This is a genomic window from Pseudomonas sp. TE3911, assembly GCF_054062775.1.
Window position 1 is genome coordinate 5549873 of sequence record NZ_JBSSFP010000001.1, and the last position, 57188, is coordinate 5607060.

The window sequence follows — 57188 nt, forward strand, 5'->3', positions numbered from 1 at the left end:
GGGTTTACGCTGGTCGTCCACGGCCACCATGGTGAAGAAGCAGCTGTTGGTATGACGCACCGAGCGCTCGCGGATGTTCTCGGTCACCACCTTGATGCCCACTTCCATCGACGTATTGCCGGTGTAGTTGACCGATGCAAGGAACGTCACCAATTCGCCGACATGGATCGGTTCGCGAAAAATCACCTGATCCACCGACAACGTCACCACATAGCGACCGGCATAACGGCTCGCACAGGCGTAGGCCACTTCGTCGAGGTACTTGAGCAGGGTGCCGCCGTGGACATTGCCTGAGAAGTTGGCCATGTCAGGGGTCATCAATACCGTCATCGACAGCTGGGCGTTTCCGGGTTCCATAACACACTCACGGGTTGTAGGCATTGGTTGGGGTGCACCTCTGCGGGTGCTGGAATCTTTGCAGCGCCATCCCTTACGGGACGCCGGTGGGCGGCTTGCCGTCACGCCTGCACCGATCTGTTTCCATATATTGCACCGGCTTTCTGCTGGAAGTCGCGGTGTTAACCTTCAAAAGCCCATGTCAGGGCATTTCTTACGATCAAGGCAGACTTTTCCTTCCGCACTTTGCGCATTTTCATGTGCGTGGGCGGAAGTGGGAAAAGCGCCAGTACCCTCAAGGAGCCCCTCGCCATGCACGCCATCAGCTTTATCCAGGACTTGGCCGTGATCATGCTGGTGGCAGGGGTGGTCACCATCCTGTTTCACCGCCTCAAGCAGCCGGTGGTGCTGGGTTACATCGTCGCCGGCTTCATCATCGGCCCCCACACGCCGCCGTTCGGTCTGATCCACGACGAAGACACCATCAAGACCCTCGCCGAGCTAGGGGTGATCTTCCTGATGTTCTGCCTGGGCCTGGAGTTCAGCCTGCGCAAGTTGTTCAAGGTGGGCGCGACGGCGTTTATCGCAGCCTTCCTGGAAATCATCCTGATGATCTGGATCGGCTACGAAATCGGCCGCTGGTTCGACTGGAACACCATGGACTCACTCTTCCTCGGCGCGATCCTGGCGATTTCCTCGACCACCATCATCGTCAAGGCCCTCAATGACCTGAAAATGAAGAACCAGCGTTTTGCCCAGCTGATTTTCGGCGTGTTGATCGTTGAAGACATCCTTGGCATCGGCATCATCGCCTTGCTGTCGAGCATCGCCGTCAGCGGCACCGTGAGCTCCGGCGAGGTGTTCTCCACCGTCGGCAAGCTCTCGCTGTTCATGATCGTCGCCTTGGTGATTGGCATCTTGCTGGTGCCGCGTCTGCTGGCTTACGTAGCTAAGTTCGAAAGCAATGAGATGCTGCTGATCACCGTATTGGGCCTGTGCTTCGGCTTTTGCCTGCTGGTGGTCAAGCTGGAATACAGCATGGTGCTGGGGGCTTTCCTGATCGGCGCGATCATGGCCGAGTCCAAGCAGTTGATTAAGATAGAACGCCTGATCGAGCCGGTTCGCGACATGTTCAGCGCCATCTTTTTTGTGGCGATTGGCTTGATGATTGACCCGCAGATCCTGCTGCAATATGCCTGGCCAATCGCGGTAATCACCGTGGCCGTGGTGCTGGGCAAGATGCTGTCCTGCGGCCTTGGCGCATTTATCGCCGGTAATGACGGCCGCACCTCACTGCGCGTGGGCATGGGGCTGTCACAGATTGGCGAGTTCTCCTTCATTATCGCCGCGCTGGGCATGACCTTGCAGGTAACCAGCGACTTCCTGTATCCGGTGGCGGTGGCGGTTTCGGCGATCACTACACTGCTCACGCCCTACCTGATTCGCGGTGCTGATCCCCTGTCGCTGAAGATTGCGGCAGTGATGCCCAAGCGCATGAGTCGGGTCTTCGGGATGTACGGCGAGTGGTTGCGCAGCATTCAGCCTCAGGGCGAGGGCGCGATGCTAGCGTCGATGATCCGCAAGATCATCCTGCAAGTAGGGGTGAACCTCGCGCTGGTGATCGCGATCTTCTTCGCTGGCAGCTTTTTTGCGGTGCGCATTGGCGGGTATCTGGAGGGTTGGATCAGTGATCCGAGCTGGCAGAAGGCGTTGATCTGGGGAGGGGCGTTGTTGTTGTCGCTGCCGTTCTTGATAGCGGCTTACCGCAAGCTCAAGGCGCTGTCGATGCTGCTGGCAGAAATGAGCGTGAAGCCGGAAATGGCCGGGCGACATACCCAGCGTGTGCGAAGGGTAATCTCGGAGCTGATCCCGATTCTGTCGCTTCTGGTGATCTTTCTGCTATTGGCAGCCTTGTCGGCCAGCATTTTGCCGACCAACAAGTTGCTGGTGCTGATTGCAGTAGTCGCGGCGGCGGTAGCGGCCGTTCTGTGGCGCTGGTTCATTCGCGTGCATACGCGGATGCAGGTGGCCTTGCTGGAGACTCTGGATAATCACAAGGACACGTCGGAGCACTAAGGTGCTGCGGTGCATTCGCTTGTGGCGAGCGAGCTTGCTCGCCACAAAAACCGGTCCGCCACGGGTCACAGGACTCAGCTTTCCAGCCAAACATCCCGCGCCCAGTGCCACACCGATTCCCACGTCTCTTCAGTGACGAGTTCTTCTTCGCCGGACCACAGCACCACGGTGCCGTCTTCTTCAACGCAGTAGTAGTCGTCGCCGTCCTGGCAGATCGGGATCATGCTGCGGTCAACGCCGGCATCCCAGGCGTTGGCTGCCACATCCGGCAGGTACGTGTGGGATTGCGGGTCGGTGACGGTCACCGGTTCCAGGCTGCCGTACACCACATCGCTGACGGTCAGCAGGAATTCACGGAAGACAAACGGGATGTCGATGAACAGTTGTTCTTCGATTTCCACCAGTTGATCTTCGTCAGGCAGTTCCAGAGGAACCGGGACCGGTTCGTTGGCTTCACGCAATTGTTCGATGATTTCTTCCACGGCCGGGATCCTCTTGCTAGATGGCGCGGTTTATAGGGGCGTTTTATACAGTAGCTCGCTATAAGTGCAACCGTGAAATAGAAAACCCCGGACATGAGACATGTCCGGGGTTTTTCGTTACGGCGTGCTCAAGCGCGTGGGTATCAGCCGTTTTGGCGAATACCGGCGACCAGCCATGGCTGGTTCTCGCCTTGAGGGCGTTCCATGTTCCAGCTTTCGCTGAACACTTCGCCCTGGTCGAAACGCGAGGTCTTCGACACACCGCTGAAGGTCAGGGTAGCGATGGTCTTGTCGGCGCGATCATCCACACCGTCCAACTGAACGCGCAGGTCGTCAATGTAGGTCGACTGGAACGCGTCGCCGATCTCGGCACGTTCGCGTTTGAGGAACTCCAGCAGTTGCGGGGTCACGAACTCGGCGATCTTGTCCATTTCGTTGGCGTCCCAGTGTTGCTGCAGGGACTGGAAGTGGCTGCGGGCCGCTTCGACGAAGCGCTCTTCATTGAACCAGGCCGGTGCGTTGATCACCGGACGGGCCGCAGCAGGCGCTGCCGAACCACCAAAGATCGAGCCCATGGCTGGTTTCTGCTCGAACACTTCACGCTGCATTGGCGCGCCGGCTGGAGCCAGGTGCTCCTGCTGCTTGCGGCGACGGGCGGCGATAAAGCGGAAGACCAGGAAGGCGATGACGGCCATGATCAGGATGTCGAAGATCTGCATGCCCTCGAAGCCGCCGCCCATGAACATGGAGGCGAGCAGGCCACCGGCCGCTATACCGGCCAGAGGGCCAAGCCAGCGTGAAGCACCGCCAGCCTTGGCTGCGGCGCCAGCAGCACCGGCTGCGCCTGCGGAAGCGGCAGCACCGCCTGCACCGGCGGATGGAGCCATTTGGCTGGTCTGGTGAGTCGGTGCCGCACCCGAGCTTTTGCCGCCACCGAAGCGTTTGGCGTTGGCGTCGAGGCTCATCGTCAGGCCGATGCACAACGCCATGGCGATGCTAAGAAAACGTTTCATAAAGGGAATTCCCATTTGTGGATTGCACGCGCGCCATGTTGCACAGGTGTAGTGGCAGTGGCTAGCGGCATAATGTTTCGGGCTTTTGCGTAAGACCGATTCCGAAGGATCTGTAGGACTGATTACTGATATTGGCCCGCGCTCGTTGAATACAAGGGCGGGCCAATAAGCTTCATGTAGGCAAATGTTTCAGACCGCTTCGAGCTTCGCGTAACCCATCATCAGCCATTTGCTGCCTTCGGCGAAGTTCACCTGCACTCGTGCCTGGGCGCCAGCGCCTTCGAAATTGAGGATCACGCCCTCACCGAAGACCGCATGCCTGACCTGCTGGCCCAAGCTGAACGGAGTTTCCGGAATCTCGGAACCGGCAAACATACTGCTGGAGTTCTGTTGCTGGCCGCCGCCGAACGGGCGGCTGACGCTGTTGGAAAGGCGAACTTCCTGAATCAGGCCCTTCGGTACTTCACGTACGAAGCGCGACACCTTGTTGTAGGTCTCGCTGCCGTACAAGCGTCGGGTCTCGGCGTAGGTCATGACCAGGTTCTGCATCGCCCGAGTGATACCCACGTAGGCCAGGCGACGTTCTTCTTCAAGACGGCCGGGCTCTTCCAGGCTCATCTTGTGGGGGAACAGGCCTTCTTCCATGCCCACCAGGAACACGTACGGGAATTCCAGGCCCTTGGCGCTGTGCAAGGTCATCAGCTGGATGCTGTCTTCATGCTCATCGGCCTGGGTATCACCGGCTTCCAGCGAGGCGTGGCCGAGGAATGCGGCGAGTGGGGTCAGCTCTTCGTCTTCCTCGGTGTTTTCGAACGCGCGGGCGGCGCTGACCAGTTCCTCAAGGTTTTCTACTCGGGCCTGGCCTTTTTCGCCTTTTTCCGCTTCGTGATAGGCGATCAGTCCGGACTGCTCGATCACGGTCTGGGTCATCAAGTGCAGGGGCATTTCCAGGCACTTGGCGGCCAGATTCTCGATCAGCTCTACAAACACGCCCAGCGCACCCGCTGCCCGCCCGGTCAGGCCTTTGTTGGCGATCAGCAAGCGCATGGCTTCCCACATCGACACGTCGGCGTGGCGCGCGTGGTCGCGGATTGCTTCGACGGTTTTTTCGCCGATACCGCGGGCCGGGATATTGATCACCCGCTCCAGCGCCGCATCATTGCCGCGACCTTCCAGCAAGCGCAGGTAGGCCATGGCGTTCTTGATTTCCGCACGCTCGAAGAAGCGCTGACCGCCATAGATGCGGTACGGGATGCGTTCGCGCAGCAAGGCTTCTTCCAATACCCGCGATTGGGCGTTGGAGCGGTACAGAATCGCGATATCGCTACGTGCCAGGCCGGTTTTCAGGGCGCTTTCAATGGTTTCCACCACGTAGCGCGCTTCATCGTGCTCGTTGAAGGCTGCGTACAGATTGATCGCTTCGCCTTCGCCGCCGTCGGTCCACAGCTCTTTGCCCAGGCGTCCGGTATTGTTGGCGATCAAGGCGTTGGCGGCCTTGAGGATGCCAGCGGTAGAACGGTAGTTCTGCTCCAGACGGATAGTGACCGCGTCCGGGAAGTCTTCGGAATACTGGTAGATGTTCTCGATTTTCGCGCCACGCCAGCCGTAGATGGACTGGTCGTCGTCACCCACTACCATCAGGCTGTCGCCGCCCTTGGCCAGCAGGCGCAACCAGGCGTACTGCACGGCGTTGGTGTCCTGGAACTCATCCACCAGAATGTGGCGGAAGCGTTTCTGGTAATGGGCCAGCAAGCCGGGGTTGTCGCGCCACAGGTCGAGGGCGCGCAGCAGCAGTTCGGAGAAGTCGATCACGCCGGCACGTGCGCAAGCAGCCTCATAGGCTTCATAAATGCTGCGCATGGTGGCCAGGAAAAGATCGCCGCTGGCTTGAATATGTTGCGGGCGCAGGCCTTCGTCTTTCTGGCCGTTGATAAACCACTGCGCCTGGCGCACGGGCCAACGCTGTTCGTCGAGGCCGAGTTCGCGGATCACGCGCTTGACCAGGCGTTGCTGGTCGTCGCTGTCAAGGATCTGGAAGGTCTGGGCGAGGCCAGCTTCCTGCCAATGGGCCCGCAACAGGCGGTGCGCAAGGCCGTGGAAGGTGCCGACCCACATGCCGGCCGGGCTGATGCCCATCAACTGTTCGATGCGATGGCGCATCTCGGCAGCGGCCTTGTTGGTGAACGTCACCGACAGGATGGAGTGCGGAGACGCGTTTTCGACCTGGATCAACCAGGCGATACGGTGCACCAGCACTCGGGTTTTACCGGAGCCAGCACCGGCCAGGACCAACTGACGGCCAACGGGGGCCGCTACGGCCTGGCGTTGGGCATCGTTGAGGGAGTTCAGCAAAAGAGAGAGATCATCGCGCATCGGCGCATTCTAGGGTGCTGGGGGGAGTCGGGCAAATCCCAATGCCGGGTGGTCGATGGAAAATATTCAACGTGATCCGGGCCGGCTCAATATTCTGCTCAGGGTGATGACCGGTCGGTCAATGCCCACAGCCCGCGCCGGGTCTCGCTGAAGCCGTCTGGCACCGAGCTTTGCGGCGTGTGACCACGCAGTTTTTATGACGTGGAGCAGTTTGGCCCAAGCGTTTGCTTGTGTATGCTCCGTCCACGTTTCGGGCTCACCATTATAAGAACACTGCCTATGACCCTCAGCACCGACCTGCCTGGCCCCTCGATGGCGCCTGCGCAGGTTATCCATAAACACTACGCCACTGAGATGGCGGTCGAGCGCACTCGCCTGTTGTATCAAGGTTCGCTGCTGCCGACCCTATTAATGTTGGTGAACGGCCTGGTATGCGCCTGGCTGCTGTGGAACCCCAAACAATACCTGCTCGACAGCATCTGGCTGGTGTGGCTCCTCGCCCTGGTGGCCATGCGCGTGATCCAGGTGGCGGCGTTTGATTCGGCGATGCCCAGCCGACAGGCGCAGCCGGTGTGGCGGCGCATGTTCATGCTCGGTTCGGCGGTCAGTGGCCTGACGCTGGCCACTGCGGCCATCGCCCTGGCGCCGGTTAACAGCTTCATGCAGCAAGCCTGGGTGTTCGGCCTGATCGGCGCGGCGACATTATCGGCCAGCGTGGCCTACGCCGTGAGCCTGCCGGCGTTTCTATCCTTCGCTGTGCCGTGCCTGGTGCCGTCTATTGTCTACCTGTTATGGGATGGTAGCCCGCAGCAACAAGGTTGGGGTGTGCTCGGCCTGATCCTGCTGGTGTCGCTGAACCTGGTGGCCTGGCAGGTCAACCGCCTGATCCAGCGTGAACTCCTGCGGCGTTTCCAGAACCAGGCGCTGATCGAGCATCTCCAGCAGGCGCAGCAGCGCAGCGAACAGTTGAATCAGGATTTGGTGCGTGAAGTCGAGCAGCGCCGTCAGGTCGAACAAGAGCTGCGCGAAGCCCAGATCGGCCTGCAGGACCGTGTGGCGCAACGTAGTCAGGAGTTGGACGTCGCCAGCCTGGCCCTGAATAAAAGTGAAGCGCGTCTGGCCATGGCGTTGCAAGCCAGCGAACTGGGCTTGTGGGACTGGAACCTGCAAACCGACGAAGTCCATCACACCCAGCTCAAAGAGCTATTCGGCCTGGAGCCGGAGTACGTCACGGCCATGCTCGGCCACCTCAAACCGCGCTTGCACCCGGATGACTTACCGTTGCTCAAACGCGCGTTGGTGGAGCACCTCAAGGGGCGCACCGAGGATTACCAGGTGGAATACCGCGTGCGCCATGGCGATGGTCACTGGGTATGGATCGAAGACCGTGGCCGCGCGGTGGAGCGCGCTGCGAGCGGGCGAGTGATTCGAATGCTCGGTACGCGGCGCGACATCAGTGCCGGCAAGGCGCTCGAAGAACAACAGCGGCTGGCCTCGACGGTGTTCGAAGCCGCCAGCGAAGGCATCGTGATCCTCGACCCGGATTACGCGCTGATCGCAGTCAACCAGGCCTTCAGTCGCGTCACCGGTTTTGACATTGATGACATGCTCGGTCGCAACGTGGTGGAGCTACCCAGCAGCCGCGATGCCCGACGCCACTTCCCGGTGATCCGCCAAGCTTTGCTCAGTCACGGCACCTGGCAGGGTGAACTGGTGGAAACACGCAAGAACGGCGAGCTTTACCCGCAGTGGCTGCAATTGAATGTTGTGCGTGATGTTCGTGGAAAAGTCAGTCACATCGTGGGCTTCTTCGCTGATCTGTCGGCGCGGCGCGAGTCCGAGGAGCGCATGCGCTACCTCACTCACTACGATGAATTGACCGGACTGGCCAACCGCTCGCTGTTCCGCGAACGGCTGCGCGAAGCCCACCAGCGCGTGCGCCAGGGCGGGCGCAGTCTGGCGTTGCTGCATATCAACCTGGACCGCTTCAAGCTGCTCAATGACAGCTTGGGCCATGAGGTGGCCGATCAGTTGCTGCAAAAGATGGCCCGCCGGTTGATCAACGCCTTGCCCGAAGCCGACACCATTGCGCGCCTGTCCGGCGATGAGTTCGCTGTCTTGTTCGACGCCTACGGTAGCCTGTCGAGCCTGGCGCGGGTGGCCACGCGGCTGCTGGCCAAGCTGCGAGTGCCGGTGACGGTGGAGGGGCATGAGCTGGTGGTTAGCGCTTCGATGGGCGTGAGTTTGCTGCCGGACAATGCGCGTGAAATTTCCGAGCTGGTCAACCAATCGAATATGGCCATGCAACACGCCAAGCACCTGGGCGGCAACAACTTCCAGTTCTACACCGACAGCCTGCAAGGCAGCACCCTTGAGCGCCTGCAGTTGGAAAACCATCTGCGTAAAGCCATCGAGGAGCGCCAGCTTTCGGTGTTCTACCAGCCGAAACTGTGCCTGGCCACCGGTAGGCTCAATGCTGCTGAAGCGTTGGTGCGTTGGGAGCATCCACAATGGGGCATGGTGCCGCCCTGCGACTTTATCGGCCTGGCCGAAGAAACGGGCCTTATCGTGCCGCTGGGCGAATTCGTGTTGCGCGAGGCTTGCTGGCAAGCCTGTGAATGGCAGCGCCAGGGGTTGGCTTCGATTCGGGTGTCGGTGAATCTCTCGGTTCACCAATTGCGCCAGGGCAAGCTGGTCAGCCTGGTGCGCCAAGTATTGGAAGAAACCGGCCTGGACCCGCAATACCTGGAGCTGGAACTGACTGAGAGCCAACTGCTCGACAGCGTTGAACACATCATCGCCACTTTCCAGCAACTGCGTGACCTGGGGGTGAAGCTTGCCATCGATGACTTTGGCACGGGTTACTCGTCCCTCAGCTACCTCAAGCGCATCCCTGTGGACTACGTGAAAATCGACCAGACCTTTATCCGTGGGCTCGGACAGGGGCGCGAGGATGCGGCCATCACCCGAGCGATTATCGCCATGGCCCACGGCTTGGCGCTCAAGGTCGTGGCCGAAGGCGTGGAAGATCAGCAGCAGCTGGATTTCCTGCGGGCGGAGCGTTGCGACGAAGTGCAGGGGTATTTGATCAGCCGGCCGATGCAGGCTGACGGGTTGGCAGAATTGTTACGGAAAAATGCAGATTATCCTTAGCGACGCCAAGGGCGCCGGAGTGGCTACAAAGCTCCTAGCCTTTGAATATGAGGGTGGCAGGGCAATTAAGTGATGCGTCGGACGGGCAAAACGACAATTCTTGTAGTATAACTACAAGCTTGCTACATCCCCTGGCCCTGCCAATAACAAGAGTCCGTCCTTTGAACCTGTTGCAACATATCGCCCAGTCGCGCCACCTGTTACGCAAATCGGAACTCAAGGTTGCCGATCACGTGCTGCTTGACCCTGCGGCTGTGATGCACAGTTCCATGGCCGACTTGGCCCACAGCGTTGGCATCAGCGAGCCGACCATCGTGCGCTTCTGCCGCGCCATCGGTTGCTCCGGGTTCCAGGACCTGAAACTCAAATTGGCCCAAAGCCTGGCCGCCGGTGCCAGTTTTGGTCAGTTTGCAATCCATGAAGACGACTCCGTCGCCGATTACAGCCTCAAGATCTTTGACACCACCTTGCACACCCTCATGGAAGTGCGCGAGAAGCTCGACCCGGTGGAGCTGCAAAAAGCCGTGACTGCCATGTCCCAGGCTCAGCGTGTGGAGTTCTACGGCTTCGGTGCGTCCGGCGCGGTGGCGGCAGATGCCCAGCACAAATTCTTCCGCCTGCTGCTGACAGCAGCGGCGTACAGCGACCCGCATATGCAGGCGATGTCGGCGGTGACTTTGAAGCCGACGGATGTGGCGATCTGTATTTCCCAGTCGGGCCGCTCCAAGGACCTGCTGATCACCGCCAATCTGGTGCGTGAAAGCGGCGCGTCGTTGATTACTCTGTGCCCGAGTCAGACGCCGTTGGCCGAACTGTCCACAGTCAACCTGGCGATCGACGTGCATGAAGACACCGAGATCTACACGCCTCTGACGTCACGCATCGCCCATCTGGTGGTGATCGACGTGTTGGCGATGGGCGTGGCCATGGCGCGCGGGCCGAGCCTGGTCAACCACCTCAAGAGTGTGAAACGCAGCTTGCGTAGCCTGCGGTTGTCGCCCAAGTCCGTCAAAGCCCTCGACGACTGATCCAGGGCCATACACGCTCAAAATGTGGGGGGGCTTGCTCCCGATAGTAGTGGGTCAGTCAAAGAGAAATCGGCTGATGTACTGTAATCGGGAGCAAGCCCCCTCCCACATTTGGATTGTTTACCTATTCGGAAGATTCATCGTCCTGTAACCCCCGCGCCGTTAAACCGTCATCGCTACGATCCATCCTGTACTCCCCGTACTCGCTTTGGGAGACACCAAATGGCCCGTCCCTACGAAGACAGCAACAGCACCGTAAAGACCCGTCGTCAGCAGGAAGACCAGCGTCGCATGGCGTTCCGTCGCGCAATTGAAGACCGTTGCCAGGAGCGCCAACTGCTCCAGAGCATCAGTGACTACCCAGAACTCCACTGGCAGGCACCCGCGGCTGCCCAGCGAAGCGTTCAGCCAGCGCGCTGATTTGCACACGCTCGCTGCGAATAAAGCCCAGGAACGCATGGGCCACCGGTGACAGGCGCTTGGCCTTGGCTTGCACCAGGCACCAACTGCGGTACAGCGGCAGCTCTTCCACCGGCAGCTCCTTGAGCCCGCCGGTGGCCAGTTCCATATTCACCGCATGGCGCGTCAGCAAAGCCACGCCCAAGCCTGCGCACACGCATTCACGCTGCGCCTCGGCCGAAGCCACTTCCACCGTCTGGGTGAAGTGCACGCGCTTCTCCTTGAAATACTCCTCGCAGGCCAGTCGCGTGCCGGAGCCCGGTTCGCGCACCAATAGTGTGTAAGGCTCCAGGTCTTGCAGACGCAGTGGCCCCTGCAGACTCAATGGATGATCGGGTGGAGCGACGGCAACAATCGGATTGTTGAGAAACGGCAGGAATTCCAACCCCCTGTCTTGGGGCACCATGGACATAATCACGAGGTCGTCGCGGTTGTCGGAAAGACGCCGGATCACCTGGGCGCGGTTGACCACTGTCAGGTGCAGTTGTACTTCCGGATGCTGGCGCTTGAACGCGGCAAACAGGTGCGGCACGAAATACTTGGCACTGGATTCAATCGCGAGCTTTAGCTGACCTTGCAATGAACCTTGCATGTCCGACAGCTGCATATCGAGGTTTTCCAGGCGCCCGAAGATGTCACGACTGGCCCGTTGCAGCGCCTCGGCGGCCTCGGTCATGTAGAGTTTTTTACCCACATAATCGAACAGCGGCTGGCCGATCAGCTCCTCCAGCTGACGAATTTGCAGGCTGACGGCCGGTTGTGTCAGAGACATTTCCTCGGCTGCACGGCTGTAAGAGCGTAAATCGCACACTTCATTGAAAATCTGCAATTGACGCAATGTCATACGCATCAATGACTTACGCATAATTCAAATACCCATCCCGGCCGTAATGCGGTGACTATAAGTCTTTACTTATACACAACCCAATAATTATTGATTTTTGTTAATCCCTGCTGGGGCTTAGTGTGTGTCTCGCGACTGTCATGAAACATTTAGTCACGCGCCGACCTAGCTCCAGGGGTCGAAGAACGCAGCAATCGGCTCAAGGGAATTTCCAAGTGATAAAAAAGATCCTGATCGCCAACCGTGGTGAAATTGCCGTACGAATCGTGCGTGCTTGCGCCGAGATGGGCATTCGCTCGGTCGCGGTCTATTCCGACGCCGACCGCCACGCGTTGCACGTTAAACGTGCCGACGAAGCTCACAGCATTGGTGCCGAGCCTTTGGCCGGTTATCTAAACCCGCGCAAGCTGGTGAACCTGGCCGTGGAAACCGGTTGTGATGCGCTGCACCCTGGCTATGGCTTCCTGTCGGAAAATGCCGAGTTGGCAGACATCTGTGCTGAGCGTGGGATCAAGTTCATCGGCCCGTCCGCTGAAGTGATCCGCCGCATGGGCGACAAGACCGAAGCGCGCCGCAGCATGATCAAAGCCGGCGTGCCGGTCACGCCAGGCACCGAAGGCAACGTCGCCGACATCGCCGAAGCCCTCACCGAAGGCGACCGCATTGGTTACCCGGTGATGCTCAAGGCCACCTCGGGTGGTGGCGGTCGCGGGATTCGTCGTTGCAACAGTCGCGAAGAACTTGAACAAGCCTTCCCCCGCGTCATCTCCGAAGCCACCAAGGCCTTTGGTTCGGCGGAAGTGTTCCTGGAAAAATGCATCGTCAATCCCAAGCACATTGAGGCGCAGATCCTCGGTGACAGCTTCGGCAACGTGGTGCACCTGTTCGAGCGCGATTGCTCGATCCAGCGTCGCAACCAGAAGCTGATCGAGATCGCCCCAAGCCCACAGCTGACCCCTGAACAGCGCGCCTACATCGGCGACCTGTCGGTGCGCGCGGCCAAGGCCGTGGGCTACGAGAACGCCGGTACCGTGGAGTTCCTACTCGCCGAGGGCGAGGTGTACTTCATGGAAATGAACACCCGGGTTCAGGTGGAACACACCATCACCGAAGAAATCACCGGGATCGACATCGTTCGTGAGCAGATCCGCATCGCCTCCGGCCTGCCTCTGTCGGTGAAACAGGAAGACATCCAGCACCGTGGCTTCGCGTTGCAGTTCCGCATCAACGCCGAAGACCCGAAAAACAACTTCCTCCCGAGCTTCGGCAAGATCACCCGTTACTACGCGCCCGGCGGTCCCGGCGTGCGCACTGACACGGCTATCTATACCGGCTACACCATCCCACCGTTCTACGACTCCATGTGCCTGAAACTGGTGGTGTGGGCGTTGACCTGGGAAGAAGCCATGGACCGCGGCCTGCGTGCCCTGGACGACATGCGCCTGCAAGGCGTGAAGACCACCGCCGCCTACTACCAGGAAATCCTGCGTAACCCGGAATTCCGTAGCGGCCAGTTCAACACCAGTTTTGTGGAAAGCCACCCTGAGCTGACCAACTACTCGATCAAGCGCAAACCCGAAGAGCTGGCCCTGGCCATCGCCGCCGCCATCGCCGCCCACGCAGGCCTGTGAGGAATACAACAATGACCAAGAAAATCTTCGTAACCGACACCATCCTGCGCGACGCCCACCAATCGTTGCTGGCGACCCGCATGCGCACCGACGACATGCTGCCGATCTGCGACAAGCTCGACAAAGTCGGCTACTGGTCCCTGGAAGTCTGGGGCGGCGCGACCTTCGACGCCTGCGTACGCTTTCTGAAAGAAGACCCGTGGGAGCGCCTGCGCAAACTGCGCGCCGCGTTGCCTAACACCCGCCTGCAAATGTTGCTGCGTGGTCAGAACCTGCTGGGCTACCGCCATTACAGCGACGATGTGGTGAAAGCCTTCGTCGCCAAGGCAGCAGTGAATGGCATCGATGTGTTCCGTATCTTCGATGCGATGAACGATGTGCGTAACCTGCGCGTGGCCATCGAAGCCGTAAAAGCCGCCGGCAAACATGCTCAAGGCACCATCGCTTACACCACGAGCCCGGTGCACACCATCGACGCGTTCGTGGCGCAGGCCAAGCAACTGGAATCCATGGGTTGCGATTCGATCGCGATCAAGGACATGGCCGGCCTGCTGACCCCATACGCCACCGGCGAGCTGGTCAAGGCGCTGAAGGCCGAGCAGAACCTGCCGATCTTCATCCACTCCCATGACACCGCCGGCTTGGCCGCGATGTGCCAACTCAAGGCCATCGAAAACGGTGCCGACCATATCGACACGGCCATCTCCAGCTTCGCCTGGGGCACCAGCCACCCGGGTACCGAGTCGATGGTCGCCGCCCTTAAAGGCAGCGAATTCGATACCGGCCTCGACTTGGAACTGCTGCAAGAGATCGGTCTGTACTTCTACGCCGTGCGCAAGAAGTACCACCAGTTCGAAAGCGAATTCACCGCCGTCGACACCCGTGTGCAAGTCAACCAGGTACCGGGCGGGATGATTTCCAACCTGGCCAACCAGTTGAAAGAGCAGGGCGCCCTCAACCGCATGAGCGAAGTACTGGCCGAAATCCCGCGTGTGCGTGAAGACCTCGGCTTCCCGCCGCTGGTCACGCCAACGTCGCAGATCGTCGGCACTCAAGCGTTCTTCAACGTGCTGGCCGGTGAGCGCTACAAGACCATCACCAATGAGGTGAAGCTCTACCTGCAAGGCGGCTACGGCAAAGCGCCGGGCACTGTGAACGAGAAGTTGCGTCGCCAGGCCATCGGCAGCGAAGAAGTGATCGACGTGCGCCCAGCCGACCTGCTTAAGCCAGAGATGACCAAGCTGCGCGGAGAAATCGGCGCATTGGCCAAATCCGAAGAAGACGTGCTGACCTACGCCATGTTCCCGGACATCGGCCGCAAGTTCCTCGAAGAACGCGACGCCGGCACCTTGGCCCCGGAAGTGCTGTTACCCATCCCTGAAGCCGGCGGCGTAGCCCGTGCCGGTGGCGAAGGTGTGCCGACCGAGTTCGTCATCGACGTACATGGCGAAAGCTACCGCGTGGACATCACCGGTGTCGGCGTAAAAGCCGAAGGTAAGCGTCATTTCTACCTGTCCATCGACGGTATGCCGGAAGAAGTGGTGTTCGAGCCGCTCAACGAATTTGTCGGCGGCGGCAGCAGCAAACGCAAGCAGGCCAGCGAGCCGGGCCATGTCAGCACTGCAATGCCGGGCAATATCGTTGACGTGCTGGTCAAGGAAGGCGACGTGGTCAAGGCCGGTCAGGCGGTGTTGATTACCGAAGCCATGAAGATGGAAACCGAAGTGCAGGCACCGATTGCCGGCAAGGTGACCGCTGTCCATGTGGCCAAGGGCGACCGGGTGAACCCTGGCGAAATCTTGATTGAAGTCGAAGGCTGATACAGCCTTCGACACTAACGTTTAATCCTCGGGGGGCATGTGCCCCCTTTTTTTTCGCCTTTAAAACGCCATCGCCCACTGGCCCGTCAGACCCTGGTTGCGGCTGTTGCTGCCAAATTCCGCGGTGTAGGCCAGGCCGACGCTGTGTTCGGCCGACAGCGTCAGGTCCAGGCCGGTGCGCAGCGCGAGGCTGTTGCGGTCAAGAGACGTGCCGCCGATGGTGAACTCACTGTTGAAGTCCTCGCGTTTTTCATGGACGAAGGACTGGCGCACGCGGCTGTCGACATTGCCATACAGGTGTTTCCAACTGCTGCTCAGGTGCGGTTTGAGGATCATGCGGTTGCCCAGCGCGAAGTCTTGGGAGACTCGCACGCCGAAGGTATTGCTGAGGTTTTGCTGGGTTTGTGTGCCAACGTTCAGCGCGCCGTAGCCGCCTTTTTCCTCGAAACGATCACGCTGATAGCGCTGGAAACCGACGGCGGCATAGGGCTCGGCACGCCAGCCGGCAGCGTCCAACTGATAGCCCAACTCGGCAAAAGCGTTCTGGCTGTGGGCCTTGTATTTGCCGCTGAGCTGCTCACGATAGTCGAGCAAGCCTAGATCGACCGAGCGTTTGTTCTGCCCGCGATGGCTGCTGTAAAGCGCACCGAGGCGCATCGAGAGCGGCCCGTCCTGACGTGCGGCGTAGGTGCCGAGGTGCCAGCTGTCCACTTCACCCTTGAAACCCTTGGTGCTCAAGTCGCTGCCGGACTTGCCGCCCACCACACCGATTCGCCACGCGTGGTCGATTGACCAGTCGGCGCCGAGCAGCACGCCTTGGGTGCTTTGGCTCAAGCCGGCGCTGCCGTGTTGGGCGTCGAGCCTGCCGCCGCTGTCCAGGCCCTGCAGCCAAACTCGGCCTGTCTCGCGGGTGTCCATATCTAACTGACGTACTGCCGAGAGCAGGCTGGCGTTCAACTGCTTCAGGGCGTTTTGCGTGGCGGTGCCCAGATTGGCGTTTTGGCTGCCGGCCAGTTGCTCAAGCGCGGCCCCGACCTGGCCGGGCGCAAGGCTGGACAGGTACTGGCCGTAATCGTCCAGCTCGTCCTTGGCCTGTTCGCTGATTTCGTCCGACGCGTACAGTTCATCCACGGCAGCGTCGAGCACGCGGGCGACGTTCAGGCCGTTGCGACTCGTCGCCCGATCCGCGAAGTAGAAGTCATCTGGCCCTGGGATGGCCGGTTCGAACTGTCGGCTTTTATCGGGCATGACAATCCAATCAAGCCATTCGCTGTCCGGCTCCATATCGCCCCGTGCCTGCGCGTCTTGAGTACTCGCGACACCCAGCGACAGCATGATCGCCAGTGCGAGTTGTTTGTGTATGAACGGCATGTAGGCCCACCTCTTGATATTTGAGGCGGGGAATTTAGCGATGCTCAGGCGGGATAAATGTCAGGCGCAGTGCCGCTGGATTGCAGGAGACTTCCCAGGTCTTGTGCGATAAGGCGCGCGGTTTGCAGAGGGGGGGCGGGTGCGACGCCCGCTCTACTGACTTCACCCGCGCCGAACATAGCCCTTGCCAAAGTGACGTTCCATCCGCGCCTGGATCAATTCCAGGGCGAGGGACATCACCCAGTAGATGATCGCGGCAGTGGTGAGCATCTCGATGTAGCGATAGCTTGAGCGGCCGTAGGATTGCGCCAGGAACATCACTTCCCACACGCCCATCACCGAGATCAGGGACGAGTCCTTGAGCATCGAGATGAATTGGTTAGTCGCGGGCGGAACAATGGTGCGCATGGCTTGGGGCAGGGTGACGTGCCAGAAGATCGCGTTATCGCGCATGCCCAGCGCGAGGGCGGCTTCGCGTTGGCCGTGGGGCACGCCAAGGATGCCGGCGCGGAAGATTTCGCTCAGGTACGCGCCATAGTTCAGCGACAGAGCAATGATCCCAGCCGTGATCGCGCCGGGCACCAGGCCCAGTTGCGGCATGCCCAGATAGATCAGCAGGATCTGGATCAGCAACGGCGTGCCACGGAAGAACGAGGCGTAGAAGGTGGCGATGCCAAACGCCACCGCGCTGCTGGACAGGCGCCCCAGTGCCGTGACGAAGCCCAGCGCCGACGACACCAGAATCGAACACAGGCACAGGAACAGCGTTAACGCCGCGCCCTGCAGGAAACCATTGGGCGCCAGGTGCAGGCCGACCAGGTTGGGCAGCTTGTCGAGAATGATCGAGAACTTCAGGTCAAAGCTCAGGAAGAAGCTCGCAAACAGGGCGAACAGCGCCGCCCAGGTCAGGTAAAGCCGCGTGCGAAAACTCATCGGCTGATATCAGCGCCGATCCATTTTTGCGACAGCTTGCTCAAGGTGCCGTCCTGCTTGAGCTGGGCAAACACCTCACGCACTTTGCTGTCCCACGCGGCGTCGCCTTTTTCGATAGCTACCGAGTTGGGCTCCGAGTACAGCGGTTCGCCAGCAAGCTTGAAGCGTTTGTCCTGGGTCAGGCGAGGCTGTGCGGTCACCAGGTTGGTAAGGATCGCGTCCAGGCGCACGCCGGCGCCGAGGCCGAGGTCCTGGAAGGCGACGTTGTCAGTGTCGTACGGCGCGATCTGCACCTCTTCGAACGGGTACTGCAGTTGTGTGTCTTCAGCGCCTTCGATCACCAGGTTCTTGTTCAGGTAGCTTTCATAGCTGGAGGCACTGGTGAGGCCGACTTTCTTGCCGCTCAAATCCTTGGCGGCGTGAATGCGGTCGTCCTTGGCATTGACCACGATCACGGCCGGCGAAGCGTAGTACTCCACCGGGAAGTCGAACACTTCGGCGCGGGCTTTGCTCGGGGTCATCGAGCAGATGCAAATATCGTAGCGTCCGCTCCAGCGGCCAGCGGCGATCACGTCCCACGATGGCGTTTCCAAACGCAGCTTCACACCGCAATTTTTGCGCCACGGCCTTGGCCACATCGACGTCAAAACCATCCAACTGGTTCTGGTCATTGAGAAACGAGAACGGCGGATAGCTTTCCATCAGCACGCCCACCAGCTCTTTTTTCTGTTCGATCCGGTCCAGGGTCGTACCGCCAAACGCCTGGGTGGAGGCAGCCAGTGTCATCAGGCCCAGGGCCAGCAGGGGTTTAAGTTTCACGAAGGACACCTTTAGAAAAAAGAGTTGGTATGAAGCGAATTGAACGTATTAAATAGTTATAAGAACGACTCTCATAGTGAGTTATTTTCATAAGCTTATGAGTAAAAAGCATATGGGCGCAGAAACAGTAATTCTCGATGGCGGCATGGGCCGTGAACTGCAGCGCCGTGGCGCGCCGTTTCGCCAGCCGGAGTGGTCGGCATTGGCGCTGAGCGAAGCGCCGCAGGCGGTGGAGGCTGTGCATGCGGCCTATATCGACAGCGGTGCCAACGTGATCACCAGCAACAGCTACGCGGTGGTGCCGTTTCATATCGGTGAAGCGCGGTTTGCTGCCGAAGGCCAGGCCTTGGCGGCGTTGGCCGGCGAATTGGCGCGTCGTGCGGTAACGGCGTCGGGTAAAAACGTGCGGGTGGCCGGTTCGCTGCCGCCGCTGTTTGGCTCCTATCGTCCGGACTTGTTTGAAGCACAGCGCGTGTCTGAGTTGCTCACCCCACTGGTGCAGGGTCTCGCGCCCCACGTCGACTTGTGGCTGGCGGAAACCCAGAGTTCAATCGTCGAGGCGCGGGCGATTCATGCCGGCCTGCCTCAGGATGGCAAGCCGTTCTGGCTGTCGTTTACCTTGAAAGATGAAGACACTGACGACGTCCCGCGCCTGCGCTCCGGCGAGCCGGTGGCAGACGCGGCCGAAGTGGCGGCGCAGTTGGGTGTGCAAGTGTTGTTGTTCAATTGCAGCCAGCCGGAAGTGATTGGCGCCGCCATCGACGCGGCGCGTCAAACCTTCGAGCGTCTGGGTGTGTCGATCCAGATCGGCGCCTACGCCAATGCCTTCCCGCCGCAACCCAAGGAAGCCACGGCCAACGATGGCCTGGATCCGTTGCGCGAGGACCTCGATCCGCCGGGCTACCTGCATTGGGCCGCGGACTGGCAGAAACGCGGTGCCAGCCACCTGGGCGGTTGCTGCGGGATCGGGCCGGAGCACATTGCGGTGCTGGCCCAGAAGCTGAACTAAGGCTTAAGCCTGGCGGCACTGCGCCAGGCTTTTTACCTGACCCGAGGCGGTTTGGTTGGACTCCGACAACCACGCCTCAAACCCCGCGCCCACCGTCGGCCATTCCGAATCCAAAATCGAATACCACGCCGTATCCCGGTTCTGCCCCTTGACCACCATATGCTGGCGGAACACCCCCTCAAAACTGAACCCCAACCGCTCAGCCGCATATTTGGAGCGGGCGTTGCCGTTGTTGCACTTCCATTCCAGGCGGCGGTAGCCCTGCTCGAACGCGTATTTGGCCAAGAGGTACACCGCTTCGGTGCTTTTGGGTGAGCGCTGCATCGGCGCGCCGAAGGTGACATGCCCGATTTCTATGCGGCCTTGGGCCGGGACGATGGACATCAGGCTGAGGATGCCCTGCACCTGGCCGGTCGCGCGGTCGACGATGCTGAAGAAGTACGGGTCGGTATTGGCCGCGTGGTTGTTCAGCCACGCATCGAACGCGGCGCGCTCGGTAAACGGGCCGTACGGCAAGTAATCCCACAGCTTGGGGTCGGCGCCGGGGCCTTCGAGGGCTTGCCACAGTTGATCGGCGTGGCGCGCCGGGTCGAGTTTTTCCAGGTGGATAAAGCGCCCTTCGAGCAGTTGAGCGGTGGGCGCCGGGACGCCTTTCCAGTCGGCGAGGGAAGTAGACATGCTGCGCTCCTTAAAGACCTTTACGAAATTGAATGAAGCCAGGGCGTTCGGCGATGCGCTCGTAGAGTTGGATCGCGGTGGCGTTGGTCTCGTGGGTCAGCCAGTGCACCTTGCAGCAGCCGTCGGCCTTGGCAGTGGCGTAGACGAACTCGATCAGTTTACGGCCGACACCGGTGCCGCGTTGGGCAGGGTCCACCAGCAAATCCTGCAAATAGCAGGAGTTCTCGATGCTCCAATTAGATCGGTGATAGATGAAGTTGACCATGCCCACCGCCTTGCCGTCCTGCCAGGCCAGTGCCGAATGGGTCGGCTCGCTGGCGTCGATCAGGCGCTGCCAGGTGCTTTGGCTGACGGCGTCCGGCAGTTCGGTGTTGTAGAACGTCAAGTACGCCTGCCAAAGCGGCAACCAGGCGGCGTGGTCGGCTGCGGTGACCTGGCGGATGTCGATCTGGCTCATTCTGAAACTCCTTGGGGAATAAAACGTGCGAGGGTCTGGTCGCGCACGTCCGCGCTGGCGGCGAGGCCGTCGCGCACGCCGGCGATGTCCGCCGCGCTGCGGTTCTGGCTGAGTTTGCGTTTGCCGATCAGGCGCTCGATGGGCAATGCAAAGCCGACGATGGCCTTGAGCATGCCGTCGATGTAATCAGCGGGGGCGTCGCTGACTTTCCATGGTTGCGCACGGTTACCTTCGTGGCGGTCGGTGAGGGCGCTGACCAGCGCCAGCAGGCGCTCGGCATCGGTAAACACCTCGGCCTTGCCGTAGGCATGCACGGCGATGTAATTCCAGGTCGGCACCACTTTGCCGTGCTCGGCCTTGGCCGGGTAAAACGCTGGGCTGATATACGCGTCGGCGCCGGCAAAAATCAGCAGGGCGTCGTTGCCATTCTGTAAATCGCGCCACTGCGGATTGGCCTTGGCCAAGTGCCCGTAAAGCGTGCCGTTGGGGCCTTCATCGGGGTTGAGCAGCAGCGGCAAGTGGCTGGCTTGCAGGCCTTGCTCGCCAAAGGTCACCAGTTGCGCCAGGCGGGTGTGCTGGATCAATTGATGCAGTTCGGGTAAGTCGTCGAGGGCAAAGGCGCGAGGTGTGTACATGAATATTTTCCTTGGCGAATGCCAGCATCCTAGGCAGGCTAATGGTCCGTTGTAAGAGCCATCTACGGCCAATTTCATAGGTCCAATATGTCGCCGACTGCGCCGCCTCTGTCATTCAACCCCGCCGGTATCGAGCTGGATCGCGGCCAGGGCCTGACGCGCCAGCTCTATGAAGCCCTACGCCAGCGCGTACTCGATGGTCGCCTGATCAGCGGCACGCGACTGCCGGCCAGCCGTGACCTGGCCGCCGCGCTGTCGATTTCGCGCAACAGCGTGGTACGTGCCTACGATCAGCTGTATGCCGAGGGGTTTATCGAAGGGCGTGTCGGCGATGGCACTTACGTCGCTCAACTGCCCTCGACGGAAAAACTATCCACAAAAGTATCCACAGGGTTACACACAGGCTTATCCCCAGCCTTATCCACAAAATGGGAAAATTTGCCAGCGGATCTCGATGATGAAGTTATCCACAGACCGGCCTTGGGGCGACTGCAAAACCACTACCTGTCGCAGCCACCCGCAGGGCCGCCGAAGGCGTTTCGGGTCGGTGTGCCGGCTTTCGATCTGTTCCCGTTCGAGGTCTGGGCCAAGCTGAACGGGGCCTTCTGGCGCAAGCCGGACCTGCAACAGCTGTGCTATGGCGACCCTGCAGGCGATGGGCGTCTGCGCGGGCTGATCGCGGCATACCTGCGCAGTTCGCGGGGGATGCAATGTACGGCTGAGCAAATAGTGATCACCAGTGGTGCACAGCAGGCGATTAGCCTTTGTGCACAGTTGCTGGTGGAGCCCGGCGATGGCGTGGCCGTGGAAAACCCTGGCTATCGCGCCGCAGGCCATGCATTTGCCCTGGCCGGTGGGTGCCTGCATGGGGTGCCGGTGGACAGTGACGGCATCGACTGTCAGGCCCTTGATCAACTGGGCGACTGTCGCCTGGCGTACGTCACGCCTTCCCATCAATACCCTTTGGGCGTGGTGATGAGCCTGGCGCGGCGCTTGGAATTGCTGGCCTGGGCCGAGCGCCGAGGCGGCTGGATCGTCGAAGATGACTACGACGGCGAATACCGATACAGCGGCGCGCCCCTGTCACCGTTGGCCGCGCTGGACCGCAGTGGTCGCGTGCTCTACGTGGGCACCTTCGGCAAAGTCGCGTTTCCGGCACTGCGCCTGGGTTATCTGGTGTTGCCGCCGGGTCTGTTGGACGCCTTCTCACGGCGCCGCGCTGTCGACATGCGCCACTCGGAAGTCAGCACTCAGGCAGTGATGGCCGAGTTCATGGCGGCGGGCCATTTTCAACGGCACATCCGCCGCATGCGCCGCGCAGCATTAAGCCGGCGCAATGCCTTGCTGGCCGGTTGGCCCAGCGGTCTGCCGGGGGTTGGCGAGTTGCCGAGCGTAGCGGCGGGGCTGCACATGACGGTGCGCGTGGACAGCTTGGCCCGCGAACAGCAACTGCTGGATCAGGCGCGCTCGGCCGACGTTGAGGTCAATGGTCTGAGCAGCTACTGGCTGGCGCACTCCAACACGCCGGCGGATCAGCGCGCCGGCCTGGTATTGGGGTTTGCCGCCGTGCCTGAAGCCGCGATTACCGACGCGCTGAAGCGTCTGCGCAAGGCCTGGGGCGCCGACAAACAACACGGTCAGCTGTCAAAAAACAGCGATTTGGCGAGTTTCGACCCGATCTGACTGCGGTAAATCGCGATCTGGTCGTGGTCGTTCAAGCCGGTGCGCTGCAGGCTTCCCCCTTGCTTCTGTTGTTCACGCGTCTTGAGGTGCCCGGCGATGTATTCTTCGGCGGCCGCTTGCGCTGAGCTGTAGTGAAAGTGGGCATACCACAGCACGTTGTGGGTTTGATGGTCGCGTATTTCGTACTCGTCCAGAAAGTCTTTGCCCGGCCCCTTGAGGCGACGCCGGGTGATGACCTTGGCAATTTCCACCAAACCCCGGTCAAACAGCCACTCCACCCGTGCCGCTGTGGGCGGTTGCTGCTTGGTCATGCTGATCCGGGTCGTGGTGCCCAGCTCGTACAGGCGCTGCGCCGCGTCGTTGAGCTGCTTGTTAGTGGAGGCTGCGGAAGGGCGATCGCTTTCGGTCAGATTACGTTGGGTCAACGCTTCTTCGATGCGGCTGACGGCACGCTCCAGGCGAGCGGCGTATTGGTGGAACATCTCCTCGATTTCGACCGGAATGCGCCCGGCCTTTTTTGAGTGGCCCAGGGTCCGCAAGGTCGCGGCAGGTTCGTCCTGAAGCAACTGGTCACCCTCTTCGAGGCTCACGTTCAGGTCTATTGCCTGGGGCGGTCGCGGTCCGGAAGGGCGGCTATCGCGTTCGACCCACACCCCAGGCTCTTTCTCATGGAAGGTCGCAATGACTTTGCCCGTCAGCGGCGACTTTACATCCACCAGCCCTTCTTCGGCCGCGCGCGGTTCGCCGACCACCACGCCGTTGAAGCGTGTCTTGATGATCTTGCGCTTGGGGGGTGATGCGGTTTTCGAACTGCCGGGCTTGGGCTCCAACGCTTTGCTTTCCCTGAGCAACAGGGCCAGCTCGCGAACGACGTGCTGATTGAATTCGTTGATCTGCTTGCGCAGGGTTTCCAGGGGCTCGCGCTGTACCTGCTCGGGGTATTCGGCATGCAGGTCCAGCAGGCGCTGGTCAACGATGGAAAATTGATCGACCAGGCTGTTGAGCACGTCGATACGCTCCTCCAACGAGCGAATAGCCGTGTCGGCCAACGCCTCCGTGCAGCTCTGTATGTGAAGATCGGCGGCATCGACGATGGTGTCGAGCAGCTCGCGCGCAGTATCGAACGCTTCGCCTTCGCCCTCTTGGACGCACAGGTGACGGGCCAGGGTGACTTGAAACGCCTTCAAGTCCCGCAATTGAAGCTTGGGCAGGGCGTGTTGCGTGCTCTGAATAACCTTGTTGCCGTCGATGCCCAACGTTTCCAGTTCATGAAAACGTGTCTCTACGTACTCCATGCGTCTGATCATTTCGCCCGTCATGTCCGACATGGCCCGGGCGGTTTGTGTCTTGGTCTTGGCATCAATGCCGGTGACCGACTCAAGGCTCGGGACGGAGCTTTCCAGGGTTTCACGGAACCGCGGTAAGCGTTGGTTGATGGCGGAGCGCGTCAACAGCAGTTGTTTGTGCAAATAGTCGATCATGGAGCTCTGGTAGTTGGGCACGTTATCGATAATGCCCAGTGACCTGAGTTGGCGGATCGGCACGTCGTAATCCAGGATTCGGGCGTCGACCTTGTCGATAAAGCTCTGGCGGCGCAATTCGGTGGAGGGGCCTGCTTCGTCGCCTATCGCCGTGTGTGCGCCGGCGATTTCCGACTGCCTGCTGCGCTCATTGGCATCGAATTCGTCGAGCTGCCTGCGCAGGTCGCCGATTCGAGACGTATTGCGGGTTTGCACGGCCTTGCGCCGGTTTTTGAAGCCACCACCGCGCAGGCGCAGGCGTGTGTCCACAAACCATTGGCCCGCCTTGTTGTTGAGTAGCATGGGGCCCATTCGCGAGGGATTGCCTGGGTCGATGATGACCACGTTATCCGCTTCGTCTACGTTGACTTCGAACCAGCGCGTGCCGACCACGGCGTACCATTTCTGGGCGTTCGGGTAGAGGTGCAGATAGATACCAGGCTCTGTGACCTGAGGTTCCAGGCCCGCGGGCCTCTCGATTTTGAAGCTGTCCAGCGTGGCCTCCAGGCTTGGACGGTCGGTGGGGATGGCGCCGCGAATGTTCAGCAGGCCCTGATGCCGACTCGGCAGCTCGGTGCCCGTTACGTTGTCCAGCCGGGCCACGGAGGTTTTGCTGGGCGGCGGCTCGATTTTTTCGGCGGGTTCGACCGCTGACGATTCTGTTTTCAGCCTGGTTTCTTCGCTGGGTTTTTCGACCGGCGCGTGACGCAAGGCCCCGTGCAGCGCCAGGGCCATGCCAAGGTTGAGTAACAGGTCGACCTGGGCTATCCAGGCGCCTTCGGGGTCCGCTTCGGGGTTGTCCTGCTGGGCGATGTCCTGCAAGTCATCCATGATCTGCCAGATCCAGGCGGCGATACCGGCCGTGCGCCCCAGGAACGGCAACGTCGCATTGAAGATTTGCCAGCCTGCCTGGCGCAAGGTTGCCCAGCGTTTTTGCGCATTGGAGACTGACTGGCGGCCCGCCAGTTCGACCATGGCCTCGGCATTGGCTTTGAACAGTGCGGCCAGCGGGGCTGCGCCAAGCACCTGGTCGCTCAAGGTAATGGAGCCGCTCATGTAAACCATGACCTGCGGCTCGACCAGCCCTCGAATGACCGTCCATGGCGATGGCCATTTATCGGGGAATACATACTGCGCGTAGTTGAAGCGCGCCGCCTCTGGCAGCCAGGCCAGCACCGAGTCGCGAAGTGGGCGCGTGTGTTTGATGGCGTAGATCAGGTTTTGCCGTGACGGATACTGCAGCAGCGTTGGTTCCAGCAAGGGACGGTACAGCAGGCACGGGCCCGCGGCGGCGTCTTTGGCGCCGATCACGAACATATTGGCAACCACATCCTGATCATTGCCGGGGCGCAAGGTCGGTAAGAATGCCAAGGGGCGAATGACAATCTCCTGCCCGTCGACGAGTCGCCCGTGGTCTTCGTCCTGCATTACGGCAGCGACGTAGCGCGCACCGAGTTCATCGACCCCGTGCTGTTGGCGAATCTTGAGTTGCAGTGCCAGCAAAGGCAGCTGTACGCGCAAATGGTTGATGTAGAGCGTTTGTCTGCCCTTGGCCTGAACCGTATCTTCCAGCAGCGTGCGCTTGATCAGCGCCGGGTAGTGCTGGCCGATATCGATGTTTTCAATCACGCCCTTCAGGTAGGTGTAAGACAGCCACGGGGGAGCTGCGCTGCCGTTATAGACCACGCGGGGTTGGCCGGTCGGCAGGCCTGTGAGGTTTTCCAGGGCTAGGTCGATCAGGTTACGGCGTGTGATGTCCGGCGCCGTGGGCACGATGAACGTGCTTCCCCAGACAACCGGGCTTTCGATGTGAACTTCGATCTTGTCGACGTTGATGTTTGCACCTTGGGCGTGCGCACGAACCTGGCTCTGCAACTGATCGCGGGTGTATTCGCGGATCGGCGCAATATCGTCATTGAAGGATGCGCCCTTCTGGAGGGTATGCAACTCGGCAAGATCGATCAGGCGCCGACTGTAGGTGGAAATATCCAAGTCCGAGGCGTGGGCCAGCCAGTCGGGCAACCGCTCATGGATGTCACGGATATTGGATAGCGAGTGATCGCTCAAGTCCTCGACCACCGGCAGGACGTTGGCAACCGCGACCAGGGGGCTGGCGTCGGCGTCCACGTTGATCGCTTTGCGGTCGTCTTTGTCAATCGAGCCTATTGCGTCGAGTTGCAACGCAATCAGTGCGCCGGCCAGGCTGTCGAAGAAATTGCCCGGCGGTTCGTACAGCCGCCACCGCAGGCTTAGCTCATTGTTCCGTGCGTTCATTCGGTCGGGCAGTTGTTCTCCGAATTGCTCCAGCGAGTCGAATTTTTCGTAGCCGTTGACCAGTGAGTAAACCAGGACCCGCTGGCCCTGCCCATGCTCGCCAATCACTACGGCGATGTCCATGAGGGCGGTGTGAGCGGTCTGGCTGTCTTGCAGCGCATCGACGTCGATCAGGTAGGCGTGAGTGTTGTAGCTGTCCTGGGCAGAGCGTGTGGCTCGCTCCGGAAAAAGGAACAGCGACCTGGCTATGGCGCAATCATGTTCATCCCAGCCCTCTTGCGCCGTGACATTCCATACTTTGCGCAGGGATTGTGAGAACACTTTCCAGCGGTGCCCGCTTCGGCCATCGGAGGCATTCCAGTAATTGAGGTACTGCTCCTGGAAGGCAGACAGCATCAGTTCTGACAGCTCATTGATCATGCGCGCAATGGCATCGATTTTTACCGGTAAATGCACCGGTGGCCGGGCGTCGGGTTGCAGTGTCAGGAAGTGTTCGCCATCGAGGTAGATCACCGGCTTCGGGTTCAGCATCTGGCTTGCCAGCACCGAAGTGAGCGACATGGCGTAGGCCGGGGCGGATAGGACTTGATCATCGACGACGCGCCAATTCGGCGTGACGACCATGGCCAGGTCCGGGTCGATGGCCAGGGTTGGATACAGCTCCTTGAGCGCCGAGCGCAGGGTCACGGCGGCCACCTCCCGGCTGTTCGGGCCGGAGGTCAGTTGAGTCAGTAGCTCATAGGTAGTAGGGGGTCGATTGTGGCTGGTGACCGACGGATGATCAGGAAGCGTTGCTTCAGGCATAGGCAAGTCCTTTGCAGAAATGAAGGGCGCGTGAGCGTGGGTGGCTCGGGGCCCTTTCTTGGGAAGTACGGCGCCGGGGTGCGGCGCCGTTGCAGAGGACAACGGTAGTGAGGGGAGGATTGGCGCAGGCGGTAATTACTTAGCCTGAGTCCTGTGTGAGGGGCGGTCAGGTCCCCGATTTGATCTTGGTCCAGGCCCGGGTCCTGGCGCGTTCAGCTTTACTGTCCAACGGCTTCAAGGTGTACAACGTCGCCATCGCCGCCTCGGTCGGGTACAGGTTAGGGTTATTGCGGATGGTCGGGTCGACCCGTTCGGTGGCGTCCTTGTTCGGGTTGGGGTAGCCGACGAAATCGCTGATCGGCGCAATCACCTCAGGTTGCAGCAGGTAGTTGATGAAGGCGTAGGCGTCCTGCGGGTTCTTTGCGCCCTTGGGAATGGCGAGCATGTCGAACCAGATCGGCGCGCCTTCCTTGGGCAGGCGCATGTCCACGGTCACGCCGTTCCTGGCCTCCTTGGCGCGGTTGGCAGCCTGGGAGAAGCTGCCGGAATAACCGACGGCCACACAGATGTCGCCATTGGCGATATCGGCCATGTATTTGGAGGAGTGGAAGTAGGTGATGTACGGACGGATTTTAAGCAGCAGGGCTTCGGCTTTCTCATAGTCCTTCGGGTTATTGCTGTTGGGGTCCAGGCCCAGGTACTGCAAGGCCAGCGGCAGAATTTCCGATGGCGAATCCAGCAGGGCGACGCCGCACTGCTTAAGCTTGCTGATGTTCTCTTCCTTGAAGATCAGGTCCCAGCTGTTCACGGGAGCGTTGTCGCCCAGCACGGCCTTGACCTTGGCCGGGTTGAAGCCAATCAGGATGGTGCCGTACATGTAGGGCACGGCGAATTTATTACCGGGGTCATTGGCCTCGATCAGCTTCATCAGCTTGGGGTCGAGGTGGTTCCAGTTTGGTAACTGGCTGCGGTCCAGGGGCTGAAACACACCGGCTTCAATCTGCTTGGCCAGAAACACGTTGGACGGCACCACCACGTCATAGCCGGAGTTGCCGGTGAGTAGCTTGGCTTCCAGGGCTTCATTGGTGTCGAAGATGTCGTAGACCAGTTTGATCTGAGGGTTCTGACCCTTGAAGTCTTCCAGCGCCTTGGGGGTGATGTAGTCGAACCAGTTGTAGACCCGCAGGGTTCTTTCTTCGGCGTGGACGGCGCTGCTTAATACGGCGACGCACAACGCAAGCGACTTGAGCATGTTCATTGGATTGACCCCTCAAAACCTTCGAGAACGTTGACGGCATTGATGCCGATTTCTTCCACCGCGTAGCCGCCTTCCATGACGAACAGCGTGGGCTTGCCCAGCCGGGCGATACGCGCACCCATCGCCAGGTAATCCGGGCTGTCGAGCTTGAACTGCGAGATGGGATCGTCCTTGAACGTGTCTACCCCCAGGGACACCACGATGATGTCGGCGCCATAGCGCTCGATTTGCGCGCAGGCCTGATCCAGCGCGGCGCTCCAGGTATCCCAGCCGGCACCGGCCGGCAGCGGGTAATTGAAATTGAAGCCCTTACCGACGCCGTCGCCCAGCTCATCGGCATAGCCGAGGAAGAATGGAAACTCGGCTTCCGGATGTCCGTGGATCGAGGTGAACAGCACGTCACTGCGGTCATAGAAAATCGATTGGGTGCCGTTGCCGTGGTGGTAATCCACATCAAGGATCGCGACCTTGGCATGGCCTTGATCGAGAAAGGCCTGGGCGGCAATTGCAGCGTTATTGAGGTAGCAATAGCCGCCCATCAAGTCGTCTGCAGCGTGGTGCCCCGGTGGGCGGCAGAGGGCAAAGGCACTTTGAGCACCTTGTTGAATCGCTTGTTGCGCGGTCAGCGCCACCTGCGCTGCGCTATAGGCCGCTTGCCAGGTGCCGGCGGTGATCGGCGCGCCGCCGTCGAAGCTGTAATAGCCCAATTGACCGTGCAGGCTGGTGGGCAGCACGCGGCGCAAGGTGCGGGCTGGCCACGTGTAGGGCAGCAGGTCGCCGTCCTGGCCGAACTCAACCCAGCGTGCCCAGGCCCCTTTGAAAAAATCCAGGTAGGCGTGGCTGTGGATGCGTTGCAGCGGTGCCAATCCAAAGTCCTCGGGGGCTCGCACCGGCCCCAGATCACGGTCCTTGACCCGTTGCAGTACGTGATCAGCACGGGAGGGCATTTCGAAACAGGGCATCAGTTGCCCGTCCATCAGTTCGCATCGACCGTGGTGCAGATGGTGATCGTCCGAGTAGATCGTCAGCATAGTGGTGTACTCGCAGGCGTTTGGCGGTGTCTTGCAGTGTTGCCTCGCCGACGCGGCAAGAGAACGGCAGGAGCGGCCAAAAGGGGATGAATATGGCCAAAGGCACTGTCCGTATTCACCCCGCCTGGACGTGGGGATCAGGGGCGGAACTGGCTTGGCGCGACCCCGCTCCAGCGCACAAAGGCATGACGGAAGCTGGCGGTCTCACTGAAACCCAGGTGCTCGGCAATGCGGTGGATGGGCATTGCATCGTTGGCCAGCCACTGCTTGGCCTGCTCGAAGCGCAGTTCGTCGAGCAACTCCTGATAGCTGCTGCCCAAGTCATGCAGGTGCCGGCGTAAGGTGCGTGGCGAGCAATTCAACTGCTCCGCCAGTTTATCCAGCCCTGGCGCTGCCGGCAGTTGCGCCGCCAGCAGTTGACGCACGCGGCCCAGCCAGGCCTGGCGTCCGGTGAACTCGGTGTTTTGTTTGCGGCAGCGCTCGGTCATGGCGCGATGGGTGACGGCGTCGGCCAAGGGCAGCGGTTGATCGAGCCACTGGCGGTCGAAGGCAAAGGCGTTGCTGGTGGCGTTGAATTCCAGCGGGCAGGCGAAGCGCTCTTCGTAACGCGCCTGGTAGGTCGGCGCCGGGTATTCAAAACGCGCACCCAGCAGAGGGAGCGGGCGACCGAGCAAGTCGTCGCAGATGACGTTGAGTGAAGCCAGGCACAACTCAATATTGAACGCGGCCAGCGCAGGGTCTTCACGGTAATCGCGGGCGGTGAACCAGACGCGTTGGCCGTCCTCCTCAAGGCTCAGCTCGAAAAGTGTTCCCAACAGCGCCGGGTAGCGTAGGGCCAGGCGCAAAGCGTCACCGAAGGTGGCACTGGTGAGCAGCGCGTAGCCCAACAGGCCGTAAGACGACACGCGCATGCGCTGGCCCAGTTCCAGGCCGATGGCTTGGCGCAGGGCCACCGCGTTGGCGCACACCTGCATTTCCTGGCGCGTGGTGATGCGTGTATCGGCGTGGTTCAGGTCCGCAGCTGCAATACCGCTGCCGGCCAACAGCACCTCAGGGCTGATGCCCTGGGCGCTGAAAGCCTCAAGCACCAGCGAAACGGCGTTGAGGGTAGTCAGGTGCGAGTGCAGCATGGGGATGATCCCGGCCAATGAATACCTGAGCCGAGCAATTCCCATGCCGTGCGCCGCCGGGATCGTGGCGGGAGTGACGCTCTACCGGATCGCTTGAGTCGGATCTCAAGCCAACTCGGCGCACAGGTCCAGTTCGACCAGGCGGCGAATCTCGGCGTTGGCCAGGCCTGCGCCGATCAACGCATTGAGCTTGCCGAACGCGGCCTCGCGGGTCATGCCGCCACCGGACAGCACGCCCACGCCGCGCAGGCGGCTGCCGGCTTCATACACATCCAGCTCCACGCCACCTTCATGGCATTGGGTGATTGCGACCACGACCACGCCCTGATCCCGCGCGCGCTGGAGGCTGGCGAGGAACGCCGGGGTGTCGCTGGGCCCGGTGCCGCTGCCATAGCATTCAAGCAGCAGCGCCTGGATGCCGCTGTCGACCAGCGCATCCAACTGCGCGGCGGCGATGCCCGGCACCAGCGGCAACACGCCGACGTTGGCCACGGCCTTGGGCTGGCGATAATCCAGAGCGGCGGGCAGTGCCTCGGCCTTGGCTACGCCACCGTTACGCTGCAGCGCGGCGAAGGGGTTGCGACCAAAGCTGCGCACTTTCGCGCAGCGGGTCGGCGCCATCAGCGCACCGTGGAAAAACAGGTGCACGCCGGCGTTCAGGCCTTCGCCCAGCGCCGTCAACGCGCCGCTGACGTTTTCCCAGGCATCGCTGTCAGGCACGCCGGCCGGCAGCATCGAGCCGGTAAACACCACCGGCGCCGGCAAACCCAACAGTTGGAAACTCATGGCCGCTGCGCTGTAGGCCAGGGTGTCGGTGCCGTGCAGGATCAACACCGCATCGCAGCCCTCGTCCACGGCCTCGACCACGGCACTGCGCAGGCGCTGCCAGTAAGCGGGGGTCATGTTGGCGCTGTCGATCAGCGGCGCCATTTCGCGAAAGCGCCAGGCTGGCAAAGGCGCGTCGGCCAGTTGCTCGCGCATGCGCGCTTCGAAGCCGGACGCGGGCGCCAGGCCATTCGCGCTGGCCTGCATGCCAATGGTGCCGCCGGTGTAGAGCACCATCACGTTGTTAGCTGGTTGCATGAACAAATCTCCTGAACGAAAAACGCCGCCGGGCCCAGAGCATGCCCAAGGCCAGGCGGCGTGTCATCTATCTAGCTGCGCTCAGCGTTGTACTTGAGCGTTCAGTTCAGCCGATGGGGCCGCGTCCGGTTTTGCCGGGTTGGCCGGCCAGGCCTTGCGGTCCAGATCCAGGTCCGGGAATTGGCTGGAATCGAACACCGGGGTCTTGATGCCCGCAGCGCGTTGGCGGTCGTAGTCGTCCAGCACACGCATGGCGATCTTGAACAGGAACGCCAGGGCGAACAGGTTGACGAAGGCGAGCATGGTCATGGTGATATCGGCGAAGGCGAATACGGTGCCCAGGTTCTCGATCGAGCCCCAGAAAATCAGCACCAGCACCAGCGCGCGATAACCCATCAGCACCTTACGGTTGTTGCCCACCAGGAAGCGCAGGTTGCTCTCGCCGAGGTAGTAGTTGTACATGATCGAGGTGAACACGAACAAAGCCAGGGCCACCGAGATGAACATGCGGCCCCAGTCACCGACCACAGCGGCCAGGGAGTTCTGGGTCAGGGCAATGCCGTCGCCTTCAAAGCCTGGGGTGTAGAAACCGGAGAGCAGGATCAGCAGCGCGGTGCAGGTGCAAATCACGAAGGTGTCGAGGAAAACGCTGAACGCCTGGACCACGCCTTGGGCGATCGGGTGTTCTACGGAAGCCACCGCTGCCACGTTAGGCGCACTGCCCAGACCGGCTTCGTTGGCGAACACGCCGCGTTTCACGCCCATGATGATCGCGCTGCCTACCAGGCCACCGAAGGCTTGGTCGAGGCCGAAAGCGCTCTTGACGATGGTCGCGAGCATGGCCGGCACGTGGTCGAATTGCAGCACGATCACGTACAGGGTCACGGCGATGTACACCAGGGTTTTGACCGGGACCAGCAGGTCGGCGATGGACGCGATGCGCTTGATCCCGCCGATGAACACCAGGCCCAGCAGCACCGCCAGCGCGAGGCCGGTGTAGGTGGTGTCGAGGCCGAAAGCGTTGTTCAGCGAGTGAGTCACGGCATGGGCTTGCAGGCCGTTGAAGGCGAAGCCAAAGGTCACCAGCAGCAGGAACGCCATGACCATACCCAGCCAGCGCTTCTGCAAACCGTGCTGGATGTAATAAGCCGGGCCGCCACGGTAGGTGCCCTCTGCGTCGGTGCGCTTGTACAGCTGGCCGAGGGAGCATTCGATGAAGCTCGACGACATACCCACCAGCGCGGTGACCCACATCCAGAACACGGCACCCGGGCCGCCGAGGGTTACGGCAATACCGACACCGGCGATGTTACCGGCACCCACGCGACCGGCGAGGCTGAGCATCAGCGCCTGGAAGGAGCTGAGTTGGCCGGAGCTGCTCTTCAAGCTGTCTTTGAACACCGAGAACATGTGGAAAAAGTGACGCAATTGAACGAAACGCGAGCGGATCGTGAAATAACCGCCGAGCCCGACAATGAGCACGATCAGTACTTTCCCTGAGAGGAAGTCGTTGATGACTTCGAGCATGGAGTGTTCCTCGCTGATTTTTCTAATGGCAAACGCAGGACGGTCCGACACGTCGCATGGCACCAGGCAGTGCGCGACAGTTCGACCCCAATCCTTTTGCGGGTGTTGTTATTCATGCGGTTTCGCGCTGTACCGGGCCTCGTTACCGACGGCCGCAGACGCGAGAGGGGCGGCACTATACCTAGGAGTACGTGATACGTCTGCACGGGCCGATTAAAGGTTTCAGCGCCGCTGATTCGGGCAAGGCGGGTTTGCAGGGCGATATTGGAATTTTTATGGGCTTCATTTCACAACCTTGAGGCAAAAAAAAGGGCCTGAAGAACGAGCCTTCAGGCCCTCAAAAGGTGAGAGGTGTCTAGTCCCTCAACCTGGTGAGCGGTGCAACAAACGCTTAGGCCTTCAACGGGACCAAACGTGGAGCGATCATGTTTTCGGGGCGCAGGATGTCGTCGAGCATGGCGTCGTCGAGCAAGCCTTCTTCGCGCACCAGTTCCAGCACTCCGCGGCCGCTTTCGAGGGCGATACGCGCAATGCGGGTGGCGTTTTCATAGCCGATGTACGGGTTCAGCGCGGTGACCAGGCCGATGGAATGTTCCACCAGTTCGCGGCAGCGTGCTTCGTTGGCGGTGATGCCGACGATGCAGTGCTCGCGCAGCATGTCCATGGCGCGTTGCAGCAGGCGGATCGAGTCGAAGATCTTGAACGCGATCAGCGGCTCCATCACGTTCAACTGCAGTTGGCCGCCTTCGGCTGCCATGGTCAGGGCCAGGTCGTTGCCGATGACTTGGAACGCTACCTGGTTCACGGCTTCCGGGATGACCGGGTTGACCTTGCCGGGCATGATCGAGCTGCCTGGCTGACGCGCTGGCAGGTTGATCTCATTGATCCCTGTGCGTGGGCCGCTGGACAGCAGGCGCAGGTCGTTGCAGATCTTCGACAGCTTCACGGCGGTACGCTTGAGCATGCCGGAGAACAGCACGAAGGCGCCCATGTCGGAGGTGGCTTCGATCAGGTCGGCAGCCGGTACCAGCGGTTGGCCGCTGATGGTGGCCAGGCGTTGCACGGCCAGGGCCTGGTAACGCGGGTCGGCGTTGATGCCGGTGCCGATGGCGGTGCCGCCCAGGTTCACTTCGGTCAGCAGCTCTGGCGCCAGGGTTTTCAGGCGTGCCAGGTCTTCGCTGAGGGTGGTGGCGAAGGCGCGGAATTCCTGGCCGAGGGTCATCGGCACGGCGTCTTGCAATTGGGTGCGGCCCATTTTCAGCACGTGGCCGAACTCGACGCCTTTGGCGGCGAAGGCTTGGATCAGGCTGTCGAGGCTGGCCAGCAGCGCGTCATGGCCCAGCAGCAGACCCAGGCGGATCGCGGTCGGGTAGGCGTCGTTGGTCGACTGCGCCATGTTCACGTCGTTGTTGGGGTGCAGGTATTGATATTCGCCCTTCTGGTGACCCATGGCCTCCAGCGCGATGTTGGCGATGACTTCGTTGGCATTCATGTTGGTTGAAGTGCCGGCGCCGCCTTGAATCATGTCCACCACGAACTCTTCGTGGAAATCGCCGCGGATCAGACGGGCACAGGCTTCGCTGATGGCAGCGTGCTTGGCTTCGCTAAGCTGACCCAACTCGCGGTTGGCATCAGCGGCTGCTTGCTTGACCATTGCCAGGCCGACCACCAATTTCGGGTAATGCGAAATCGGAACGCCCGAGAGGCGGAAGTTATTCACCGCTCGCAGGGTCTGGATGCCGTAATACGCTTGGGCGGGTACTTCGAGTACGCCAAGCAGGTCTTTTTCTGTGCGGAATGATGCAGCGGAGGACATGACGGAAATCATCTCAATATGGACCCGGAACAGGCCGGAACGCTGCGAATGCTAGGCCTGTAGGAAAATTTGGGCCAATGCTGTTAAGCACTGGCCTATGCATAAACGGCATAATGCAGATGTGACCCGGCTATCATGGCGGGCGTGTGTGCCAAAATGGTGCGTACCCGTGGGAGGCAGTGATGAACCTTGAGAGCAAATGGCTGGAAGACTTCAGCGCCTTGGCGGCGACGCGCAGCTTTTCCCAGGCGGCGGAGCGGCGCTTTGTCACTCAGCCAGCGTTCAGCCGACGTATCCGTAGCCTTGAGGCCGCGTTGGGCCTGACCCTGGTCAATCGCTCACGCACACCGGTGGAATTGACGGCAGCGGGGCAGCTGTTTCTGGTCACCGCGCGCACCGTGGTCGAACAGCTCGGCGAGGTCCTGCGCCATTTGCATCACTTGGAAGGCGGGCAGGGCGAAGTCATGCAAGTGGCCGCCGCCCACTCCCTGGCGCTGGGCTTCTTCCCGCGCTGGATCGCGCAGTTGCGCAACGAAGGTTTGAACATCGCCACCCGCCTGGTCGCCACCAACGTCGGCGACGCCGTGCACGCCCTGCGCGAAGGCGGTTGCGACCTGATGCTGGCGTTCTACGATCCGGACGCGGCGATGCAGATGGACGCCGAGATTTTCCCTTCGCTGCACCTGGGTAACACCGAAATGCTCCCGGTGTGCGCGGCCGATGCTGATGGCAAGCCGCTGTTCGATCTGGAAGGCGAGGGCAGCGTGCCGTTGCTGGCCTACAGCGCCGGCGCGTTCCTTGGTCGTTCGGTGCACTTGCTGCTGCGCCAGCGCGCGCTGCGTTTTACCACCGTTTACGAAACCGCCATGGCCGACAGTCTCAAGAGTATGGCCCTGGAAGGCCTGGGCATTGCCTGGGTGCCGCAGTTGAGCGTTCGTGCCGAACTTGCCCGAGGCGAACTGGTGGTCTGCGGCGGACCGCAATGGCATGTGCCGCTGGAAATTCGGCTGTATCGCTGCGCGTTGGTGCGCAAGGCGAATGTGCGGTTGTTGTGGCGCAAGTTGGAAGGTGGCGCGGCGCAGAACACCTGAGTCCGATCTCGGACCGAATGCAGGGCAAATGTGGGAGGGGGCTTGCCCCCGATAGCGGTGTATCAGTGACAGATAAGTGCCTGGCACACCGCCATCGGGAGCAAGCCCCCTCCCACAGTATTTCGCGGTGTATGGGACTGACTCTTAAGTCAATAAAACCGCCGGTTTGCCCCGCTAGACAGATGGTCATCCGAGGGGCTGTTTATCTGGATTATTACGGTATACTGCGCGGCCTTCGGCCGGTCCAACCGGCCAAAATTCGTACAACAAGCCACGCCGGATTTCCCGCGTGGCTTGTTGTTTTTTGACGCGCCTGCGGGCGCCCAGAGAGAAGAGGCACGACGATGAGTGCATTGGTTGGCGTGATCATGGGCTCCAAGTCCGATTGGTCCACCCTTAGCCACACCGCCGATATGCTGGAAAAACTCGGCATTCCGTATGAAGTGAAAGTGGTCTCTGCCCACCGCACCCCGGATTTGCTGTTCCAGTATGCCGATGAAGCAGAATCCCGTGGCATCGAGGTGATCATCGCCGGTGCCGGCGGCGCAGCGCACCTGCCGGGCATGTGTGCAGCCAAGACTCACCTGCCAGTGCTTGGCGTACCGGTGCAGTCGGCAATGCTCTCGGGCGTCGATTCGCTGTTGTCCATCGTGCAGATGCCGGCCGGCATCCCGGTGGCGACCTTGGCAATCGGCAAGGCCGGCGCGATCAACGCAGCCCTGCTGTCCGCCAGTATCCTGGGCGCCAAGCACCCGCAGTTCCACGCGGTGCTGAAAAAATTCCGTGCTGAGCAGACAGACAGCGTGCTGGACAATCCAGACCCACGTATCGCCTGAGGTTGTTGACGATGAAAATCGGTGTAATCGGTGGCGGCCAACTGGGCCGTATGCTGGCCTTGGCGGGCACCCCGCTGGGGATGAACTTCGCTTTCCTGGACCCTGCGCCGGACGCCTGTGCGGCGGCCTTGGGTGAACACCTGCGCGCTGACTACAGCGACCCGGACCACCTGCGCCAACTGGCCGATGAAGTCGACCTGGTGACGTTCGAGTTCGAAAGCGTCCCGGCTGAAACCGTGGCCTTCCTGTCGCAGTTCGTGCCGGTGTACCCGAGCGCCGAAGCCCTGCGCATCGCTCGCGACCGTTGGTTCGAAAAGAGCATGTTCAAGGAGCTGGGCATTCCGACTCCAGCCTTCGCCGATATCCAATCGCAGGCGGACCTGGACGCCGCAGTCGCCAGCATCGGCCTGCCAGCCGTGCTGAAAACCCGCACCCTGGGTTACGACGGCAAGGGCCAGAAAGTCCTGCGCACTGCAGATGATGTGGTGGGCACCTTCGCCGAGCTGGGCAGCGTCGCTTGCCTTCTGGAAGGCTTCGTGCCGTTCACCGGTGAAGTCTCGCTGATCGCCGTGCGTGCCCGTGATGGTGAGACCCGCTTCTATCCGTTGGTGCACAACACCCACGACAGCGGCATCCTCAAGCTGTCGGTGGCCAGCACCGACCACCCGTTGCAGGCCTTGGCCGAAGACTATTCCAGCCGTGTGCTCAAGCAGCTGGATTATGTCGGCGTGATGGCGTTCGAGTTCTTTGAAGTCGACGGAGGCCTCAAGGCCAACGAAATCGCCCCGCGCGTGCACAACTCCGGGCATTGGACCACCGAAGGCGCCGAGTGCAGCCAGTTCGAAAACCACCTGCGGGCGGTGGCGGGCTTGCCACTGGGCTCCACGGCCAAGGTCGGCGAGAGCGCCATGCTCAACTTCATTGGCGTTGTGCCGCCGGTGGAAAAAGTCATCGCCATCGATGACTGCCACCTGCATCACTACGGCAAGGCCTTCAAGGCCGGGCGCAAGGTCGGCCACGCCAACCTGCGCTGCAAGGACCGTGCGACGCTGCAAGCGCAGATCCTCAAGGTTGAAGCGCTGATCGCTGAGCAATAAGCCTGGTGACGGCGGGAACCATTGGTTGCCGCCGTCTCTCTGATTGCAGGATGGCAAAGCCTGACTAGGCTTTGGCATGACTCACATTCAATCAGAGGGAAATGCCATGGGCATCATCGGAACCATCTTTATCGGCTTTATCGTCGGCCTGCTGGCGCGTTTCCTCAAGCCCGGCGACGACAGCATGGGCTGGATCATGACTATCCTGCTGGGTATCGCCGGCTCCCTGGCCGCGACCTACGGTGGTCAGGCACTGGGTATCTACCAGGCTGGCCAAGGTGCAGGCTTCCTCGGTGCGTTGGTCGGTGCCATTGTGCTGCTGGTGATCTACGGCCTGATCAAAAAGAAGTAATCAGCCGACAAAGTCCTCTGCGCTGCGCAGGCGCAGAGGGCTAGAATGCTCGGCACTTGTACTTGCCGAGCCTCTCCATGCGCCGTCTTCTGTTGACTCTCCTCCTGCTGGGCTCTGGCCTGGCGCACGCCGGCGAATTGCCGGAAACCGACTGGCTCGACCTGATGCCGCTGTCGGACCAAAAGGCTCTCGAAGCCATGCCCGAGATCGATCACAACTCCCCGGAAGCCCAAGGTACCTTTACCGATAAGGGCGGCCTCAAGCAGAGCAAAGGCTTGCCGGCGGTGATGTATTCCACCAAGACCGTGGCTGCGATGAACGGCAAGGACATCCGCATCGGCGGCTACCCGGTGCCGTTGGAAACCGATGCCAAGGGCCGCAGTACGTTGTTCTTCCTGGTGCCGTATCCAGGCGCGTGCATACACGTCCCACCACCGCCGCCTAACCAGTTGGTGCTGGTGCGTTATCCCAAAGGGTTGAAGCTGGATGATATCTACACGCCGCTTTGGGTTACGGGTACGTTGAAGGTAGAGAAGGTGAATAACGACCTGGCGGATGCGGCGTATGCGCTGGATGCGGGCAAGGTGCGGGTGGTGAAGGAGTCAGATCTCTAAAACCCGGCGCATAACAATGTGGGAGGGGGTTTGCTCCCGATAGCGGTCTATCAGTAACAAATCTGCTGACTGACACTCTGCTATCGGGAGCAAGCCCCCTCCCACATTTTCGATTGGGTTTACAGGGCGATAGAGGTGATGCTCACGCCCAGTGTGTGGCTATCACCTGGGGCCAAGCTCACCACATCATCCAGCACATTCGCCGTCTCGATGCACAGCATGCCCTGCCAGCCATCGTCGGCCATGTCGTCGAAGGCCTTGGCGCGTTCGGTCCAGGGGTTCCAGATCACGGTCGATTTCGAGCCTTCACTGGTGAGTTGGATTTGGCGCTGCCAGTCTCTGTCGATAATGCTCAACTGCGCGGGCGTATCGAGGTAAATGCGGTCGGTTTCGGCACTGAAGTGCAGCAGGCCGGATTGCTTCTTCTCGCTCCAGCCATCGGCGGTATCGATGTACGCCGAGCCTTCCAGGCCGTCGACCTGCACGTTGCGCACATCGCTCACGGCGAAGTAGGTGTGCAGCGCCTGGCTCAGGGTTACGGCGTCGGTGCCACGGTTATGGCTGGTCAGGCGGATGTGCAGTTGATCGTTTAGCAGCAGACTCAAGGTCAGGTCGACCTGATGGGGCCAGCCGGGAAAGCCGCCTGCAGGAACGGGTAGTTCCAGGTCCACCCGCAGCGTTTCACCTTCAAGTGTTGTCCCGGCCAATGCCCAGGTCGCGGTACGCACGAAACCGTGAGCGCCCGCAGGTTGATCACTTTGGCGCATCGCCTTCACGCTCTGCGGGTTGCGGTCGAACACCCCGAACCATGGCCAGCACACCGGTACGCCAGTGCGGATGCCTTTGCCTTGCTTGAATACCGCTTCAGGGTTCGGCCAGATCAGCGGCTGCTCGCCCTCACGCCCGTAACTGAAGATATGCGCGCCCTGCTGGGCAATCATCAGTTCAGCGCCGTTGTGGCGGATACGCCAGCAGTCCAGCTCGTCGATTTTCACGGTTTCAACGTGGGGCGTAGGCATACACAGCACTCTCAATGGCAGGCAATGGGGCAATTGACCGTCAAAACCCGGCGAGGTTTAACGCGCGCGCGACGGCACTGAGCGCGTGCGGCCGCTGCCATCGATAGCGACGAATACAAACACCGCCTCGGTCACCTTGCGCCATTCACTGGACAGTGGGTCGTCGCTCCACACTTCGACCATCATCTGGATCGAGCTGCGGCCGATTTCCAGGGCCTGGGTATAGAAGGACAACTGCGCGCCCACGGCCACCGGCACCAGGAACGCCATGCGATCAATCGCCACGGTAGCCACGCGACCGCCCGCAACCTTGCTGGCCATGGCGGTACCGGCCAAGTCCATCTGCGCGACCAGCCAGCCGCCGAAGATATCGCCAAAGCCATTGGTTTCACGCGGGAGCGCGGTGATTTGCAGGGCGAGATCGCCTTGCGGGATAGGATCTTCTTGTTCGAGTTCGATCATGCCGTGGGGCCTCTGACCCGTGACGCTTTTATAGGTGGAGCAGGGTGGATAGCCGACTGTTAGAAAAACGTTTCAGCACAAACATACTCCGTTCGATACGTTTCTCGTAAGGCGTACTAAAGGGAAACTCTGCCAAATCGGCTGGATGGCACCCAACGACGTTTTGGCACAGCAGCCCCTCAAGGCTGCGGGTCTTGCGCTCGCAAGGGCCGAGTATATCGAGACCCTGGCGCCACGACGACCTCCCGGCGTTCATTTGGTCGGTAAATAGACGCTGTATCGCGGCTTTTGTGCACAACTGTTCTCCTGGCGCTGTGCTTTTACAAGCGATTTGCTATCTTGCCAGACCCGCCGCAAGTCCCGGGCGTGCCGTCCTTATTACGATGATTACTATAAGAGAAGCCTTGCCATGTCCTCCGTGCCCGCAAGCAGTGCGCAACCTTCGCGCCCGCTGACCCGCAACGACTACAAAACCCTGTCGCTGTCTGCCTTGGGCGGGGCGCTGGAATTTTATGATTTCATCATTTTCGTGTTTTTCGCCACTGTGGTCGGAAAGCTGTTCTTCCCTGCCGATATGCCCGAATGGCTGCGAATGATGCAGACCTTCGGCATCTTCGCCGCCGGTTACCTGGCCCGCCCGCTGGGCGGCATCATCATGGCGCACTTCGGCGACCTGCTGGGTCGCAAGAAAATGTTCACCCTGAGCATCTTCATGATGGCCGTACCGACCCTGATCATGGGCCTGCTGCCAACCTACGCGCAGATCGGCCTGTGGGCGCCGATCCTGCTGCTGCTGATGCGCGTCATCCAGGGCGCGGCGATTGGCGGTGAAGTGCCAGGCGCATGGGTGTTCGTCTCCGAACACGTTCCGCCACGCCACATCGGCTACGCCTGCGGCACCCTGACCAGCGGCCTCACCGCCGGCATTCTGCTGGGTTCGCTGGTGGCTACCGCGATCAACACTATTTATAGCCCTGAGCAGGTCTCGGATTACGCCTGGCGTATCCCGTTCCTGCTTGGCGGCGTGTTTGGCCTGCTGTCGGTGTACCTGCGTCGCTGGCTGCATGAAACGCCGATCTTCGCCGAGATGCAGCAACGCAAAACCCTGGCCGCCGAGTTGCCATTGCGCGCGGTACTGCGCGACCACCGTGGCGCGATCGTACTGTCGATGCTGCTGACCTGGCTGCTGTCGGCCGGCGTGGTGGTGGTGATCCTGATGACTCCGACCGTGCTGCAAACCATCTACCATTTCAGCCCGACCGTTGCGCTGCAAGCCAACAGCCTGGCCATCGTGACCTTGAGCCTGGGTTGCATCGCCTCCGGCGCCCTGGCCGATCGCTTTGGTGCCGGCCGCGTGCTGATCAGTGGTTGCGCGCTGCTGCTGGCGACCTCTTGGACGCTCTACCACAGCCTGCTGACTCACCCGGACTGGCTGTTCCCGCTGTACGCCTTGACCGGCCTGTTCGTCGGCACCATTGGCGTGGTGCCGTACGTGATGGTGAAAGCCTTCCCGCCAGTGGTGCGCTTCAGCGGCTTATCGTTTTCCTACAACGTGGCCTACGCCGTGTTTGGTGGCCTCACGCCGCTGGCGGTGTCCCTGCTGATGAAGGAAAGCCCGATGGGCCCGGCTTACTACGTGGCCGCGCTGTGTGTCATGGGGATGGTGGTAGGTGGGTATCTGTGGAAGCGTGGCCGCTAAAAGCAGCCCGATCCACCCGTGGCGAGAGGGCAAGCTCCCTCGCCACGGGGCAGGTGTCCGTTCATTGATTGCAGTGTGTAGCTGATTTACCCCGTTACCTGCGCATTACCCCCGTTTCTCCGCGCCATACCTTCCTGACCTGCTTGATCTCCCAATGCTGGCCTTTCATCCAATTGTCATATTTCAGACATAGAGTGTTCACACGGCCTCTCGATACTTGGCCCCGATCCAACTATCCCTATCTGCTAGGAGCAAGGCATGAAACTGAAACGTTTGATGGCGGCAATGACTTTTGTCGCTGCTGGCGTTGCGACCGCCAACGCGGTGGCCGCAGGTGTTGATCCGGCAATCCCGGCTTACGTTAAGACCACTGGTGTGTCGGGCAACTTGTCCAGCGTCGGTTCCGATACCCTGGCTAACCTGATGACCCTGTGGGCCGAGGGTTACAAAAAGGAATACCCGAACGTCAACATCCAGATTCAAGCTGCCGGCTCCGCTACCGCACCACCTGCGCTGACTGAAGGCACCTCCAACCTGGGCCCGATGAGCCGCAAGATGAAGGACACCGAACTGGCTGCCTTCGAGCAGAAGTACGGCTACAAGCCAACCGCTATCCCGGTTGCCGTGGATGCCCTGGCCGTGTTCGTGCACAAGGACAACCCGATCCAGCACCTGACCATGGAGCAAGTCGACGCGATCTTCTCCTCGACTCGCCTGTGCGGTGGCAAAGCCGACGTGAAAACCTGGGGCGACCTGGGTGTGACCGGCGACCTGGCCAACAAGCCAGTACAGCTGTTCGGTCGTAACTCGGTATCCGGCACCTACGGCTACTTCAAGGAAGAGGCCCTGTGCAAAGGTGACTACAAGCCTAACGTGAACGAACAACCTGGCTCGGCGTCGGTCGTGCAGTCGATCAGCTCCTCGCTGAACGGCATCGGTTACTCGGGCATCGGCTACAAGACCGCCAGCGTGAAGACCGTGGCCCTGGCCAAGAAAGGCAGCACTGACTTCATCGAAGACACCGAAGAAAACGCCCTGAACGGCAAATACCCGCTGTCGCGTTTCCTCTACGTTTACGTCAACAAAGCCCCGAACAAGCCTCTGGCTCCGCTGGAAGCTGAGTTCGTGAAGCTTGTGCTGTCGAAGCAAGGCCAGGAAGTTGTAGTGAAAGACGGCTACATCCCACTGCCAGCCAAAGTTGCCGCCAAGGCCCTGGCTGACCTGGGTTTGAAAGAAGGCAACTGATTGCCTCCGCGGGGCCGGCTCACCGGCCTCGCATCCGAATTTTCTAGTCCGCTGCCAGCTATGCTTCGCGGCGGATTTGTTGCGTCACTGCACTGTCATCTTTCTGTCATACAGGATCGCTAGGGTGTGCGCATGAATGATCTGGCCAATTCCACCATGACGACGACTTCTCCTCCCAAGCGCATTGATTTCAATACGCCTGAGCTGCAACGCAAGCGCCGCATTCGCGCGCTTAAAGATCGCCTGACCCGTTGGTACGTGCTGGTGGGCGGCCTCGCTGTCCTTGGCGCTATCACCCTGATCTTCTTCTTCCTTGCCTACGTCGTCGCGCCATTGTTTCAGGGCGCCTCGTTGACCAAGGAAGACGCGCTGACCCCGGCCTGGATTCAGGACGCCGGCAAGCCGCTGATGATCTCCCTCGAAGAACAGAACCAAGTCGCCATGCGGGTTTCCGACAAGGGCCAGGCGCTGTTCTTTGAAGTCGAGACCGGTGCTGAACTCAAGCGCGTCGACCTGCCGCTTCCAGCCGGCACCAGCGTTGCTTCTATTGGTGAAGATCAGCCGGGCAGCCCGCTGGTGATCCTCGGTTTGTCCAATGGCCAGTCCCTGGTGTTTCGCCACACCTATAAGGTTTCTTACCCGGACGGCAAGAAAACCATCACCCCGGCGATTGAATACCCTTACGGTGAAACGCCGATCGTGCTGGATGACGCCGGCCGCCCGCTGGAGCATGTCGCCCTCAACGCCACTGATAGCTCGTTGGTGATCGCAGGCTCGGCCGGTTCGCACTTGAACGTGCTGACCCTGAGCCGCGAAGAAAACATGATGACTGGCGAAGTCACCAGTGAGCAGAAGCGTGTCGAGCTGCCGCAAATGACCGAGCCGGTGAAGGCGATCTTCATCGACCCGCGCCAGCAATGGCTGTATGTGATCAACGGCCGTGCCCTGGCGGATGTGTTCAGCCTGCGCGACAAGAGCCTCAACGGTCGCTACAAATTGTTGGAAGACGGCAACGCTGAAATCACGGCCAGCACCCAACTGGTGGGCGGTATCTCGCTGATCATCGGTAACTCCAAAGGCGGCCTGGCCCAGTGGTTCATGGCCCGCGACCCGGATGGCGAACAGCGCTTCAAGCAGATCCGCACCTTCCAGATGGGCACTGCGCCTATCGTCGAAATCACCGCCGAAGAGCGCCGCAAAGGCTTCACTGCCCTGGACGCTTCCGGCAAGTTCGGCGTGTTCCATAGCACCGCCCACCGCACCCTGCTGGTGGACCCAGTGGTCGATGGCCAGGGCGTGTTCGGCCTGTCACCACGGGCCAACCGCGTGATCGTCGAAGCCGGCGGCAAGCTGCAACCGCTGTTGCTCGACAACCCGCACCCGGAAGTGTCATGGAGCGCGCTGTGGAGCAAGGTCTGGTACGAAAACTACGACGAGCCTAAATACGTGTGGCAGTCGACCGCCGCCAACACCGACTTTGAACCCAAAATGAGTCTGGCCCCGCTGACCTTCGGTACCTTGAAGGCCGCGTTCTACGCCATGCTGCTGGCCGCACCGCTGGCCGTTGCCGCTGCGATCTACACCGCCTACTTCATGGCCCCGAGCCTGCGCCGCAAGGTCAAGCCGGTGATCGAATTGATGGAAGCGATGCCGACGGTGATCCTCGGTTTCTTCGCCGGCCTGTTCCTGGCGCCGTATGTCGAAGGGCATCTGCCGGGGATTTTCAGTCTGCTGATGCTGTTGCCGATTGGCATCCTGGTGGCCGGGTTTGTCTTCAGCCGCCTGCCTGAATCCATCCGCCTGCGCGTTCCCGATGGTTGGGAAAGCGCAATCCTGATCCCGGTGATCCTGTTTGTGGGCTGGCTCTCGCTGTACATGAGCCCGTACCTGGAAACCTGGTTCTTCGGCGGCGACATGCGTATGTGGATCTCCCACGACCTAGGCATTACCTACGACCAGCGCAACGCCCTGGTAGTCGGCCTGGCCATGGGTTTTGCGGTGATTCCGAACATCTACTCCATCGCCGAAGACGCCGTATTCAGCGTGCCGCGCGGCCTGACCCTGGGCTCCCTGGCGCTGGGCGCCACGCCGTGGCAGACCATGACGCGCGTGGTGATCCTGACCGCCAGCCCGGGCATCTTCTCCGCACTGATGATCGGCATGGGCCGTGCAGTAGGCGAAACCATGATCGTGCTGATGGCCACCGGTAACACGCCGGTGATGGAGATGAACCTGTTCGAAGGCCTGCGAACGCTCGCGGCCAACGTCGCGGTGGAAATGCCGGAGTCGGAAGTGGGCGGCAGTCACTACCGCGTGCTGTTCCTCTCGGCGCTGGTGCTGCTGCTGTTCACCTTCGTCATGAACACCCTCGCCGAGCTGATCCGTCAGCGTCTGCGCAAGAAATACTCGTCGCTTTAAGAAAGGTAGAAGTCTGTGAAACAGAACTCCCTGAATGGATGGTTCAAGAGCGGCGCCCCCGGCGTCTGGATCAGCGGTGGCGCGGTGTCCATCGCGGTCATCATGACCATTGGTTTGCTGGCCGTGATTGCCGTACGTGGTTTGGGCCACTTCTGGCCAGCTGACCTGATCCAGGCCAACTACAACGTGCCGGGCCAGGAAAACCACATCGTCATCGGCGAAGTGGTGCAGAAAGAAGAAGTGCCCCGCGAGCGCCTGAAAAGTGCTGGCCTGCCGGTGCCTGATGAAGGCCCGGAGTTCATGACCCGCGAGCTGATCAAGGTCGGCAACCGGGATTTGAATGGCAACGACTTCACCTGGATCGTTGGCGAGTGGTTGAAAGACCAGAGCACACCGAAAAACCTCATGGCCATCGAGCGTCGTGAGTGGGGCAATTTCTACGGCACCCTGGTCAACGTCAAGCAGGATGGCAAGGTCATCGCCGAAGGCGAGGCCGCTTGGCCGGAGCTGCAGGCCCGTGTCGATCGCGTCAACAAGCTCGCCGCACAGCTCAAGAGCCTGGAAAAGACCGATATCGGCGCGATCAACGCCGGACTCGAACGCATTCGTCTGCACGGTCGCAAACTGGAGCTGGAAGGCAAGCTTGATGCCGCCGCCCAGGCCGATATGGATGCTGACCGCGCCGAGCTGAATGCCCGTTACCAGGACATCGAAGCGCGCCTTGCCGATCTGCACGCCCAGTTCAACCGCGATGCTTTGACTGCTCGCGATGGCAACGGCAAGGAAATTGAAATCGGCATCGGCAAAGTGGTCCACGCCTACCAGCCGAACGCCATGGGCACGATGACCAAGATCGGCTTCTACTTCAGCAAGGTCTGGGAATTCTTGAGCGATGACCCACGGGAAGCCAACACCGAAGGCGGGATTTTCCCGGCGATCTTCGGCACCGTGATGATGACCCTGATCATGGCGATGATCGTGACCCCGTTCGGCGTGCTGGCGGCCGTGTACCTGCGTGAATACGCCAAGCAGAACACCCTGACTCGAATCATCCGCATCGCCGTGAACAACTTGGCCGGTGTACCGGCCATCGTCTACGGCGTGTTCGGCCTGGGCTTCTTCGTGTATGTACTGGGTGGCTCAGTTGACCGCCTGTTCTTCGCCGAAGCCCTGCCGGCACCGACCTTCGGTACGCCGGGCCTGCTGTGGGCCTCGCTGACCCTGGCGCTGCTGGCGGTGCCGGTGGTGATCGTGGCCACCGAAGAAGGCCTGGCGCGGATTCCCCGCACCGTGCGTGAAGGCTCCCTGGCTCTGGGCGCGACCAAGGCGGAAACGCTGTGGAAGATCGTGCTGCCGATGGCCAGCCCGGCGATGATGACCGGCATGATCCTGGCCGTGGCCCGTGCCGCCGGTGAAGTGGCGCCGCTGATGCTGGTCGGCGTGGTGAAACTGGCCCCGTCGCTGCCGCTGGATGGCAACTACCCGTACCTGCACCTGGACCAGAAGATCATGCACTTGGGCTTCCATATTTATGACGTCGGCTTCCAGAGCCCCAACGTCGAAGCCGCACGGCCACTGGTGTACGCCACCGCCTTGCTGCTGGTGCTGGTGATCGCCACGCTCAACTTGTCGGCGGTGTGGATTCGTAACCACTTGCGCGAGAAGTACAAGGCGCTGGACAGCTGATCTGAATTGAACGCGGACTTATTTGTGGGAGGGGGCTTGCTCCCGAGCGGTGTGCCAGCTGGCACACATGTTCCTGAAGCATCGCTATCGGGGGCAAGCCCCCTCCCACACAACAGCACAGGGAGCATCCCATGCAACACGACACCCATTCCCATGGCATCAACATGTCTGCCCTGGGTCGCGACAAGCAGAGCCTGAGCCTGGCCCAGGAAACCGTGGCCATCGAAGTACCGGGCTTGAGCCTTTACTACGGTGACAAGCAGGCGCTGTTCGACGTCAGCATGAACATTCCCAAGCAGCGCGTGACCGCCTTTATCGGCCCGTCGGGCTGCGGTAAGTCCACGCTGTTGCGCACGTTCAACCGCATGAACGACCTGGTCGACGGTTGCCGTGTGGAAGGTGCGATCAACCTCTACGGCACCAACATCTACCGTAAGGGCGAAGACGTGGCCGAGCTGCGTCGCCGCGTGGGCATGGTGTTCCAGAAGCCGAACCCGTTCCCCAAGACCATTTACGAAAACGTGGTCTATGGCCTGCGTATCCAGGGCATCAACAAGAAGCGCATCCTCGACGAAGCGGTTGAGTGGGCCCTTAAAGGCGCGGCGCTGTGGGACGAGGTCAAGGACCGTCTGCATGAGTCGGCACTCGGCTTGTCCGGTGGTCAGCAGCAACGTCTGGTGATCGCCCGCACCATCGCCGTGGAGCCGGAAGTGTTGCTGCTCGACGAGCCGTGTTCGGCACTCGACCCGATCTCGACCCTGAAAGTGGAAGAGCTGATCTACGAGCTCAAGTCCAAGTTCACCATCGTTATCGTGACCCACAACATGCAACAGGCGGCGCGGGTTTCCGACTACACCGCTTTCATGTACATGGGCAAGCTGGTGGAGTTCGGCGATACCGACACCCTGTTCACCAATCCGGCGAAGAAGCAGACCGAAGACTACATCACCGGTCGCTACGGCTAGGAAGCTGTGGTTCTGTTTGCACTGACGCTGCGGTTCTCCGCACCTTACCGGACGCTCCAAGGACGCCAACATGATTAGCAAAGAAGGCCTTACCCATCACATCTCCGCGCAGTTCAACGCCGAGCTTGAGGAAGTGCGCAGCCACCTCCTGGCGATGGGCGGCTTGGTGGAGAAGCAAGTCAACGACGCCGTGACCGCGCTGATCGAGGCCGACTCGGGCCTGGCCCAGCAGGTGCGTGAGATTGATGACCAGATCAACCAGATGGAACGCAATATCGACGAAGAATGCCTGCGCATTCTGGCCCGTCGCCAGCCAGCGGCCTCGGACCTGCGTTTGATCATCAGCATCTCCAAGTCGGTAATCGACCTGGAGCGCATCGGCGATGAGGCCACCAAGATCGCCCGTCGCGCCATCCAGCTGTGCGAGGAAGGCGAAGCGCCGCGCGGCTACGTGGAGGTTCGCCACATCGGCGACCAGGTGCGCAACATGGTGCGCGATGCGCTTGACGCGTTTGCGCGTTTCGACGCCGATCTGGCGTTGTCGGTGGCGCAGTACGACAAAGTCATCGACCGCGAATACAAGACAGCCCTGCGTGAACTGGCCACCTACATGATGGAAGACCCGCGCTCTATCTCGCGGGTCTTGAGCATCATCTGGGTGCTGCGTTCCCTGGAGCGGATCGGCGATCACGCGCGCAATATCTCGGAACTGGTGATCTATTTGGTTCGCGGTACTGACGTACGGCACATGGGCCTTAAGCGCATGAAAGCTGAAGTTGAAGGTTCCGCCGATCAAATCCCTAATGTTCCGGGCGAATCTGACGATAAGTAAGGTTGCCCGAGAAATTAACGCCCGGCCTTTGGCCGGGCGTTTTCGTTTCTGGTGTCTGAATTTTTTGCGCAGCGGAATAAATAAAGTCCAGCTGTGACTACCGAGTTTTGGCAAAATGCCATCAGTCAGGCGTTCTGCGTGCCGAAGTTTTTATAGGATGAAGGGTCGATGAGTAAAGTCAGTGTATTGGTGGTGGATGACGCCTCGTTTATCCGCGATCTGGTGAAGAAGTGCCTGCGCAACTACTTCCCCGGGATCAAGCTTGAAGATGCGGTGAACGGCAAGAAGGCCCAGACCATACTGATGCGCGAGAGCTTCGACCTGGTGCTGTGCGACTGGGAAATGCCGGAGATGTCCGGCCTGGAGCTGTTGACCTGGTGCCGTGAGCAACCGCACCTCAAGGCCATGCCGTTTGTGATGGTGACCAGCCGGGGCGACAAAGAGAACGTAGTGCAGGCGATCCAGGCCGGGGTTTCTGGTTACGTCAGCAAACCGTTCACTAACGAGCAACTGCTGAACAAGGTCAAACAGGCCCTGCACAAGGTCGGTCGCCTCGACGCCCTGGTTGCCAGCGCGCCGACCAAAATGAACTCGGCCTTCGGCAACGATTCCCTGAGCGCCCTGACGGGCGGCAAGCCTGAAGCGTTGCGTTCGGCCCCCGTTGCAGCTGCGGCGTCAGCGCCCAGCAAAGGCCTGCTCAACAGCCCGCCAGTGCAAGCCCCTTCCGCCGCGCCGGCCGCCGGTCGTGGCCAGGGTCAACTGCGGCTGTCCAGCGGCACTCAGCAATGTGTCATCAAAGCGCTGAGCATCAAGGAGGCGCTGCTGGTAGTGCGTCGCACTGAAGTCCTGCCTCAGGTGCTGGAAAGTGCGGTGCTCGACCTTGAGCAAGGCGACAACGCCGAGGTGGCCCGTCTCAACGGCTACCTGCACGCCATCGTCGCCTTCGAGCCCAAGCCCGACAGCGACTGGCTGCAACTGACCTTCCGGTTTATTGACCAGGATGCGCAGAAACTCGACTACATCTCCCGCCTGATTGCGCGCGGTACGGCTCAGAAGCATTTTGTGCCGGGTGCCTGACCCTTTAAGGTTCAGCTCACCACAAGATTGTCATTATCCCTTGCTAACCTGCCGCTCAGTCATCCCGGCAGGTTCGCGCCATGCTCCTTCGTCTTTTGATCTGCTGCGGGTTGGCCACGGTCACCACCTCGACCTTGGCCATGACCCTCTACAAATCCACTGACGCCAATGGCGTGGTGTTTTTCAGCGACCGGCAAACCCCCGGCGCCCAGGCGTTTGTGATCCAGGAGCGCAAGGTCGAGCGTCCAGTGCTCGACAGGCCAACCCCCCGTTATCGACCCCAAGCCTACCGCTACCCCTTGCCCTGGCGCGGCGGTCCGTTCCGCTTGACCCAAGGTCCCAGCGGCAGCTTCAGTCACACCGACGTCAAGAGCCGCTACGCCATGGACATCGCCATGCCCGAAGGCACGCCGATCATCGCCGCGCGCAGTGGCGTGGTAGTGAAGACCGAGAACGAGCAGGCCGGGCGGGGCAATGATGCATCGGGGAATTTCGTGCGGGTGCAGCATGATGACGGCACCGAGGGGGTGTACCTGCATCTGAAGCAAGGGTCGGTCAGTGTGAGGGTAGGGCAGCGCGTGGCGGTGGGGAGCCCGCTGGCGTTGTCGGGCAATACCGGCAACAGCAGCGGGCCGCACCTGCACTTTGTGGTACAGCGCGCCACCGAGGCAGGGCTGGTGTCGATCCCGTATGAGTTCAACCAGCCGGTTGGCGCATTGCCCAACTTTGCGTTGGGCAATTGAGGGTCAATCGAGCATCAATACCTTGGCCAGTACGATCTTCGGTCCTTTCATCTTCTTGATGATGATCCGCAGGCCTTCAACCTCCAGCACTTCTTCCTCTTCCGGCACCCGTTTCAGGGTTTCGTAGACCAGGCCGGCCAGGGTTTCGGCTTCGATATGGTCCAGGTCGATGCCGAGCAGGCGTTCCACCTTGAACAACGGGGTATCGCCACGTACCAGCAGCTTGCCCGGCTGGTAGGCCAGGATGCCGCGTTCGGCCTTGCGGTGTTCGTCCTGGATATCGCCGACCAGCACTTCCAGCACGTCTTCCATGGTCAGGTAGCCGATGATGTTGCCGTCGGCCTCTTCGACCACGGCGAAGTGCGAGCCGCCTTTACGGAACTGCTCCAGCAACTGCGACAGCGGCATGTGGCGCGACACGCGCTCCAGCGGGCGAGTCAGCTCGGCCAGGTTGAACGACTCAGGGATATGGTCGAGTTCGGCCAGCTCCAGCAGCAAGTCCTTGATGTGCAGCAGGCCCACGAACTCCTGGCGGACGCTGTCGTACACCGGGTAGCGGCTGAACTTGTGGCGGCGGAACAGTGCGAGGATTTCCTTGAGCGGAGCGTTGAATTCCAGTGTCACTAGGTCTTCGCGCGAGTTGGCCCAGTCGACCACTTCCAGTTCGCCCATTTCCACGGCCGAGGCCAATACGCGCATGCCTTGGTCGCTAGGGTCCTGGCCACGGCTGGAGTGCAGGATCAGCTTGAGTTCTTCGCGGCTGTAATGGTGCTCATGGTGCGGGCCGGGCTCGCCTTGGCCAGCGATGCGCAGGATCGCGTTGGCGCTGGCGTTGAGCAGGTAGATGGCCGGGTACATGGCCCAGTAGAACAAGTACAGCGGCACCGCCGTCCACAGCGACAGCAACTCGGGTTTGCGAATGGCCCAGGATTTGGGCGCCAGCTCACCGACCACGATGTGCAGGTAGGAAATCACGAAGAACGCCGCAAAGAACGACACGCCCTTGATCACTTCCGGCGATTCGACGCCCACGGCGGCCAACATCGGTTCAAGGATGTGGGCAAACGCCGGCTCACCGACCCAACCCAGGCCCAGGGAGGCGAGGGTGATACCCAGCTGGCAGGCCGACAGGTAAGCGTCGAGCTGGCTGTGTACGGTACGCAGGATCTGTCCACGCCAGCCGTTGGTGTGGGCGATGGCCTCGACTCGGGTGGAGCGCAACTTGACCATGGCAAATTCCGCCGCAACGAAAAAACCGTTGAGCAGTACCAGGATCAGAGCAAAAAGAATCATGCCGAAGTCGGCGAAGAGTGTAGAGAGGGTGATACCAGGGGAAGGGTCCATGATTGGGTTTTGCAGGTTCCATGTGTTCAATAAGGGGTGACAGGCAGGCCCGAGAGGCAGGCGCAAGTCGGCCAATGTAGCGGCTGGCGGGGCGCTTGCCTAGTACCCGCTGCCGGGCGGGGGCGGAATACGGCCTCCAAAATGATGCAAGTCTACTGTGGGAGGGAGCTTGCCCCCGATAGGAGCGGATCAGTTACAGATAACTTAACTGACGCACCGCCATCGGGGGCGAGCCCCCTCCCACATTATCTTTGTGTCGTCTTCGGGTTATTCATCTGCGGCGATCGCCCGCGAACGCGTCACCTGCGCCGGCGGAAAATGGCAGGTAAAGGTGCTGCCATGTCCCAGCACGCTGCTGATTTCCAGGCGCGCTCGGTGGCGCAGCAGCACATGCTTGACGATGGCAAGGCCCAGCCCGGTGCCGCCGGTGTTGGAGTTGCGGCTGGAGTCGACACGGTAGAAACGCTCGGTCAGGCGAGGCAAGTGCTTGGCGTCGATGCCGATGCCGGAGTCCTGCACGCTCAGGTGCGCGCCTTGCTCGTCGGCCCACCAGCGGATGCGGATGGCGCCTTTGTCCTGCGTGTACTTCACGGCGTTGAACACCAGGTTGGAGAACGCGCTACGCAATTCGCCTTCGCTGCCCTTGAGCAACACCTGTGGATCGGCTTCCAGGCTGATCTGCTGCCCGCGCTCGCCGGAAAGGGCCTGCGCGTCATTCTTGATGGTCTGCAACAGGCTTTGCACCGCCACCGGATGATTGTCCGAGGGGTAATCGGTGGCTTCAAGCTTGGCCAGCAACAGCAGGTCGTTGAGCAGGGTCTGCATGCGCGAGCCTTGTTGCTGCATCTGCTGCAGGGCACGGCTCCAGCGTGGGTTGATCTCGTCGACGTTATCCAGCAGCGTCTCCAGATAGCCGCAGATCACCGTCAACGGCGTGCGCAGTTCATGGGAGACGTTGGCGACGAAGTCTTTGCGCATCTGCTCCAGTTGGTGGATGCGCGTTACGTCGCGAACCAGCATCAGGTGCTCGTTGTTGCCATAGCGCGTCAGGTACAGCTGGATGCGCACACGGTCGTTGGTCGGCGAGGGGATTTCCAAGGCTTCTTCGTAGTTGTCCTGCTCGAAGTATTCCTTGAAGCGCGGGTGGCGTACCAAGTTGGTCACCGGCTGGCCGCTGTCCTGGGGCGTTTTGAGGCCCAGCAAGGTCTCGGCGGCACGGTTCCACCATTCCAGGTTCCCGTCGCTGTCGAGCATGATCACCGCGTCCTTGAGCGCGGCGGTGGACTCCTGCACCCGGTCGATCACCGCTTGCAGGCGACCGCGTACCCGTTGGTCGCGGCGTTGCAGGTGGTAAATACTGTCGAACACCTCGCCCCACAGGCCGTAGCCGTCGGGTGGTGCTTCGTCGGGTTTGTGCTGGCCCAGCCATTCGTGCAGACGCAGCAGTTGCTTGAGGGTCCAACCCAAGTACAGGCCGATGCCGATGGCCAGGCTCCAGCCGTAGTAGCCGCTGATCAGCCCGACCAACAGGCAGCCGGTGATCAAAAGAAGCATGTGGCGGATCAGGGTGCCATGCCAGTTTTGGTTCACTTAAACATGCGTCCTTGTCAGCTGTTAAGGAAGTAGAAGGGTTGGCTCAGCTTTTGGTGGAGAACCGGTAGCCAGTGCCGCGCACGGTTTGTACCAGATTCTCGTAGGCGTCGCCCAAGGCTTTGCGCAGGCGGCGGATATGCACGTCAACGGTGCGCTCCTCCACATACACATTGCCGCCCCACACCTGGTCCAGCAGCTGGCCACGGGTGTAGGCGCGTTCCTGGTGGGTCATGAAAAATTGCAGCAGGCGGTATTCGGTCGGGCCCATCTCGGCCGGTGTGCCGTCGATGGTGACGCGGTGGCTGATCGGGTCGAGAATCAGACCGCCGACTTCAATCGGCGCTTCGCCATCGGTCGGGCCGGCGCGGCGCAATACCGCCTTCAGGCGCGCTACCAACTCCCGTGGGGAAAAGGGTTTGGTGATGTAGTCATCAGCGCCCACTTCCAGGCCCTGAATCTTGTTGTCCTCTTCGCCCTTGGCGGTGAGCATGATGATCGGAATATCCCCGGTCAGTTCATCACGCTTGAGGCGGCGGGCCAGTTCGATGCCGGAAGTGCCAGGCAGCATCCAATCCAGCAGGATCAGGTCCGGCTTACGGTCGACGATAATGGCATGGGCCTGCTGGGAGTTCTCAGCCTCCAGGCAGTCATAGCCGGCCATTTCCAACGCAACGGCGATCATCTCGCGGATGGGCGCTTCGTCGTCAACAATCAGAATGCTCCTGCCAACCATGCTCAAAAATCCTCTTGTCATTTAACTGTCTTGCGCCGCATTAGATAACGGAATTATTGCAGTCGTGTGACAGTAATTTAGTCGCTTGGGCAAATCACGGCACTCTGGACTACCCTTTGGGTCCGAATCCTGACAACCACAAAAGGAAGGTTCCTATGACTTACCGTACTGTTTCCTGGAAAGCCCTGCTGGTAACGGCCGCGTTGACGCTGCCGACCCTGGCGTTCGCGGCGGAGCCGGCGATGACCAAAGACGGGATGCTGGTGGATCACAAGGAAATGACGCTCTATACCTTTGCCAAGGATGCCGATGGCAAATCCATGTGCAACGACAAGTGCGCGACTAACTGGCCACCGTTGATGGCTGAGTCCACCGACAAGCCAATGGGCAAATGGACTGTGATCACCCGTGATGACCAAAAGAGCCAGTGGGCCTACAACGGTAAGCCGCTCTATACCTTCGTCATGGATAAAAAGGCCGGCGACATGACCGGCGACGGCAAAATGGACGGCGCCTGGCAAGTCGCCAAGCCCTGATTCAGGCCACTCTCGGTGAGGGGCCTGGCCCCTCATCGAAACCCGTAATCCGCCACAATCCCAACAAAAATCGCCAACCCGGCCCAGTGGTTGTGCAAAAACGCTTTGAAGCATTTCAGGCGGTCCCGGTCGCGGGTGTACCAGAACTCCCAAGCGAAACACCCCGCCGCAGCTAGCAGCCCCAGATGGAACCATCCGCCCAACTCAAACCGCGTCCCCGCCAGCAATAGGCACACCAGCGCCAGGCTTTGCAGGGTCAGGATGATCACGCGGTCGGCATCGCCAAACAGGATCGCGGTGGATTTCACACCAATCTTCAGGTCGTCGTCACGGTCGGTCATCGCGTAATACGTGTCGTAGCCTACCGTCCACAGCAGGTTGGCGATGTACAACAGCCACGCAGCTGCGGGCAGGCTGCCGGTCTCGGCGGTGAAGGCCATCGGCATCCCCCAGGAGAACGCCGCGCCCAGCACCACTTGCGGGTAATAGGTGTAGCGCTTCATGAACGGGTAGCTCGCCGCCAGCGCCAATCCCCCAAGGGATAACAGGATCGTGGTGGCGTTGGTCAGCAGCACCAGCAGGAAACTGATACCCATCAGCACCGCAAAAAACACCAGCGCCTCTTTGGAGCTGATCTTTCCGCTCACCAGCGGGCGCTGCTCGGTGCGCTTCACATGGCCATCGACCTTGCGGTCAGCCCAGTCATTGATCACACAGCCGCCCGCCCGGGTCAGCACCACGCCCAACACGAAAATCACAATATTGATGAAAGAGGGAGAACCCTTGCCCGCAATCCACAACGCCCAGAGTGTCGGCCATAGCAGCAAGTAAATGCCGATGGGCTTGTCCATCCGGGTCAACTGAATGAAGTCCCAGGCCCTCGGGTTCAGGCGGTTCAGGGATTTGAGCAGACGTTGGTACATCAGCAGTTCTCCGGATGTTCATGCAGCACGTGCCAGAAGTCCGGCAGGAAGATTTCCGCTACCAACACGCTTAGCGATCCACGATCAAAACGTGAGCGGCGTGCCCATAGCCCATCCGCCTGATCGGCTGTCGGCAGCCATTGCCGTGGGTAATGGCACACCTCGATTGCCTGGCGCGTGAAGGCTTGATCGCAGAACAGCAACTCGCCCAGGGAGCGGCTGCCCAGTTCATCCATGTGCAGCCCATCGCCCTGCAAGGCACTGCGCGCCGCCACGCTGCGGGCAAACACCCACGGCTGACCGTGCCCACGCAAATACACCTCGCGCACCCAGCCGACAGTGGCCGGGGCCAAGTCCAGGGCGGCGCACTCGTCGTCTCGCAGCGGCTGCCAGCCTTCGAACAGTGGCGTTACGCTGAAACCGTCGTTGGACAGCCGTGTCAGCCGCCGTGTCAGCGAGCCGTCATCGAACAGCCAATTGAGGGTCAATGGTGTAGGCAGAGGGCTCAAACGGCTCTGGATCAGCCATTGGCAAGCATCGGGGAGGGCGATTGAGTGCGGCACGGTGAGTCAGTATTGGCAGCAAAAGAGGCGGCGAGCTTACCATGGCACCCTGGGCTTTTGCCGGGCTCAACCGGCACCTTGCGTCGATCGCGCTTGCATCTGCCGGCCCCGATCAGT

General features: G+C 60.7%; 46 protein-coding genes and 1 pseudogene (1 of these 47 cut by a window edge). 22 read left to right on the forward strand and 25 right to left on the reverse strand.

Annotated features, from left to right (window positions below; genetic code table 11):
- Positions 1-357, reverse strand: partial view of an acyl-CoA thioesterase gene (locus ACVWXD_RS25165; RefSeq protein ID WP_003177014.1) — the 5' portion only. The gene continues 129 nt to the left of window position 1, outside the view; 357 of the gene's 486 nt are visible here — the first part of the coding sequence; it begins with the start codon at positions 355-357; its stop codon lies off the left edge, out of view.
- Between the two features lie 291 nt (positions 358-648).
- On the opposite strand from ACVWXD_RS25165, the gene ACVWXD_RS25170 reads away from it, so the two are divergent.
- Positions 649-2412 (forward strand): cation:proton antiporter, encoded by a 1764-nt coding sequence (locus ACVWXD_RS25170; protein WP_032884486.1) that lies wholly within the window; start codon positions 649-651, stop codon positions 2410-2412.
- 74 nt (positions 2413-2486) lie between these two features.
- Here the strand turns inward: ACVWXD_RS25170 and ACVWXD_RS25175 are convergent, their stop codons facing one another.
- From ACVWXD_RS25175 to uvrD, 3 genes are all read right to left on the reverse strand, one after another.
- Entirely contained in the window at positions 2487-2894 is a 408-nt protein-coding gene (locus ACVWXD_RS25175; RefSeq protein WP_017739032.1) for an SMI1/KNR4 family protein, read from the reverse strand.
- A gap of 143 nt (positions 2895-3037) precedes the next feature.
- The gene (locus ACVWXD_RS25180) at positions 3038-3907 is read right to left on the reverse strand and encodes a Tim44 domain-containing protein (protein ID WP_032884485.1); all 870 of its coding nucleotides are present in this window, start codon (positions 3905-3907) and stop codon (positions 3038-3040) included.
- Positions 3908-4096: 189 nt separating this feature from the next.
- Complete coding sequence (gene uvrD / locus ACVWXD_RS25185) at positions 4097-6280, reverse strand: DNA helicase II (RefSeq protein WP_095185244.1); 2184 nt, start codon at positions 6278-6280, stop codon at positions 4097-4099.
- 279 nt (positions 6281-6559) lie between these two features.
- On the opposite strand from uvrD, the gene ACVWXD_RS25190 reads away from it, so the two are divergent.
- From ACVWXD_RS25190 to ACVWXD_RS25200, 3 genes are all read left to right on the forward strand, one after another.
- A complete protein-coding gene (locus ACVWXD_RS25190; protein WP_032884483.1) occupies positions 6560-9433 on the forward strand; it encodes an EAL domain-containing protein in 2874 nt (957 codons plus the stop codon).
- Positions 9434-9594: 161 nt separating this feature from the next.
- Entirely contained in the window at positions 9595-10461 is an 867-nt protein-coding gene (gene hexR / locus ACVWXD_RS25195; protein WP_003177007.1) for a transcriptional regulator HexR, read from the forward strand.
- Between the two features lie 222 nt (positions 10462-10683).
- The gene (locus tag ACVWXD_RS25200; RefSeq protein WP_081797576.1) at positions 10684-10881 is read left to right on the forward strand and encodes a PA3496 family putative envelope integrity protein; all 198 of its coding nucleotides are present in this window, start codon (positions 10684-10686) and stop codon (positions 10879-10881) included.
- Here ACVWXD_RS25200 and ACVWXD_RS25205 read toward each other — a convergent pair.
- Positions 10811-11785: a LysR family transcriptional regulator gene (locus ACVWXD_RS25205; protein ID WP_457371453.1), complete on the reverse strand. Its 975-nt coding sequence runs from the start codon at positions 11783-11785 to the stop codon at positions 10811-10813. The two genes, ACVWXD_RS25200 and ACVWXD_RS25205, sit on opposite strands and share 71 nt — an antisense overlap.
- A 194-nt stretch (positions 11786-11979) precedes the next feature.
- Here ACVWXD_RS25205 and ACVWXD_RS25210 point away from each other — a divergent pair, with 194 nt between their 5' ends.
- Positions 11980-13395: an acetyl-CoA carboxylase biotin carboxylase subunit gene (locus tag ACVWXD_RS25210; protein ID WP_003213442.1), complete on the forward strand. Its 1416-nt coding sequence runs from the start codon at positions 11980-11982 to the stop codon at positions 13393-13395.
- 11 nt (positions 13396-13406) lie between these two features.
- Positions 13407-15215 (forward strand): sodium-extruding oxaloacetate decarboxylase subunit alpha, encoded by a 1809-nt coding sequence (gene oadA / locus ACVWXD_RS25215; protein ID WP_099601780.1) that lies wholly within the window; start codon positions 13407-13409, stop codon positions 15213-15215.
- Between the two features lie 60 nt (positions 15216-15275).
- On the opposite strand, the gene ACVWXD_RS25220 is transcribed toward oadA, so the two are convergent.
- From ACVWXD_RS25220 to ACVWXD_RS25230, 3 genes and pseudogenes are all read right to left on the reverse strand, one after another.
- On the reverse strand, positions 15276-16586 hold the full coding sequence (locus ACVWXD_RS25220; RefSeq protein ID WP_401380674.1) for an autotransporter outer membrane beta-barrel domain-containing protein: 1311 nt from the start codon (positions 16584-16586) through the stop codon (positions 15276-15278).
- A 162-nt stretch (positions 16587-16748) separates the two neighbouring features.
- Entirely contained in the window at positions 16749-17519 is a 771-nt protein-coding gene (locus ACVWXD_RS25225) for an amino acid ABC transporter permease (RefSeq protein ID WP_032884479.1), read from the reverse strand.
- Positions 17516-18338, reverse strand: a pseudogene (locus ACVWXD_RS25230) (ABC transporter substrate-binding protein). The gene ACVWXD_RS25225 and the pseudogene ACVWXD_RS25230 overlap by 4 nt, the downstream one beginning before the upstream one ends.
- A 112-nt stretch (positions 18339-18450) precedes the next feature.
- Here ACVWXD_RS25230 and ACVWXD_RS25235 point away from each other — a divergent pair.
- On the forward strand, positions 18451-19347 hold the full coding sequence (locus ACVWXD_RS25235; RefSeq protein ID WP_095185240.1) for a homocysteine S-methyltransferase family protein: 897 nt from the start codon (positions 18451-18453) through the stop codon (positions 19345-19347).
- Positions 19348-19350: 3 nt separating this feature from the next.
- On the opposite strand, the gene ACVWXD_RS25240 is transcribed toward ACVWXD_RS25235, so the two are convergent.
- The 3 genes from ACVWXD_RS25240 to ACVWXD_RS25250 are packed head-to-tail and all read right to left on the reverse strand — an operon-like array spanning position 19351 to position 21117.
- Positions 19351-20025, reverse strand: coding sequence for a GNAT family N-acetyltransferase (locus ACVWXD_RS25240; protein ID WP_032884476.1), 675 nt, complete (start codon positions 20023-20025; stop codon positions 19351-19353).
- Positions 20026-20035: 10 nt separating this feature from the next.
- The gene (locus ACVWXD_RS25245; protein WP_032884475.1) at positions 20036-20482 is read right to left on the reverse strand and encodes a GNAT family N-acetyltransferase; all 447 of its coding nucleotides are present in this window, start codon (positions 20480-20482) and stop codon (positions 20036-20038) included.
- A complete protein-coding gene (locus ACVWXD_RS25250; RefSeq protein ID WP_095185238.1) occupies positions 20479-21117 on the reverse strand; it encodes an FMN-binding negative transcriptional regulator in 639 nt (212 codons plus the stop codon). The genes ACVWXD_RS25245 and ACVWXD_RS25250 overlap by 4 nt, the downstream gene beginning before the upstream one ends.
- Before the next feature lie 87 nt (positions 21118-21204).
- On the opposite strand from ACVWXD_RS25250, the gene pdxR reads away from it, so the two are divergent.
- Entirely contained in the window at positions 21205-22800 is a 1596-nt protein-coding gene (pdxR, locus tag ACVWXD_RS25255; protein ID WP_457371454.1) for a MocR-like pyridoxine biosynthesis transcription factor PdxR, read from the forward strand.
- Here the strand turns inward: pdxR and ACVWXD_RS25260 are convergent.
- The 7 genes from ACVWXD_RS25260 to aspA all read right to left on the reverse strand — a co-directional run bounded on the left by ACVWXD_RS25260 (position 22755) and on the right by aspA (position 35243).
- Positions 22755-27398, reverse strand: a complete 4644-nt coding sequence (locus ACVWXD_RS25260; protein ID WP_457371455.1) for a dermonecrotic toxin domain-containing protein — start codon at positions 27396-27398, stop codon at positions 22755-22757. The genes pdxR and ACVWXD_RS25260 overlap by 46 nt on opposite strands.
- Before the next feature lie 166 nt (positions 27399-27564).
- Entirely contained in the window at positions 27565-28656 is a 1092-nt protein-coding gene (locus ACVWXD_RS25265) for a polyamine ABC transporter substrate-binding protein (RefSeq protein WP_260366987.1), read from the reverse strand.
- Positions 28653-29687: a histone deacetylase family protein gene (locus ACVWXD_RS25270; protein ID WP_457371456.1), complete on the reverse strand. Its 1035-nt coding sequence runs from the start codon at positions 29685-29687 to the stop codon at positions 28653-28655. The genes ACVWXD_RS25265 and ACVWXD_RS25270 overlap by 4 nt, the downstream gene beginning before the upstream one ends.
- A 137-nt stretch (positions 29688-29824) precedes the next feature.
- On the reverse strand, positions 29825-30817 hold the full coding sequence (locus ACVWXD_RS25275) for an AraC family transcriptional regulator (protein WP_032884469.1): 993 nt from the start codon (positions 30815-30817) through the stop codon (positions 29825-29827).
- A 105-nt stretch (positions 30818-30922) separates the two neighbouring features.
- The gene (locus ACVWXD_RS25280) at positions 30923-31900 is read right to left on the reverse strand and encodes an asparaginase (RefSeq protein WP_401380685.1); all 978 of its coding nucleotides are present in this window, start codon (positions 31898-31900) and stop codon (positions 30923-30925) included.
- Between the two features lie 81 nt (positions 31901-31981).
- Complete coding sequence (locus ACVWXD_RS25285; RefSeq protein ID WP_095185233.1) at positions 31982-33427, reverse strand: alanine/glycine:cation symporter family protein; 1446 nt, start codon at positions 33425-33427, stop codon at positions 31982-31984.
- 391 nt (positions 33428-33818) lie between these two features.
- The gene (aspA, locus tag ACVWXD_RS25290; protein ID WP_032884466.1) at positions 33819-35243 is read right to left on the reverse strand and encodes an aspartate ammonia-lyase; all 1425 of its coding nucleotides are present in this window, start codon (positions 35241-35243) and stop codon (positions 33819-33821) included.
- 182 nt (positions 35244-35425) lie between these two features.
- Here aspA and ACVWXD_RS25295 point away from each other — a divergent pair, with 182 nt between their 5' ends.
- The 5 genes from ACVWXD_RS25295 (at position 35426) to ACVWXD_RS25315 (ending at position 39233) form a co-directional block, all read left to right on the forward strand.
- Positions 35426-36334, forward strand: a complete 909-nt coding sequence (locus tag ACVWXD_RS25295) for a LysR substrate-binding domain-containing protein (RefSeq protein ID WP_010566930.1) — start codon at positions 35426-35428, stop codon at positions 36332-36334.
- 344 nt (positions 36335-36678) lie between these two features.
- Positions 36679-37170 (forward strand): 5-(carboxyamino)imidazole ribonucleotide mutase, encoded by a 492-nt coding sequence (gene purE / locus ACVWXD_RS25300; protein WP_003176980.1) that lies wholly within the window; start codon positions 36679-36681, stop codon positions 37168-37170.
- Between the two features lie 11 nt (positions 37171-37181).
- Positions 37182-38267, forward strand: coding sequence for a 5-(carboxyamino)imidazole ribonucleotide synthase (locus ACVWXD_RS25305; protein ID WP_122754177.1), 1086 nt, complete (start codon positions 37182-37184; stop codon positions 38265-38267).
- 106 nt (positions 38268-38373) lie between these two features.
- A complete protein-coding gene (locus tag ACVWXD_RS25310) occupies positions 38374-38619 on the forward strand; it encodes a GlsB/YeaQ/YmgE family stress response membrane protein (RefSeq protein WP_032884464.1) in 246 nt (81 codons plus the stop codon).
- Between the two features lie 77 nt (positions 38620-38696).
- Positions 38697-39233 carry a DUF3299 domain-containing protein gene (locus ACVWXD_RS25315; RefSeq protein ID WP_032884463.1) on the forward strand — a complete coding sequence of 179 codons (537 nt, stop codon included), beginning with the start codon at positions 38697-38699 and terminating at the stop codon, positions 39231-39233.
- 119 nt (positions 39234-39352) lie between these two features.
- On the opposite strand, the gene ACVWXD_RS25320 is transcribed toward ACVWXD_RS25315, so the two are convergent.
- Positions 39353-40252, reverse strand: a complete 900-nt coding sequence (locus ACVWXD_RS25320) for a D-hexose-6-phosphate mutarotase (protein WP_457371457.1) — start codon at positions 40250-40252, stop codon at positions 39353-39355.
- Between the two features lie 57 nt (positions 40253-40309).
- Positions 40310-40714: an acyl-CoA thioesterase gene (locus ACVWXD_RS25325; RefSeq protein ID WP_003176975.1), complete on the reverse strand. Its 405-nt coding sequence runs from the start codon at positions 40712-40714 to the stop codon at positions 40310-40312.
- Positions 40715-41123: 409 nt separating this feature from the next.
- Between ACVWXD_RS25325 and ACVWXD_RS25330 the strand changes: the two genes are divergently transcribed.
- The 8 genes from ACVWXD_RS25330 to ACVWXD_RS25365 all read left to right on the forward strand — a co-directional run bounded on the left by ACVWXD_RS25330 (position 41124) and on the right by ACVWXD_RS25365 (position 51379).
- Entirely contained in the window at positions 41124-42413 is a 1290-nt protein-coding gene (locus ACVWXD_RS25330; RefSeq protein WP_032884461.1) for an MFS transporter, read from the forward strand.
- 258 nt (positions 42414-42671) lie between these two features.
- Positions 42672-43658, forward strand: coding sequence for a phosphate ABC transporter substrate-binding protein PstS (locus ACVWXD_RS25335; RefSeq protein WP_032884460.1), 987 nt, complete (start codon positions 42672-42674; stop codon positions 43656-43658).
- 384 nt (positions 43659-44042) lie between these two features.
- Positions 44043-46076, forward strand: coding sequence for an ABC transporter permease subunit (locus tag ACVWXD_RS25340; protein ID WP_177326410.1), 2034 nt, complete (start codon positions 44043-44045; stop codon positions 46074-46076).
- Positions 46077-46091: 15 nt separating this feature from the next.
- Positions 46092-47762: a phosphate ABC transporter permease PstA gene (pstA, locus tag ACVWXD_RS25345; protein ID WP_032884458.1), complete on the forward strand. Its 1671-nt coding sequence runs from the start codon at positions 46092-46094 to the stop codon at positions 47760-47762.
- 131 nt (positions 47763-47893) lie between these two features.
- Positions 47894-48727 carry a phosphate ABC transporter ATP-binding protein PstB gene (gene pstB, locus ACVWXD_RS25350; RefSeq protein WP_032884457.1) on the forward strand — a complete coding sequence of 278 codons (834 nt, stop codon included), beginning with the start codon at positions 47894-47896 and terminating at the stop codon, positions 48725-48727.
- 70 nt (positions 48728-48797) lie between these two features.
- Positions 48798-49559: a phosphate signaling complex protein PhoU gene (gene phoU, locus ACVWXD_RS25355; RefSeq protein WP_032884456.1), complete on the forward strand. Its 762-nt coding sequence runs from the start codon at positions 48798-48800 to the stop codon at positions 49557-49559.
- Positions 49560-49727: 168 nt separating this feature from the next.
- Entirely contained in the window at positions 49728-50636 is a 909-nt protein-coding gene (locus ACVWXD_RS25360) for a response regulator (RefSeq protein WP_032884455.1), read from the forward strand.
- Between the two features lie 80 nt (positions 50637-50716).
- Positions 50717-51379 carry a M23 family metallopeptidase gene (locus tag ACVWXD_RS25365; protein WP_427583585.1) on the forward strand — a complete coding sequence of 221 codons (663 nt, stop codon included), beginning with the start codon at positions 50717-50719 and terminating at the stop codon, positions 51377-51379.
- Positions 51380-51382: 3 nt separating this feature from the next.
- Here the strand turns inward: ACVWXD_RS25365 and ACVWXD_RS25370 are convergent, their stop codons facing one another.
- The 3 genes from ACVWXD_RS25370 to phoB all read right to left on the reverse strand — a co-directional run bounded on the left by ACVWXD_RS25370 (position 51383) and on the right by phoB (position 55049).
- The gene (locus ACVWXD_RS25370) at positions 51383-52723 is read right to left on the reverse strand and encodes a hemolysin family protein (protein ID WP_032884453.1); all 1341 of its coding nucleotides are present in this window, start codon (positions 52721-52723) and stop codon (positions 51383-51385) included.
- A gap of 267 nt (positions 52724-52990) precedes the next feature.
- Positions 52991-54277, reverse strand: a complete 1287-nt coding sequence (gene phoR, locus ACVWXD_RS25375) for a phosphate regulon sensor histidine kinase PhoR (protein WP_457371458.1) — start codon at positions 54275-54277, stop codon at positions 52991-52993.
- Positions 54278-54359: 82 nt separating this feature from the next.
- Complete coding sequence (phoB, locus tag ACVWXD_RS25380; protein ID WP_032884451.1) at positions 54360-55049, reverse strand: phosphate regulon transcriptional regulator PhoB; 690 nt, start codon at positions 55047-55049, stop codon at positions 54360-54362.
- A 155-nt stretch (positions 55050-55204) separates the two neighbouring features.
- Here phoB and ACVWXD_RS25385 point away from each other — a divergent pair, with 155 nt between their 5' ends.
- Positions 55205-55585 carry a COG4315 family predicted lipoprotein gene (locus ACVWXD_RS25385; RefSeq protein ID WP_095185229.1) on the forward strand — a complete coding sequence of 127 codons (381 nt, stop codon included), beginning with the start codon at positions 55205-55207 and terminating at the stop codon, positions 55583-55585.
- Between the two features lie 32 nt (positions 55586-55617).
- Here ACVWXD_RS25385 and ubiA read toward each other — a convergent pair whose 3' ends face one another.
- Both ubiA and ACVWXD_RS25395 read right to left on the reverse strand, forming a co-directional pair.
- On the reverse strand, positions 55618-56508 hold the full coding sequence (gene ubiA / locus ACVWXD_RS25390; RefSeq protein ID WP_032884449.1) for a 4-hydroxybenzoate octaprenyltransferase: 891 nt from the start codon (positions 56506-56508) through the stop codon (positions 55618-55620).
- Entirely contained in the window at positions 56508-57071 is a 564-nt protein-coding gene (locus ACVWXD_RS25395; protein WP_122681900.1) for a chorismate lyase, read from the reverse strand. The genes ubiA and ACVWXD_RS25395 overlap by 1 nt, the downstream gene beginning before the upstream one ends.
- Positions 57072-57188 lie beyond the last annotated feature (117 nt).

What these genes read in the sequence shown, in the direction of transcription:
- ACVWXD_RS25170 (WP_032884486.1), top strand. Translation starts at nt 649, where the DNA reads ATGCACGCCATCAGCTTTATCCAGGACTTGGCCGTGATCATGCTGGTG.
- ACVWXD_RS25180 (WP_032884485.1), bottom strand. Translation starts at nt 3,907, where the DNA reads ATGAAACGTTTTCTTAGCATCGCCATGGCGTTGTGCATCGGCCTGACG.
- uvrD (WP_095185244.1), bottom strand. Translation starts at nt 6,280, where the DNA reads ATGCGCGATGATCTCTCTCTTTTGCTGAACTCCCTCAACGATGCCCAA.
- ACVWXD_RS25190 (WP_032884483.1), top strand. Translation starts at nt 6,560, where the DNA reads ATGACCCTCAGCACCGACCTGCCTGGCCCCTCGATGGCGCCTGCGCAG.
- ACVWXD_RS25200 (WP_081797576.1), top strand. Translation starts at nt 10,684, where the DNA reads ATGGCCCGTCCCTACGAAGACAGCAACAGCACCGTAAAGACCCGTCGT.
- ACVWXD_RS25205 (WP_457371453.1), bottom strand. Translation starts at nt 11,785, where the DNA reads ATGCGTAAGTCATTGATGCGTATGACATTGCGTCAATTGCAGATTTTC.
- oadA (WP_099601780.1), top strand. Translation starts at nt 13,407, where the DNA reads ATGACCAAGAAAATCTTCGTAACCGACACCATCCTGCGCGACGCCCAC.
- ACVWXD_RS25220 (WP_401380674.1), bottom strand. Translation starts at nt 16,586, where the DNA reads ATGCCGTTCATACACAAACAACTCGCACTGGCGATCATGCTGTCGCTG.
- ACVWXD_RS25225 (WP_032884479.1), bottom strand. Translation starts at nt 17,519, where the DNA reads ATGAGTTTTCGCACGCGGCTTTACCTGACCTGGGCGGCGCTGTTCGCC.
- ACVWXD_RS25235 (WP_095185240.1), top strand. Translation starts at nt 18,451, where the DNA reads ATGGGCGCAGAAACAGTAATTCTCGATGGCGGCATGGGCCGTGAACTG.
- ACVWXD_RS25240 (WP_032884476.1), bottom strand. Translation starts at nt 20,025, where the DNA reads ATGTCTACTTCCCTCGCCGACTGGAAAGGCGTCCCGGCGCCCACCGCT.
- ACVWXD_RS25245 (WP_032884475.1), bottom strand. Translation starts at nt 20,482, where the DNA reads ATGAGCCAGATCGACATCCGCCAGGTCACCGCAGCCGACCACGCCGCC.
- ACVWXD_RS25250 (WP_095185238.1), bottom strand. Translation starts at nt 21,117, where the DNA reads ATGTACACACCTCGCGCCTTTGCCCTCGACGACTTACCCGAACTGCAT.
- pdxR (WP_457371454.1), top strand. Translation starts at nt 21,205, where the DNA reads ATGTCGCCGACTGCGCCGCCTCTGTCATTCAACCCCGCCGGTATCGAG.
- ACVWXD_RS25260 (WP_457371455.1), bottom strand. Translation starts at nt 27,398, where the DNA reads ATGCCTGAAGCAACGCTTCCTGATCATCCGTCGGTCACCAGCCACAAT.
- ACVWXD_RS25265 (WP_260366987.1), bottom strand. Translation starts at nt 28,656, where the DNA reads ATGAACATGCTCAAGTCGCTTGCGTTGTGCGTCGCCGTATTAAGCAGC.
- ACVWXD_RS25270 (WP_457371456.1), bottom strand. Translation starts at nt 29,687, where the DNA reads ATGCTGACGATCTACTCGGACGATCACCATCTGCACCACGGTCGATGC.
- ACVWXD_RS25275 (WP_032884469.1), bottom strand. Translation starts at nt 30,817, where the DNA reads ATGCTGCACTCGCACCTGACTACCCTCAACGCCGTTTCGCTGGTGCTT.
- ACVWXD_RS25280 (WP_401380685.1), bottom strand. Translation starts at nt 31,900, where the DNA reads ATGCAACCAGCTAACAACGTGATGGTGCTCTACACCGGCGGCACCATT.
- ACVWXD_RS25285 (WP_095185233.1), bottom strand. Translation starts at nt 33,427, where the DNA reads ATGCTCGAAGTCATCAACGACTTCCTCTCAGGGAAAGTACTGATCGTG.
- aspA (WP_032884466.1), bottom strand. Translation starts at nt 35,243, where the DNA reads ATGTCCTCCGCTGCATCATTCCGCACAGAAAAAGACCTGCTTGGCGTA.
- ACVWXD_RS25295 (WP_010566930.1), top strand. Translation starts at nt 35,426, where the DNA reads ATGAACCTTGAGAGCAAATGGCTGGAAGACTTCAGCGCCTTGGCGGCG.
- purE (WP_003176980.1), top strand. Translation starts at nt 36,679, where the DNA reads ATGAGTGCATTGGTTGGCGTGATCATGGGCTCCAAGTCCGATTGGTCC.
- ACVWXD_RS25305 (WP_122754177.1), top strand. Translation starts at nt 37,182, where the DNA reads ATGAAAATCGGTGTAATCGGTGGCGGCCAACTGGGCCGTATGCTGGCC.
- ACVWXD_RS25310 (WP_032884464.1), top strand. Translation starts at nt 38,374, where the DNA reads ATGGGCATCATCGGAACCATCTTTATCGGCTTTATCGTCGGCCTGCTG.
- ACVWXD_RS25315 (WP_032884463.1), top strand. Translation starts at nt 38,697, where the DNA reads ATGCGCCGTCTTCTGTTGACTCTCCTCCTGCTGGGCTCTGGCCTGGCG.
- ACVWXD_RS25320 (WP_457371457.1), bottom strand. Translation starts at nt 40,252, where the DNA reads ATGCCTACGCCCCACGTTGAAACCGTGAAAATCGACGAGCTGGACTGC.
- ACVWXD_RS25325 (WP_003176975.1), bottom strand. Translation starts at nt 40,714, where the DNA reads ATGATCGAACTCGAACAAGAAGATCCTATCCCGCAAGGCGATCTCGCC.
- ACVWXD_RS25330 (WP_032884461.1), top strand. Translation starts at nt 41,124, where the DNA reads ATGTCCTCCGTGCCCGCAAGCAGTGCGCAACCTTCGCGCCCGCTGACC.
- ACVWXD_RS25335 (WP_032884460.1), top strand. Translation starts at nt 42,672, where the DNA reads ATGAAACTGAAACGTTTGATGGCGGCAATGACTTTTGTCGCTGCTGGC.
- pstB (WP_032884457.1), top strand. Translation starts at nt 47,894, where the DNA reads ATGCAACACGACACCCATTCCCATGGCATCAACATGTCTGCCCTGGGT.
- phoU (WP_032884456.1), top strand. Translation starts at nt 48,798, where the DNA reads ATGATTAGCAAAGAAGGCCTTACCCATCACATCTCCGCGCAGTTCAAC.
- ACVWXD_RS25360 (WP_032884455.1), top strand. Translation starts at nt 49,728, where the DNA reads ATGAGTAAAGTCAGTGTATTGGTGGTGGATGACGCCTCGTTTATCCGC.
- ACVWXD_RS25365 (WP_427583585.1), top strand. Translation starts at nt 50,717, where the DNA reads ATGCTCCTTCGTCTTTTGATCTGCTGCGGGTTGGCCACGGTCACCACC.
- ACVWXD_RS25370 (WP_032884453.1), bottom strand. Translation starts at nt 52,723, where the DNA reads ATGGACCCTTCCCCTGGTATCACCCTCTCTACACTCTTCGCCGACTTC.
- phoR (WP_457371458.1), bottom strand. Translation starts at nt 54,277, where the DNA reads ATGCTTCTTTTGATCACCGGCTGCCTGTTGGTCGGGCTGATCAGCGGC.
- phoB (WP_032884451.1), bottom strand. Translation starts at nt 55,049, where the DNA reads ATGGTTGGCAGGAGCATTCTGATTGTTGACGACGAAGCGCCCATCCGC.
- ACVWXD_RS25385 (WP_095185229.1), top strand. Translation starts at nt 55,205, where the DNA reads ATGACTTACCGTACTGTTTCCTGGAAAGCCCTGCTGGTAACGGCCGCG.
- ubiA (WP_032884449.1), bottom strand. Translation starts at nt 56,508, where the DNA reads ATGTACCAACGTCTGCTCAAATCCCTGAACCGCCTGAACCCGAGGGCC.